A 53315-nucleotide genomic window follows, 5' to 3' on the forward strand; every position below is an offset into this window, starting at 1 on the left:
CTCTCAGGCGGTGCAGGCTCCCAGCTTCAGCATGACGCAGTGAAAGCGTCAGTTCCTAAACTTTTCGGTTGTCCAGGTGCTTCCGCTTCCTCCCCCTCTCGGGAGCTCTAGGCGGAACGTCGCCTCCTGGCGACTCAGAAAACTTACAACACCGTCGGCTCTCGCCTCCTTCTGCCATAAGCCTGCTCGCTTTCGGGTTTCCCCTTGCGCGCAATTCAACAACATAACACCTCAGCTGCCCAGACCGCAAGAAATGGTGTCGCAGGCGACAGCGGAATTAGCCAAAGCCCCTGCAGCACAGTGCTGCTGACCAAATCGGTTGGCGCTTCTATGGTGCGGCCATGGGAAGGCATTTCAGCCAGGAGCAGCTGCGGGTTCGCCCCAGCTCCAAGGAAGAAGCAGTTGTGGCCAGCGCCCGAGAGCACTTCGAACGCACCTTGGTGCGGGTTCGCGGCGAACTGGTCGGCTCCGTCGCCGCACTGGAGCACCCCAACAAAAGTGCCGCCGCCAACTACGGCGAGGTGTTCCTGCGGGACAACGTGCCGGTGATGCTCTACCTGCTGGTGCAGGGGCGCTTCGAGATCGTGCGCAACTTCCTGACGGTGTGCCTCGATCTGCAGAGCAGCACCTACCAGACCCGGGGGGTGTTCCCCACCAGCTTCGTGGAACAAAACGGCGTGCTGATCGCCGACTACGGACAGCGCTCGATCGGCCGGATCAGCTCGGTGGACGCCAGCCTCTGGTGGCCGGTGCTGTGCTGGCTCTACATGCAGCACAGCCGCGACGTGGAATTCGGCGCCAGCCAGAAGGTGCAACGGGGCGTGCAACTGCTGCTGGATCTGGTGTTGCACCCCACCTTTGAGGGCACCCCGGTGCTGTTCGTGCCCGACTGCGCCTTCATGATTGATCGCCCCATGGACCGTGTGGGGCGCACCGCTGGAAGTGGAGGTGCTGTTGTTTGGCTGCCTGCGCAGCTGCTGCCAGTTGATGGAACTGGCCCAGACGGGCTCCATGAGCCGGCTGCTCGACCAACGGCTCGTGCTCACCCGCCAGTGGCTGCACGACTTGCGCTCCTTCCTGCTCAAGCATTACTGGGTGACCAGCAAAACCATGCAGGTGCTGCGGCGCCGACCCACCGAGCAATACGGAGACCAGCAACACGAAAACGAATTCAACGTGCAGCCCCAGGTGGTGCCGCCCTGGTTGCAGGACTGGCTGGAAAACCGCGGCGGCTACTTGATCGGCAACATGCGCACCGGGCGACCCGACTTCCGCTTCTACAGCCTTGGCAATTCCCTGGGTTGCCTATTCGGCTTGCTGACAACCCCCCCAACAACGGGCCCTGTTCCGCCTGGTGCTGCACAACCGCCAACACCTCATGGCGCAGATGCCGATGCGGATCTGCCATCCGCCCAGGGAGGTGGAGGAGTGGGCCGAAAAAACCGGATCGGATCCCAAAAACTGGCCCTGGAGCTACCACAACGGCGGTCACTGGCCCAGCTTGCTCTGGTATCTCGGCGGGGCGATCTTGCTGCACGAGCAGCGGCACCCGGCCGCCGACGTGCTGCTGATGGGCCAGATGAAGGCCATGCTCGAGGAGTGCTACTGGAGCCAACTCAACCAATTGCCCCGCCAGCAATGGGCCGAATACTTCGATGGGCCCACCGGCACCTGGGTGGGCCAGCAGGCCCGCACCTACCAGACCTGGACGATCGTGGGGTTCTTGCTGCTGCACCACATCCTGCGGGTCAAGCCCGAGGACGCGGCCCTGCTGGATCTCAATGCCAGTGGCGGCCTGATCTGAAACCAGCGGCGATCACCATCAAAAAAGCCGCAACCAGGGCCGCGGCTCAAATAAACCTTTTAGGACGGATCAGAACAGACCCAGGGTGAGCGACTTGTCGATAGGCAGGGCTGCGCCGATACCGAGGTAGATGGCGAACACGGTGCCGAACAGGAACACGCCCATGGCCACAGGACGGCGGAAGGGGTTCTGGAACTTGTTGAAGCTCTCGATGAAGGGCACCAACATCAGACCCAGGGGGATCATGGTCTGCAGGGCGATGCCGAGCAGCTTGTTGGGCACGACCCGCAGGATCTGGAACACCGGGTAGAGGTACCACTCGGGCAGGATCTCCAACGGAGTGGCGAAGGGATCGGCCTTGTCACCCAGCATGGCGGGGTCGAGCACGGCCAAACCGACCATGCAGCCGATGGTCCCGAGGATCACCACCGGGAACATGTAGAGCAGGTCGTTGGGCCAGGCGGGCTCACCGTAGTAGTTATGACCCATGCCCTTGGCGAGCTTGGCGCGCAGGCTGGGATCGGTGAGGTCGGGCTTCTTGAGGATGTGCATGGCGGGGTGCCGGGAGCAGGGATCTCTGAGGACAGTGAACGCAGACTAGAGGGGATGAACCGGCGGAGGAGACCGCCGAATCAATGGGTCACAAGGGACCGGAAATGCCCTGCTTCCGGATCATCAGGAAGTGCATGAGCATGAACACGGCCAGCAGCCAGGGCATCACGAAGGTGTGGAGGCTGTAAAAGCGGGTGAGGGTCGATTGGCCAACGCTTTCACCACCGCGCAGCAGTTCCACCATGAAGTCGCCCACCACGGGCACGGCCGCTGGAACGCCAGACACAATCTTGACGGCCCAGTAGCCGAGCTGATCCCAGGGGAGGGAGTAGCCGGTGACGCCGAATGACACGGTGATGACGGCCATGGTGACGCCGGTGACCCAGGTGAGCTCGCGGGGGCGCTTGAAACCACCGGTGAGGTAGACGCGGAACACGTGCAGGATCAGCATCAGCACCATCATCGAGGCGCTCCAGCGATGCACCGAACGGATCAGCCAGCCGAAGCTGACGTCGGTCATCAGGTACTGGACCGAGGCGTAGGCCTCAGCCACCGTGGGCTTGTAATAGAAGGTCATCGCAAACCCAGTGGCGAACTGGATCAGGAAACAGACCAGCGTGATGCCGCCCAAGCAGTAAAAAATGTTGACGTGGGGCGGCACGTACTTGGCCGAGATGTCGTCGGCAATCGACTGGATCTCAAGGCGCTCCTCGAACCAGTTGTAAACCGGGTTCGCGGCCTGACCGGAGTTTCCAGCAGGTGTGTTCGCCATGCAGCTGGGTGGTTTGGTTGCGAGAGTCTACCGATCGCGCCGAGCCGCCCGTGAGTGCCCCGCACCCCAGCACCAGGCCTTCTCCACCCTTTGCAATGACCTTGAAGCCAGGCTGGTCATGGCTGTGGCGCCCGCTGCTGGGGGGGCTGCTGGTGCTGGCCCTGCTGACGGCCCCCGTCGGCGGGCTGCTGGCCCTGAGCGACACCCAGCAGCTGGTGGTGGATGCCTGGCGCCTGGTGAACCAGAGCTACGTCGATCCCACGCGTTTCGACCAGGTGCACTGGAAGCGGCTGCGCCAAAAAGCCCTGGAGCAGCCAATCCAAAGCTCCGGCGACGCCTACGACGCCATTGAGGCGATGCTCACCCCCCTGGGCGATCCCTACACCCGGCTGCTGCGGCCCGACGACTACGCCACCCTGCGCTCCAACACCCAGGGCACGGTGACTGGCGTGGGGCTGCAGCTGGGGTTGCGCAGCGGTGACCAACAGATCGTGGTGATCGCCCCGCTGGACGGCTCGCCCGCCGCCGAAGCCCAGATCCCCAGCGGCGCCGAAGTGCTGCGGGTGAATGGCCAGGCCACCGCAGAGCTGGGACTGGAGCAAACGGCCGCCGCCCTGCGGGGGCCGTCTGGCTCCCGGGTGCTGGTGGAGCTGGATGTGGCCGGACAGGTGCGGGAGGCGGAACTGGAGCGCCGCCAGGTGGAATTGCGCCCCGTGCGCAGCAAGCGGCTGCGGGTGGGTGACCACACCCTTGGCTACCTGCGCATCACCCAGTTTTCCGAGCCGGTGCCGCAAGACGTGCAGGAAGCCCTGGCCGACCTCAACGGCAAAGACATCGAGGCGCTGATCCTGGATCTGCGCAACAACTCCGGCGGGTTGGTGAGTGCGGGCCTTGCCGTTGCCAACGATCTGCTCGATGGCACACCCATCGTTGAGACCCAGGATCGCGATGGGCTCAGCTCACCCCAGCAGGCCAGACCAGGCCGGCTCTACGACGGGCCCATGCTCACCTTGGTGAACGGCGGCACGGCGAGCGCCAGCGAAATCCTGGCGGGCGCCCTGCAGGACAACGGCCGCAGTGAGCTGGTGGGGTCGCGCACCTTCGGCAAGGGGCTGATCCAGACCCTGATCCCCCTGGGCGACACCAGCGGGCTGGCCGTGACCGTGGCCCGCTACCTCACCCCCAGCGGCCGGGACATCCAGAACCAGGGGATCGAACCCGATCTGGCCCTGCCCCAACCTGAGCCCCTCGATCCTGGCGGCGACGACGACGCCTGGCTGGAGCAGGCCGGCCGCTTGCTGGCCAGTCGCCTGGAGGGCAACCTCTGACCATGGGGGAACGCACCTATCACGATCCCCTGCACGGGGCGATCCGCCTGGATGGGGCCGATCCGGCCGAAGCCCTGGCCATCGACCTGGTCGATACGGCCCCCTTCCAGCGCCTGCGCCGGGTGCGCCAGCTGGGGCCAGCCTTCCTGACCTTCCATGGCGCCGAATCCAGTCGCTTCACCCATTCGCTGGGGGTGTTGCACCTGGCCCGGCTGGCCCTGCAGCAGCTGGAGCGTCGCCATCCCGAACTGGCCGCCCAGCGGGGAGTGCTTTATGCCGCGGCCCTGCTCCACGACGTGGGCCATGGCCCCCTAAGCCACTCCGGCGAAGAAATGTATGGGCTGCATCACGAAGCCTGGTCGGGCCGCTTGATCCGGGAGCATCCGGCCCTGCGGGACCGCCTGGAGGCCCATGCACCAGGCACGGCCAGCGCCGTGGCCGATCTGCTCGAGCACGGCCGTTATGCCAACCCGGCCATCCAGGCCTTGGTGAGCAGCCAACTCGACTGCGACCGCCTCGACTACCTTCTGCGCGACAGCTACAGCACCGGCACCACCTATGGCCGGCTGGATCTGGAGCGGATCCTGGCCGCCTTCACCCTGGCCCCCGATGGCCAGCTGGCCCTCAGCCCCAAGGGGTTGATGGCCGTGGAGCACTACCTGGTGGTGCGCAATCTGATGTACCGCAGCGTTTACAACCACCGCCTCAATGTGGTGTGCAACTGGCTGCTGAACCAGGCCATCGCCACCGCCCGTCGGCTCGGGCCCGAGCGGGTGTGGGCCGATCGGGTGATGAACCGCTGGCTCTGGCACCCGAGCGAGCTCGATCTGCCGACCTTCCTGGCCAACGACGACATCCGCACCGGCTACCACCTGATGCGCTGGATGGAGGAGGGGCCGGCCGAGCTGCAGAATCCCTGCCGTCGACTGCTGGAGCGACGCCTGCTCAAGGCCACCGATGTGAGCCACTGTGAGCCGGCCCAGCGGCTGGAGCTGCTGGCGGCGGCGCGGCAGCTGAGCGAAGCGGAGGGCCTGAGTGCCGAAACCAGCTGCGGCCTGCAGCAGCGCCAAACCCGCGGCTATCACCCCTACAAAGGGGGGCTGCGGATCTGGGACGGCGAGCGCCTTCAGGCCCTGGAGCAACGCTCCACCCTGGTGCAAAGCCTCACCGTGCCGGTGGAGCTGGCCTGGCTGATCCATCCGGCGGAGGTGGCCCCTAAGTTGCGCCAATTGCTGGGCCGCTGAGCGGAGGTGCTGATGGACGCGGGATCACCTGGCGGAATGGAACCAGCTGGTGGCGCCGTGTTCACGGCAGACCGATCGGGCCAGGGGGCCCACCGGCTGGTGCTGCCAGCGCCCCAGGTGGATGCCGCCCTGGCCACCACGGCGCTAGGTGGAGCCGCCAACCTGGTGCGCAGCGCCGTTGAGAGCGCAGCCCTGCTCGCCGATGGCCCCGTGCAAGGGGCGGTGATGCTCGATGCCCGATCCTGGCGCCTCGGCCTCAGCCAGCTCAGCGAAATCCAGGCCACCCTGGCCAGCCGGCAGCTGCAGCTGGTGGCCCTGACCAGCGGCCATCCCCACACCCATGTGGCCGCCGCCGGCCTGGGCCTTGAGAGCCACTGGCCCCATCCCCCCGGCAATGGGAACGGCGCTGCCCGTGAAGCCCCTGCCAGCGCCAGCGAGGCGGGGCTGCTGGTGCACCAGGGCACGCTGCGCTCCGGCGACCACCTACAAGCGGATGGAACGGTGCTGCTGCTGGGGGACGTGAACCCCGGAGCACGGATCTCCGCCGGCGGCCACGTGCTGGTGTGGGGCCGCCTGCGGGGCATCGCCCATGCCGGCTGCACAGGCAACAGCGAGGCCCGCATCGTGGCCCTGCAACTGCGCCCCCTGCAGCTGCGCATCGCCGCAGCGGTGGCCCGCGGGCCGGAGGGTTTGCCCCCGGCAGGGTTGGCCGAAGAGGCCCGGATTGTGGATGGAGCCATTCAGATCGACCCCGCCCAACCGACCTGGCCCCTCAGCGGTTGATTACCCCCAGACCGCCCAGCACACCGGCCACCGCCATAAACAAGATCGGTGAGAGGCGGGTGCGCAGCATCAGCACGCACACCACCAGCGACACCACCACGCCGGGAACATTCGTGTCGGCCGTGCGCAGAATCTTGAGCCCCACGGCAAACAGGATCCCCAGGGTGATCGGCCCCATCCCCCGCTCAAATGCCACCCGCCAGGGGGAATGCTCCAGTCGCTTCCAGCTCAGGCAGGCCGCCACCATCAGCAGGGTGGAGGGCAGAAGGATGGCGGCTTCGGCGCCGTAGGCAGTGAGCAGGGCCCACAGCGGCCCCTCCCGCCAGCTGGCCCCGAGGCCCAGCAAGCCCACCAACATCGAACTCGGCCCGGGCGCCGCTTCGGCCAGGGCGTAGAGATCGGCGAACTGGGCATTGCTCAGCCAGCAGTACTGAGCCACGGCCAGGTGGTGGTATTCCGCCAGCAGGGTGTTGCCACCGCCAAGGGAAAACAGCGACAGCGACAAAAACTGCCAAAGCACCTGCAGCAGGGTGCCCAGGTCGGTGAGAGGGGCGGGTTCGCAGACGGCCGCCGCCGCAGCAAGCTCCAGGCTCATGGCGACGACGGGCGGCGCGGCCAATACCAGGCCATCGCCAATGGGCCGGCGACCAACACCACCGGAATCAGGCGAACGTGCAAGGCCGTGAGCGCCAGGAACACGCCGGCGGCCAGCAGCTGCGCAACCCGATCGTTCCAATACTGATCAAGAATCTTGAAGCCCATCGAGAGGGCCATGCCGGCCGCCGCGGCCACCACCCCCGCCAGCACCCGATCAACCGAAGGGATGTCGTGGAACTGGAAGTAGGCCAGGCCCACCGCCATCAACAGGGTGAAGGGCAGCAGCAACATCCCGGCCAGGGCAACCAGGGCACCGGTCAGGCCGTGGAAGTCGGCGCCGATGTACACAGCCATGTTGATTTGGTTGGGCCCAGGAAACAGCCGCGCCACAGTGAGACCCGTGAGGAATTGCTCGTTGGTCATCCAACGGCGCTGCTCCACCACAATCCGCTGGCTCCAAGCCGACAGCCCGCCGCCAAAGGCCGAGAGGGCCACCTGGAGCATGCCCCAGAACAACTGGACCAGGCTGGGGCGAGGGGCCAGTGGGCTGGGCGGGGCTGTTACTGCGGGCTCAGTCATGCACGAAATGGGGATCGGGCGGCAGTTCGCCCGCCTCATGGAGGCTGGGATCGAGCGGATCGGGGGCGTGATATTTCATTGCCGCCTCCCAATCGGCCTGGAATGTGGCGCGCAGCCGGGCCACCACCTCGGGGGCATCGGATTCGATGCCCAGCTCCCGGCGCAGGTCAAAGGCACTGCGATCGATGTTCATGGAGCCGGTCTGGGCGTAGGCCCCATCCACCAGCAGCAGCTTGGCGTGCAGTTTCAAGTGCTTCTGGCGCCGCACCTTCACGCCGAAGCGCTCCATCACCCGCAACGACGAAAACGTGTCGTAGATGTCCCAGTCGGAGATGCCGTGCTTACCGCCGCAGAGCAGGCGCACCTTCACGCCCCGCTCCCGGGCGGAAATGAACCGCTCGAGGATCACGGCATCCACAAATTTGGGGTGCTGGATCCAGAGCGTGGCGCGGGCCATGTCGATGATCCGAGCCATCTGTCCCCGGCTGTGCACGCTGCTCCACACCAGCCCCACGCTGAGGTCGGGGTGGAAAAAGGTGCGATTCCAGTCGGCTTCGAAACCGCCAATCACCTCTTCCACCACCGGGGTGGCATAGCTGACGATGCCGTAGTCGCGGGTTTGGGTGAAATATTTGTCGCTGAGGTTGAAGGTGGAGATCAACGCACAGCTGCGGTCCACCGCCAGCGACTTCTCATGGGTGACCGGGAAGGCCTCGCTGGTCCAGGCCACCGCGATGCCCCAGGCGCCAAGCCGTGCATGGGCCTCATCGTTCCAGCGGTCGCCGCCGGAGGTGTGGGGATTGAGCATCACCCGCACCTGCACCCCGCGCTGGTGGGCGCGCAGCAGTGCCTGCTCAATGGCCTCCGACTGGAGCTTGAACTGCTTGAGCCGCAGCGACTCCTGGGCCCCGTCGATCAGGGCCACCACGGCCTCAACGCCGTCGTCGGGCATCACCAGCAGCTGCTGGTGATGGTGTTGATAGTCCTGCGGTAGAGCCGGCTGCGGGTCCGTGAGCTCAGTCATCCCGACCGGGTGCCAGATCCATCCGTTGTAAACCCTGGTGGAGGGGCGGCAATGCCAGCTAGAACACCTGCAACCCTGGATTTTGGCCTTAACCTGCCGGCAATCCAGCCTTCGCCGTGGCCGCTGCGTCAACCCGCTACATCCTGATCTGCTCCGGCAAAGGGGGCGTGGGCAAAACCACCCTCACCGCCAATCTCGGCATCGCCCTGGCCAAGCAGGGAGCACGCACCGCCGTGCTCGATGCCGACTTCGGCCTGCGCAACCTCGACTTACTGCTGGGGCTGGAAAACCGCATTGTGTACACCGCCCAGGAGGTGCTCTCGGAGAGCTGCCGACTGGAACAGGCCCTGGTGAAGCACAAGCAGGAACCCAATCTGGCGCTGCTGCCGGCGGGCAACCCCCGCATGCTCGATTGGCTCCAGCCCGACGACATGCAGAAGATTGCCGCCATGCTCGGCGAGCACTTCGACTACGTGCTGATCGATGCCCCCGCCGGCATTGAGGGCGGCTTCAAGAACGCCATGGCGGCAGCACGGGAGGCCATCGTGGTCACCACGCCGGAAGTATCGGCGGTGCGTGATGCCGACCGGGTGATTGGCCTGCTCAACAGCGAAGGGGTCAAGCCCATTCAGCTGGTGCTCAACCGGGTGCGGCCAAAGATGATGGCCAACCAGGAGATGCTCGCGGTGAGCGATGTCACCGACATCCTGGCCCTGCCCCTGCTGGGGCTGGTGCTGGAAGACGAGCAGGTGATCGTGAGCACCAACCGCGGCGAGCCCCTGACCCTCAATGGCAACGGCTCGCCGGCGGCGCGTGCCTACACCAATGTGGCCCGCCGCCTCCAGGGTGAAGACGTGCCCCTGATCGATCCGAGCAAGGAGCGCCAGGGCCTCCGGGCCAAGATCGGCCGCCTGATGCAAACCAAGATCTTCTGAAGCCGATGACCCTGCGCGATGTGATCAACAAACTGCTGGGCCGGCAACCCGCCAGCGCCAACACCGCTAAGGAGCGGCTGCAGCTGGTGCTGGCCCACGACCGCAGCGACCTCAACCCCGAGTTGTTGCAACAAATGCGGCGGGAGATCCTCGAGGTGGTGAGCCGCTACGTCGAAATTGACTTTGAGGAAGGGGATGTCACCCTCGAAACAGAAGACCGGGTGACGGCGCTGGTGGCCAACCTGCCGATCCGGCGCGCCAAGCTGCCCTCTCCCACGGCTGACGCCGCTCTGGAGGCCAAAGTCGGCCCCTAAGGCCAAGCTGCCCAGTGTGGGAATCCTGGGGCAGATGCCCTTGGAATCCCGATGTCGTTGCCGATTCAGATGGCCAATGCGGAACTCACTCCCGCAGAACGGCGCGTGCTCCAGGAACTGGAACGGGGCCACAGCAACAAGGCCATTGCTGCAGCCCTGATCGTGAGCCCGCGCACGGTGGAAAGCCACATGTCGAGCCTGCTGGCCAAAACCGGCTGTCAAAGCCGCACCCAGCTGCTGCTCTGGGCCTTGGCCGAACGATAAAGTCGTCATTGGAGAGCGGATTTCTGCCTCCTAGGCCGGCTTAGCTCAGTGGTAGAGCAGCGCTTTTGTAAAGCGAAGGCCATCGGTTCAAATCCGTTAGCCGGCTCTTGGTAGACCACCCGTCCTGGAGGGTCGGCATGGTGGGAAGCCGCCGAATGGGCGAATCTGGATGGGCCGATTGGTTGTGCCTCTCTTGCCCATCCCCCTTTGGAGCCTTCTGGGCCTGGTCGCCCTGATCCTGCAGCTGGAATCCACCAGGGCCGTTCACGCCCAGGGGGCTACGCCAGTGGCAACTCCGGCCGTTAGCCCAAGCGATGCCAACGGCAAACCAGCCGCCGCCGGAGGGGGGCAAACCAGCGCCAAGGAGCAGGTTCTGCTCGACAAAATCCGACAACTCAAAGCCCCGCGCTGGAAAAGCTTCGGCAGCTGCCGCTACGACTGGAGTGCCTGGAGGGTGGCGGAGGGCGGCGTCCGCACCACCACCAGCATCTGTGGCGCGCCGGAGGTGACCAGCAAGGTAGCGGTGCACTGCGAGACCCTGCGGGTGAGTCATCAAGGCGCCCAGGGCGCCTGGGGGGAATGGCGGCTGCCGCTGTCGCAGGAGGAGTCGAAAAGCCAGGGCGGCGAAGACCTGATGGTGGCCCATCTCTGTGCCAACGCCAAACCGATCCCGGCCACGCCTGCAGCGCCAGCAGCCAGCCCGGCCAAGGGCAGCGCCAGCGCACCCCGCACCAAAACCCCTTAACCCGAAGGCTCGCTTAAGGCCCAACCGGGCGCCCGGCCAACAACCACAGCCCCAGAGCCAACAGCGCCCACGGCAGGAACGACAACTCCATTAGCACCGGCAGCAGGTGCAGCAGCGGCTGCATGAACCAGTGGAACGCCGCCACCGCCAGGAGCACCATCAGAGCAAGGGCGGCCATCAACTTGCGCTAGATCCCTGGTGGCAGTAGAGCACCGGCGCGCAGCACCTGCCACTGCCCCGTTTCCCCCCAGGCCAGCACCGTGCTGGCCTGGCCGCCAGCCATCGGCCATGGCAACGGCGCCAGACGGGGAACCTGAGGAAATTGCTGGGCAGCCTGCTCGGCAGTCGTGGCGGCCGGGCAACCGGAGAGATTGGCGCTGGTGGTGGCCAGGGGGCCCGAGAGCTGCAGCAGAGCCAGGGCTTCGGGGCTGGCCGGCAGGCGCAGGCCCAGGCTGGCGCCGCCAGGGTTCAAGGCTGCCGCCACTGGCCCGGTGGCCGGCAACACCAGGGTGACCGCACCAGGCCAGGCCCAGGCCGCCATCTCCAGCCAGGCGGGCTGCAGCGGCAACCCGAGCGCAGCCAGCAACAGCTCGGAGCTGGCTGCCATCAGGATCAAGGGCTTATCGGGCGGGCGCTGCTTGAGGGTCCACAGCTGGTGGGCCTGGTTGGGGCACGCCGCCAGAGCCGGCAGGGTGTCGGTGGGAAACAACATCGCTGAGCCGCGCTGCAACTGATCGGCCAGAGCCGGGGCGGAGAGGGTTGGGGCTGGCAACGCCCTCGGTGCGGAATCAGACCCCATCGCCGGTGTGTCGTCAGGTGAGTCCATGGCGCGCTGAAGCAAAGCGTTGCTGGCCCTCCAGATCAACATGGGCCTGAACCTGCTCGAGCCCCGCTGCGGCCAGCAGAGCCATCACCGCCTCACTCTGGTCGTGATGGTGCTCCAACACCAGCAACCCGCCGGGCGCCAGGGCGGCGGCCGCCTCCTTTGCGATCGCGCGCAGGGCATCAAGCCCATCGGGGCCACCATCGAGGGCGAGGGCCGGCTCGTGATCCCGCACCACCGGATCCAAGCCAGCCCACACCGCCGTGGGGATGTAGGGAGGATTGCTCACCACCAGCTCCAACCCGCCCCACCAGGGGCGCAGGGGCTGCCACCAACTGCCCTGCAGGAGCTGCACCCGCTCGATCACCCCGCCCCGCTCCAGATTGTGGGCCGCCTGCTGCAACGCCACGGCACTGCAATCAACGGCCATGCCGTGGCTGTGCGGCCAGGTCAGCGCCAATGCGAGGGCCAAGCAACCCGAACCGGTGCCGAGGTCGGCCCAACGGCCGGGGCAGGCCTGGCCCAGCAGCGCAAGGGCCAGCTCCACCAATAGCTCGGTTTCCTGCCGCGGAATCAGCACACCAGGAGCGACAGCAAGCTCCAGATCCCGCCACGGACAAAGGCCCACCAGATATTGCAGGGGCTCAGCGGTGTCGAGATGGCGTTGCCAGAGGGCCTCGAGCCGCGACAGCCCACAGGTCAGCCGCACCGGTTGCTGGGGAGAGAGCCTCAGCTGTTGCTGCTGCTGCCAGGAGAGACCACCGGCCAGGTCCACTAGCCAATCGAAGGCTGCGGGGGTACCCCCTAGGGCCAGTTGCCGCCGCCGCCAGGCCAACCACTGCTCACCATCGAGCTGCACCTGTTGCATGGATCGATTCTAGATCGGGCGCCAACACAGCCCCGGCTCAGCCCGCACCTGCCCCCGTAGCTCGAGGGCCAGCAGGCGGGCAGCCAGCACGGCCGCAGGCTGATCAAGCGCAAGGCAGAGCTGCTCCAGGGAGGCGCCGCGCCCTAGGGCCGAGACCAGAGCCGGATCCACCGTGCCCAGAGCCTGCGCCTGCGACGGAGGGAGTGCATCGGCCGGGGCCAAAGGGCCCGGCCCGAGCTGGCGGATCAGATCGGCGGGCTCCAGCAGCACCGTGGCGTCTTGAGCGAGCAGCCGATTGCTGCCCGCTGCTGAGGCTTTGCCGGCATCGGCTGGCACCACCCACAGCGGCAACTCCTGGCGCATCGCCAGGGTGGCCGAATGCAGGGCGCCGCTGCGCAGCGGGCACTCCACCACCACCACGGCCTGGGCGAGCCCCACCTGAAGACGATTGCGCGCCGCGAAATGGCCGGCCTGCACCGCCGTGCCCGCGGGCAACTCACTCACCAACAATCCTTCAGCGGCCACCTCGGCCTGGAGAGCCTCGTGATGGCGCGGATACACCCGCTCCAACGGGGTGCCCAGCACCGCCACGGGCCGGCCCCCGTGGGCCAGGCATCCCCGATGCACCGCCCCATCAATCCCCTCCGCCAGGCCACTCACCACCGGCCAGCCGGCCTGGGCCAGGGCCGCACCGATCGCCTCCGCCATGGCTTCGCCATGGCGGGACGGCCGGCGGGTGCCCACCACGGCGATGGCCTGCCGGCGATGCAACAGCGGCCACAGCCAGCCGCGCCCGCTCCAATGCAGCCGCAGGGGCGGGCGTTCCAAGTCGAGCAACGCTGGCGGGAAAGCGGGATCGGCGGGCAGCACCACCCGCCTGCCGCCGTGGAGCTGGTGGGCCAAGCGGGGCAAGGGATCAGGCCCCCAGTGGGTGCGGTAGCGCTCCAACTGACGGCAGCTGGCGGGGCCCAAGCCCGCCAGGGCCGCAAAGGCCTCCGTCGGCGAGGCCCAGGCCGCCGCCCAGCCGCAGAAGCTGTCGCGGATGGCCATCAATCGGCTCAAGCCGATACCCGGACACCCCGACCACAACAACCACCAGAGACGCTGCTCCCGATTCCAGCCTTGGCGATCGGCCGCCCTCAACAGCCCCAGACCCAGCCCCAGACCCAGCCCCCGAGCCCGACCCCGCCCCGCCATACCCGCTTTCAGTACAGATGTACTGATCCTAGAGCGGGCCGCGCACCAGGGCTGCCACCGCGGCCTCCAAATCTGCCGGCAGCCGGCGCAGCAACCGGCGCTGGTCCGAGCCGGCCACCCCGGCCACCAGCACCAGGTCCACCTGCGCCTCGGCGGCCACACCCCCATCCGCCGCCACAAACCGGCTGCGCCAGGGCAACTTCAAACCACGACGCGGCAGCACCTCACTCCAGATCTGCACCACATCGCCGTGGAGCAGGGCCTGCTTGTAATCGATGCTCAACCGCACCACCGGCAACTCCAGCCCCTGGGCCGAGAGATCGCTGTAGGCCAGCCCCGCAGCCGCCAGGGCCTCCACCCGAGCCTCCTCAAGCCAGCCCAAATAGGCGCCATGCCACATCACGCCCGCGTGATCAGTGTGCTGGGGCAGCACCCGCCGCTCCAGCAACCATCCGGCCAAGGCCTTCATGGCTGGAACCCCCGCAACCCGGCCCGACCATCACGGTCTGCACAGCAGACGACAGGGCTCCAGGGATCGGCCATAGGCTTGCGGAGAGCCTGCTTCATTGAGTCGTCCCCGTGTTTCGCAACGTTTTAATCGCCGATTCCGGCAAGGGCCATGTGGAGGTGATGGTGCGCATGCTGCGCGACATCCCCGCCGTTCGCCAGGCCCGGATCAACCTGTTGCACGTGGTGCCTGAGCAGGCGGGCGAGAGCTTCACCGAACACTCCCAACAGGCCGCCGCCATCGCTGCGGACGCCGTGCAGCGCATGGGTCTCAACCCCAGCGAGGTGAACACGATCATTCGCCAGGGCGACACCAAGCAGACCGTTCTGAAGGTGGCCGATGAACTCGACAGCGATCTGATCGTGATGGGCTCCCGCGGCATGAGCCGGCTGCAAGCGATTCTCAGCAACAGCGCCAGCCAATACGTCTTTCAATTGTCGACCCGGCCGATGCTGTTGGTGCGCGACGACCTCTACGTGCGCCACATCAACCGGCTGATGGTGACCATCGATGGCACCGGCGTGGGGGATGACGCCCTCAAGCTGGCCTGTGAACTGGTGCGTGAGATCCCGGGTGGCAGCCTCACCGGGGTGCATGTCACCCGCCAAGACATCACCCCCTCACGGGGGGGCAAATCCCCCGCCGATGAGGTGCTCGAAAAGGCAACCCAACGGGCCCGGGGCTACGGCGTGGAACTGAAGGCGCTGCATCGCAGCGGCGATGTGGGACGCACCGTGTGTGCTGCGGCCGAAGAACTCAAGGCCGACCTGCTGGTCATCGCCTCCCAGGACCGACGACCTGTGGTGGCCCGGGGGCTGGTCGACATCGACCGCCTGTTGGGCAGCTCGGTGAGTGACTACATCCGGGTGCACGCCCCGGCACCGGTGCTGCTGGTGCGCGAACCGGAAGGGCGCCGCTAAAGAGCCCTTCCGCCCTCCGGGCTCAGCCCCCCTGACGGCTGTTGGTCTGGATGTACAGGATGATCAAAAAGACCGCGGGAACCAGAACGAACAGCAGGCTGGCAACAAAGCCGAGATCGTTGGTTTCCATGGCTGAAAGGGAAGTTCTGGGAGGGTATCACCGCCAAATGGGCGGGTTTCAGGAGGCTTCATCGCTCGTTGCGGTTGGCCCCTGCTCCTCTGGCTCCCCATCGTCGTCTTCCAGCTCCGGTGGAGTGGGCCAGGCCGTGGGGCCGGGGGGCAGAGGCCGGGCCAGAGCTGCCTCCAGCAGAGCGTCCTGATCCGCCAACCCCACCTGGGGACGCGTCAGCACCAGCAATGAGTCCTGCACCAGGGCCTGGCAGGCCAGCCGCCAGTTCTGGGGACGCCGCTTCAGCTTCAGGTCTTCCACAGGGGTGCGGCCGCTCAGCACCTGGCTGCCCGTTCCCTCTGGAATGGCCACAAAGCAGGTGATGCACTGGCCGCACCCCCCACAGTTGCCCAGGGTTCCCTTGAGCCCATAGAGCTGAATTCCCTCGCGCAGCGCCACCTCCCGCAAGTTTTCACCGGGGTAGCACTCCACGTCACGCCCCTCGCGCACAAACCGGATGACGGGCATGGGAAACGAGCTGCTGCGATCTCCATTGTGGGTCAGGCCGTTGCGGTCCGTTACCTCGGCCGCGCGGTGGCCTGGGCTCCCCTTACGATCGCCCAACCCACCCAGAACTACCCCCCATGGGATTGCCCTGGTATCGGGTGCACACGGTCGTGATCAACGACCCGGGCCGACTGCTCGCCGTGCACCTCATGCACACCGCCCTGGTTGCCGGCTGGGCCGGCTCCATGGCGCTCTATGAGCTCGCCATCTTTGACCCCTCCGACCCGGTGCTCAACCCGATGTGGCGCCAGGGCATGTTTGTCATGCCCTTCATGGCCCGTCTCGGCGTAACCGGCAGCTGGGGTGGCTGGAGCATCACCGGAGAAACCGGAGTCGATCCCGGCTTCTGGAGTTTCGAAGGTGTGGCTGCTGCCCACATCATTTTCAGCGGCCTGCTCTTCCTGGCCGCCATCTGGCACTGGACCTACTGGGATCTCGAGATCTGGCAAGACCCCCGCACCGGGGAGCCGGCCCTCGATCTTCCCAAGATCTTTGGCATCCACCTGCTGCTTGCCGGCCTCGCCTGCTTTGGCTTCGGCGCCTTCCACCTCACCGGTGTGTTTGGCCCAGGCATGTGGGTCAGCGACCCCTATGGAATCACCGGACATTTAGAACCGGTGCAACCCTCGTGGGGTCCTGAAGGCTTCAACCCCTTCAACCCTGGCGGCATCGTGGCCCACCACATCGCCGCCGGCATTGTGGGCATCATCGCTGGCATCTTCCACATCACCACCCGTCCGCCAGAGCGCCTCTACAAGGCCCTGCGCATGGGCAACATCGAAACCGTGCTGGCGTCGGCCATCGCCGCGGTGTTCTTTGCTGCCTTCATCGTGGCCGGCACGATGTGGTACGGCGCTGCCGCCACCCCGATCGAGCTGTTCGGCCCCACCCGTTATCAGTGGGACCAGGGCTATTTCAAGGCGGAAATCAACCGCCGCGTGCAAACGGCCCTGGACAACGGCGCTACCAAGGAGCAGGCCTACGCGTCGATTCCTGAGAAACTCGCCTTCTTCGACTACGTGGGCAACAGCCCTGCCAAGGGCGGTCTGTTCCGCGTCGGCCCGATGGTGAATGGTGATGGCCTGCCCACCAGCTGGATCGGCCACATTTCTTTCACCGACAAGGACGGCCGCGACCTTGAAGTGCGCCGTCTGCCCAACTTCTTTGAGAACTTCCCTGTGGTTCTTCAGGACCAGGAAGGCATCGTGCGAGCCGACATCCCCTTCCGTCGGGCTGAAGCCAAGTACTCCTTCGAGCAAACGGGCGTCACCGCCACCGTTTATGGCGGTGCTCTGAACGGTCAGACCTTCACCGATCCCGCCGACGTCAAGCGGCTGGCCCGCAAGGCCCAGCTGGGTGAAGCCTTCGAGTTCGATCGCGAGACCTACCACTCGGACGGCACCTTCCGCAGCTCACCCCGCGGCTGGTTCACCTTCGGCCACGCCACCTTCGCGTTGCTGTTCTTCTTCGGCCACATCTGGCACGGCGCCCGCACCCTCTACCGAGATGTGTTCGCCGGCATTGATCCGGATCTTGGTGAGCAGGTGGAATTCGGTCTGTTCCAGAAACTGGGCGACAAGTCCACCCGTCGTCTGCCAGAGGGCTACGTGCCCCCTGCCGGCACGACGACCCTCAGCTGACCGCCAGAACCCTCGAGGACATCCATGGAAAGCTTCGCTTACATCCTGATCCTGGCTCTGGCCATTTCCACGCTTTTCTTTGCCATCGCCTTTCGCGATCCCCCGAAGATCGGCAAATAATTGGCCATCTCTGAGCCAAGCCCCTGCCCCGGCAGGGGCTTTTTTGTTGCCGCAAACAGAAAAGCAGGCCTTTCCAAATGAAAAAACGCTGTCTAAACTTGAGAAACACGCCCGGACGTTCGGGGATGCAATGCCCCTCTTGCCAACACACCGACAGCCGGGTGCTCGAGTCTCGGGCAGCCGACAGCGGGCGCAGTGTGCGACGACGGCGTGAATGCCTCAATTGCGAATTTCGTTTCACCACCTATGAACGGGTGGAAACGGTGCCCATCACCGTGGTGAAGCGCAACTCCAGCCGGGAAACCTTCAACCGGGCCAAATTGCTGCACGGTGTGCTGCGGGCCTGCGAAAAAACCGGCCTTGAGCCCGCACGACTGGAAGGGGTGGTCGACGAAATCGAGTTGCAGCTGCAACAGCGCAGCGGGCGCGAGGTGACCAGTGGCGAAATCGGCGAGCTGGTGCTGCAACATCTCAGCGAGATGAGCGAAGTGGCCTACGTCCGCTTTGCGTCGGTGTATCGGCAATTCCAGGGGATCAGCGACTTTGTCGCCACCCTTGAAGGCCTGCACAAACGCAGCGGTAGCCACCTGCGCGGCCAGCCGAGCCTGGCGGCCATCGGCTGAGCACGTCGCCAAGCCAGCCTGATCACGTCACCAACCGGGGCCGCTCACGTTGGTACAGTAACGGATCGGACTGTGTCTGCTGGCGGGCAGATCGTCCAATCCTTCGCACTGCCCTCGGCAGGCCGCCAACCTTCCATGACCGTGACCCCTTCCGACGCCACCACTGAAGCGCTCAGCACGCCATCGCTCAGCAGCGACGCTGTCAGTGCCGAGGCCGACCTCGATCTCGCCGCTGAGACGGCCGACGATCTCGACCTGGCCATTCCGGAAGAGGTTCCCACCGCCGACGACCCCAGCAGCCGCGCCGCATCCCGCAACGACGTCGATGGCGTGGGCTTCACGCTCGATGAATTTGCGTCGCTGCTGAGCAAGTACGACTACAACTTCAAGCCCGGCGACGTCGTTAACGGCACCGTGTTTGCCCTCGAGTCGAAGGGCGCCATGATCGACATCGGCGCCAAGACAGCCGCCTTCATGCCCCTGCAGGAGGTGTCGATCAACCGGGTCGAGGGCCTGAGCGACGTGCTCCAGCCCGGGGAGATCCGGGAGTTCTTCATCATGAGTGAGGAGAACGAGGACGGCCAGCTCTCGCTCTCCATTCGCCGCATTGAGTACCAGCGGGCCTGGGAGCGGGTGCGTCAGCTGCAGAAGGAAGACGCCACCATTTACAGCGAAGTGTTTGCCACCAACCGCGGTGGTGCGCTGGTGCGGGTGGAAGGTCTGCGCGGCTTCATCCCCGGCAGCCACATCAGCACCCGCAAGGCGAAGGAAGAGCTGGTGGCCGACTTCCTGCCCCTCAAGTTTCTGGAGGTGGACGAGGAGCGCAACCGCCTGGTGCTCAGCCATCGCCGCGCCCTGGTGGAGCGCAAGATGAACCGCCTCGAGGTGGGCGAAGTGGTGCTGGGCACCGTGCGCGGCATCAAGCCCTACGGCGCCTTCATCGACATCGGTGGCGTCAGCGGCCTGCTGCACATCTCCGAGATCAGCCACGAGCACATCGAGACGCCGCACACGGTGCTCAACGTGAACGATCAGATGAAGGTGATGATCATCGACCTCGACGCCGAGCGGGGCCGCATCTCCCTGTCCACCAAGGCCCTCGAGCCAGAGCCCGGCGACATGCTCACCGATCCCCAGAAGGTGTTTGAGAAGGCCGAGGAGATGGCCGCCCGCTACAAGCAGATGCTGCTGGAGCAAGCCGAAGACAACGAGCCGATGGGCGTCACCCTCGACTGAGGGCTCGACCCCCCTCGATTCTCCGATGGCACAACTGCTCCTGCGGGGCCAGATCCTGGCTGATGCCACCGGCCATCCCCACCAGATCGACGCGGTGCTGTTCGACAAGGACGGCACCCTCTCGATCAGTGAGCCCATGCTCCATGCCCTGGCTTCGGCCAGGGTTTTTCATGCCCGCAGGTTGCTGCAGCAACGCCATCCGGAACTGCCGACTACCCAGACCGACGCGCTGACTGACCTGCTGCAGCGCGCCTATGGGCTGAGCGAGCAGTCCATCCACCCCGCTGGCGCCACGGCCGTCGGCTCCCGGGCCCACAACCTGATCTCCACCGCCACGGCCCTGGCCCTGGTCGGGCTGGGCTGGCCCGAGGCACTCGAGCTCAGCGAGGCCATCTTCGCCGCCACCGATGGTCTGCATGGGCAGGGCAGCCAGCATCGGCCGATCGCCACCGACGGGCTGCACACCCTGGTGGAGGCCCTGGCCGATGCCGCAGTGGCCTGCGCGGTGATCAGCAACGACGACAGCCCCGGCATCGAGGCGTTCCTGGCCAGTCAGCAGCTCAGCGCCCTTTTTCAGGGGTTCTGGAGCGCCGACCACAGCCCCCGCAAGCCCGACCCGGCCGCGGTGCAAGCCCTCTGCGCGGCCCTCGGCGTGGCGGTGGAACGATGCGCCCTGATCGGCGATGCCAACAGTGACCTGCGCATGGCCCGGCAAGCGGGGGTGCCGGTCGTGCTCGGCTATGGGGCGGGCTGGACCGTGGCCCCACCGCTCGATCCCAGCTTTGCTTGCCTAAGCCATTGGAATGAGCTGAAGGTGCAGACAACCAGCGCATAGGCTGGCCTCACGTTGATCAAGGCCGGATGAGCCGCTACGTTTTCACCTCCGAATCCGTCACCGAAGGGCACCCCGACAAAATCTGCGACCAGGTGAGCGATGCGGTACTCGACGCCCTGCTCGCCCAAGATCCGGCCTCGCGGGTGGCCTGCGAGACCGTGGTGAACACGGGCCTCTGCCTGATCACCGGCGAAGTCACCACCAACGCCCGGGTCGACTTCAACACCCTGGTGCGGGGCGTGATCAACCAGATCGGCTACAGCGGAGCCCGCGCCGGTGGCTTCGATGCCCACAGCTGCGCCGTGCTGGTGGCCCTGGATCAACAATCGCCCGACATCGCCCAGGGGGTGAACGAGGCCGACGACCACGACGGTGACCCACTGGATCTGGTGGGGGCAGGCGACCAGGGGATCATGTTTGGCTACGCCTGCAACGAGACGCCGGAGCTGATGCCCCTGCCGATCAGCCTGGCCCACAGGCTGGCGAGGCGCCTGGCGGAAGTGCGCCACAACGGCACGCTCGGCTACCTGCTGCCTGACGGCAAAACTCAGGTGAGCGTGGTGTACGAAAACGATCAGCCCGTGGCGATCGACACGATCCTGATCTCCACCCAGCACACCGCCGAGATCGATGGCATCTCGGAGGAGAAGGCCATGCGGGAGCGCATCGCCGCCGACCTCTGGCAGCACGTGGTGGAGCCCGCCACCGCCGATCTGAGCCTCAAACCCAGCCAGGCTGACACCCGTTTCCTGGTGAACCCCACCGGCAAATTCGTGGTGGGCGGCCCCCAGGGCGATGCTGGCCTCACCGGCCGCAAAATCATCGTCGACACCTACGGCGGCTACGCACGCCACGGCGGCGGGGCCTTCTCCGGCAAGGACCCCACCAAGGTGGATCGCTCCGCCGCCTATGCCGCCCGCTATGTGGCCAAAGCCCTGGTGGCCGCGGGCCTGGCCCGCAAGGTGGAAGTGCAGCTGAGCTACGCCATCGGCGTGGCCAAGCCCGTGAGCATCCTGGTGGAGAGCTTCGGCACCGGCGCGATCAGCAACGCCGACCTCACCGCCCTGGTGCAGGAGCATTTCGACCTGCGCCCCGGCGCCATCATCGAAACCTTCGGTCTGCGCCAGCTGCCCCAGCAGCGTGGCGGCCGCTTCTACCAAGATGTAGCCGCTTACGGCCACTTCGGCCGCAGCGACCTCAATCTGCCCTGGGAAAACGTGGAGGCGATCGCCGCCACCCTGAAGCAGGCAACCGCCGCCCAGGTCGCGGCCTGACACCGTTGACCAGCCAGCGATGACGACGCTGGCGCTGGGGGTGGATCTTGGCAGCAGCGGGCTGCGGATCGCCCTGGTCGAACCTGGCGGCGCAGCGTTGCGGGAAGAGACCAGCCCCTACCCCACCCGCCTCGAAGACCCCTGGAGCTGGGTGAACGGCCTGGTGCTGCTCTGCGCCCGGCTGCCATCCGCCCTGCGCAGCCGGGTGGAGGCTATCGCCATCGCCGGGACCTCCGGCACCCTGCTGCTGTGCCGCCCCGATGGCCAGCCGGCCCCAGGGGCCCTGGGCCTAGCCCTGCCCTATCACCGCTGCTGCGCCGGGCAAGCCCCAGCCGCTGCGGCCCTTGCCGCTGGAGGCCCGGCCGCCAGTGCCAGCGGCAGCCTGGCCCGGGCCCTGCACCTGCTGGCCGAGGCTGAGCACAGCGGCGCAGCGGGGCCCTGGCTGCTGCGTCACCAGGCCGACTGGCTGATGGGCTGGCTGCTGGGCAACTGGCGCCGGGGTGAGGAAGGCAACAACCTGCGACTGGGCTGGGATCTGCAGCGACAGCGCTGGAGTGGGGCGATCGCCGAGCAGCCGTGGGCATCCGCTCTGCCGGAGATCTGCGCCAGCGGCGCCTGCCTGGGCCCGTTGGCCCCGGCTGCCGCCGCCGCCCTGGGCCTGCCGCCCAGCGCCCAAGTGGTGGCCGGCAGCACCGACGCCAATGCCGGCGTACTTGCGGTGGAGCCCCGCAGTGGCGATGGCATCACCGTGCTCGGCACCACCCTGGTGCTCAAGCAGTTCAGCCCCAAGCCGATTGAGGGGGAGGGGATCAGCTGCCACCGCGTCGCCGGACGCTGGCTGGTGGGCGGTGCCTCCAATGCTGGAGCGGGCATCCTGCGGCGCTTTTTCAGCGACGGGCAAATCGCCGAACTCAGCCGTCAGATCGATCCCAGCCAGCCTACGGGGCTGCAGCTGCGCCCTTTGCCGGCCCGCGGGGAGCGCTTTCCGGTGGACGATCCCAACCTGCAGCCGGTGCTCGAGCCCCGCCCGATCAGCGATGGGCGCTACCTCCAGGCCCTGCTGGAGGGGCTCACCGCCATCGAGCAGGCTGGCTGGCAGCGCTTGCGCGCAGCCGGCGCACCGCCCCTGGAGCGAGTGATCACCCTGGGGGGTGGTGCCCGAAACCCCCAGTGGCGCCAGCTGCGGCAGCAGAGCCTGGGGGTTCCGGTGCTGAACCGCCCTGGGCTGTCCGCGGCCCTCGGCATGGCCAGACTGGCAGCAACCATTCTTCCCCCGCCATGAACGACCGCCTGCGCTCGGTGATCTCGATGGGGGTGTTCGTGGTGCTGGCGGGGTATGTGAGCTTCAGTGCCATTCGCCTGGGCATCCTGCTCTGGCAGCGCTTCGGAGCCGGCTGACGCCAGAATCCGGCCACACCCCCGCTGCGCAGCGCCATGGCCGCCGACCCCCTCACCCCCGCCGTGAGCGATCGGATCTGCAAACACATGAACGACGACCACGCCGAAGCGGTGGTCGCCTACGCCCGCCATTACGCCGGCATCGAGGCCGCCACGGCGGCACGCATGGTTGCCGTGGGGCCGGAGGCGATGCAGCTGGAGGTGGATGGCCAGATGGTGGAGGTGCGCTTCGAGCACACCCTCAGCGACAGCGACGACGCGCACCGCACCCTGGTGGCCATGCTGCGGGCCATGCCCCGCTAGGGCGTGGGAATCCTGCAGCCAGTGCCGCGTCCACCCGCCATGGCTGCCTGGCCCACCGGCCCCTCCCCCCTGGCCGCAGGGTTGCTCCGGCTGTTGCCCCTGCACTGGATCGCCCAACCTCCCAAGCTGCACGCCGATCTCGCCGCGGCATTGCCACCGGGCGGATTCCAGGGCGCCGGGCCCCTGCGCTGGTGGGCGGCGGGCCTGTATGAAGGCGCTGTGCGCCGGCAACTGCTGGAGCTACGCAAACATCCACAGCCACCCCTGGTGGGGGTGTTGGTGGAGCACCTGGCCGACGCCCTTGCTGCCGAAGCCTGGGAGCAGCCGCCACTGCTGGTGCCGATCCCCAGCTGGAAACAACGGGCGAACCCCCTGCCGGGTCTGCTGGGCCGGGCCCTGAGCTGGCGGCTGGGTTGGCAGCAGTCGCCCCTGCTCGAACGCAGTCGGGCGGTGCTGGGCCAGCACCACCTGGGCCGCGAGCTGCGCTGGGCCAACCAGGCCGGTGCCTTCCGCTGCGTCGCCCCCGAAACCTTGCGGCGCCGGCCCCGCCCACCGGTGCTGCTGATCGACGACATCCTCACCACAGGCGCCACCGCCTGCGCCGCCGCATCGGCCCTGCGTGAGCAGGGGTGGTGCGTGGCCGGCATGGCCTGCCTGGCCCGCACCCCCTGGCAGCGCCGTGATCTAAGATCCAAAAGTCGCTACGGCGACAGGCCGGGATAGCTCAGTTGGTAGAGCAGGCGATTGAAAATCGCCGTGTCCCCAGTTCAAATCTGGGTCCTGGCATTGTTCGACTGGCTGCGGCCCAGGCGCGTTTTCCTAACACCATGCGCGAGCCACCAGCAGACTCCAATCGGCTGTTCAACAACGCCGACAGCTTTGCCCAGGCCTTCGATGAAGCCTGGAAGCAGCACGAGCAACGCGACCCCCACCATGGCCTCGACCCCGCAGCCAAAGTTGAGCTGATGCTGGAACGCCTGGCCGAGCACCCCTTCCTGCAGAACGACCCCACCCTGGCCCGCCAGGTGGCGGGTTTCCGGCTAAGGCTCTTGGGGCTGACGGGGCTGAGCCAGTAGCTTCAGGCGCGGAGGCACGGTCTGGCGTGATGGAGAGCTCACTGGAGCGGTTGGTGCGGATGCTGAGCGGTGGCTTCAGCAACCAGGAGCAGGCTTTCGAGAACCCGCCCCTCTACGCCCACATCCTGGTCAAGTTTCGTCCGCTTCCCCAACTGGAGCCGGGTTCCTTGCTGCTCGAGCAGAGCTACGCGATCAACCCTGCGGCGCCCTACCGCACTCGGGTGCTGCGGGCCGAGCGTCAGGGGGATCAGCTGATCATCCGCAACCAGTCCCTGGTGGACGACCAACGCTTCTGGGGTGCAGTGGAGGATGCCGAACGCCGCAGCCTGATCCAAGCGGAGGATCTACGGCCCCTCGAGGGATGTGCCTACGTGGTGCGGGAAGAGGGTGATGGCTTTGTGGGTGAGGTGGAGCCTGGCTGCCGTTGCCTGGTGGACCGCAAAGGGACCACCTCCTACCTGGTGAGCCGCCTCGAGCTGCATCGCGATAACATGCGCACCATCGACCGCGGCCACGACCCAGTGACCCACGAGCACCTCTGGGGCTCGCTACCAGGGCCCTTTGAATTCACCCGCACCGACGACTACAGCACCGAGATCCCCGACAGCTGGAGGGAAGCCTTCAGCCGCTGAACCAGCGAAGGCATCAACCCCTCAGGCACTCAGCTCATCGAGGAACGGCTGTTCCTCGGCAAACAGGGGCTCATCGGCAAAGGCCTGCTCCGCGTCATCGAGAAATGGATCCTCGCTGGGGGGCTCCTCCATCACGGCCTCCTCTTCCATGGGCGCAACGGCGGGGACTACTGCAGGAGCAATGGAGCGCAGGTGGCGGGCCGCCCCCGTGCTCTCCAGCCCGCTAAGCAGGCCCTCCAACTGAGCCAGGCGATCCTCCGTTTCACCGAGCCGCAGCTCCGTGTCTTCGGCCACCACCCCGAAACCGGAAGCGGAGCCATCCAGCAACGGCTCCACCTTCAACTCCTGCGCCACCAGTCGCTCCTCCAGCTCGAGCAGCCGGAAGGTGAGGGTTTCAGCCACCTCAGAAAGGGTCTGCAGCTGGTTGGCCAGCCGCTGGGTGAAGTCTGCAACCTTTAGATCAACAGACATAACCAGTGCCGATGGGATGGGCGGATGGTATCGGCGCAGCCCGTGAGCGCTAGGTCCAGACGGACCAGAGCCTGCCGCGCAGTATTTGCAACGATTCACAAAGCCTTGTGAACCAGTCAAACAAGACAAAGGGGCGCCCCCCCATGACAGATGCAAAGCGACCAAACCAATGCGCATGCAAAGCGGTGCTTGCAAGCCAATTCGCATTGGCCAGGGAATGCCTCAAAAGCTCGGGTCATTGCTCGATCGCAAGCTGTGGATAGCCAAGCTTTTTGAGAACCACACCACCAACAGCATTGTCGAGCTAAAAATGAGGCACCTGCCATGGCCACCTGCAACGAGAAGAGCCCTCCAGGCCTTGGGGCAGTGACCGTTTGTTAAGGGAGCAGTAGGCAGGCAGGCATCTTGATGAGAATGGGTGCACCAAGTTGAAACAGCCAGGCTGCTGCTCTCTGCCCACAAGAGGCACTGCGCTCGCCTTGGCCCTGACCAGCCTGGAACCCCTATCCACCCTTCCGACTATTCGTCGCGACTAGGAGCCTCCCAATGTTCGACGCCTTCACCAAGGTTGTAGCCCAGGCTGATGCCCGTGGCGAATTCATCAACGCCGGTCAAATCGACGCGCTTGCAGCGATGGTTTCCGAGAGCAACAAGCGGATGGATGCTGTGAACCGCATCACCTCCAATGCATCCAAGATCGTCACCAATGCGGCCCGCGATCTTTTTGAAGCTCAGCCGGCGCTAACAGCTCCTGGGGGGAACGCCTACACCAGCCGCCGCATGGCTGCGTGCCTACGCGATATGGACATCATCCTCCGTTACATCACCTACGCCATTTTCAACGGCGATGCATCCGTGCTGGAAGACCGCTGCCTCAACGGCCTGCGGGAGACCTACCTGGCCCTCGGCGTTCCTGGCGCTTCGGTTGCTGAAGGTGTTCGCAAGATGAAAGACGCCGCCATTGCAATTGCCAACGACCGTAACGGCATCACCCAGGGAGATTGCTCAGCTCTAATCAGCGAAATCGGGACCTACTTCGACCGCGCTGCAGCAGCCGTCGGCTGATCAGCTCACTAAAAAGCCAAACCAACTTATTTCCCCTTTCCAATGAAGACTCCCCTTACCGAAGCCGTCGCAACCGCTGATTCCCAGGGACGGTTCCTCTCAAACACTGAGCTCAACTCAGCTTTTGGTCGCTTTGACCGCGCCAAAAATGCTCTCGCAGCTGCTAAGGGCCTAACAGCTAACGCAGACAACCTGGTCAACGGCGCTGCCCAGGCCGTTTACAACAAGTTCCCCTACACCACCCAGATGCAGGGTGCAAATTATGCCGCTGATGCCCGTGGTAAGGCTAAGTGCTCCCGCGACATCGGCTACTACCTCCGCATGGTCACCTACTGCCTCGTGGCTGGTGGCACCGGACCCATGGATGAGTACCTGATTGCCGGTATTGATGAAATCAATCGCGCTTTTGAGCTCTCCCCCTCCTGGTATGTTGAAGCTCTTAGCTACATCAAAGCCAACCATGGCCTTACAGGCGAAGCAGCAACAGAAGCAAACAATTACCTCGATTACGCAATCAACGCGCTTGTTTGATCAGGCTTCCTGTTAAAAGTGATTAATAGCCTCCCCTAAGCAGGGGGGGGCTATTTTTATTTAAAAAACAAAAGAAATAAAGAGTTGCACACAGAATCAGCATTAAGGCAATAGGCGTGTTGCATTAAGCGCGCGCAAAGATTCGGGAAAGACTCTAGACAGCCCGGTAAAACCATCCTACTGCCAAAACAAAAACACCATGTCACCCAATGAAACTTTTAGCATTAAAGACTTAATAAACCAAGCTGGAGGAGAACAGGAGATTCAGTACGGTACCGACGAGGCTCGCTTGCGCATAGACCTAAGAATTGACGACATTGGGATTTGGAAGGCCTATCACAAGAAACATCCTGGCAACCAAAATCTTTTACTTGCCTGCGAAAGGAACAGCGGAAAACTGTCAGACACTAATCTGACCTGGGTTGTCGGAGCAGCAATCCGTTCAGCCGTGGCTGAAGGAACGTCCGGAGCAAGGGATCTACTTAAAAACCTCGGTGTGTCAGAAGAGCTAGTGGATCTGGCATCTGAACACTGTCCAGAACTTGGCGAGACAGCAGTCTGGGCATTCCATTTGGAACGACATGGCTGGCTAACCGCTACTCCTGTAGAATGGTGAAACTGACTAGAGAAGCTCAACAGAAAATGGAGATCAGCCAACTTGCCAAGGATGCAAAAGTATGCGGCATAAGCAATCGCAACAGCATCCCCGAAGCGGCAAGGGTGTTGATAGCTAAAGCCGATACTTCAAAACGGTTCCTCAGCGCAGAGGAATCAAAAGCAATATGTAACTATTGCAATACTTCAGAGGATGCCATTGGGCTACTAATAGCGGGGTCAAACCAGGTAATTGATGAAGCAAGGCGAGATTTACTAACCCAACAACCACAGCTCACAATGCCTGGCGGAGGGCTATTCCCGGAGCCACGAGCAGAAGCCTGCTGGCACGATTGCCAACAGTTTTTGCGGGTGATAATTTATGGGGTTGCATGCGATTGCACAGATATAGCAGACATAGAGGGCATGATTGCATTGCGTCATTTATACAAGAAAATGGAAGTACCTATCACTGCGATGATGTATGTCCTAGCTCGGATGCGTGCACTAACCACACGAGTCCTAGAAACTTCAGGGCATGCTCATGAGGCAACCTGTCTCAACAAAGCTTTTGATAACCTGACCAACGCTCTGCTACCAACCGAGCAAAGCTAGCGCTAGCACGGAACGTAAATGTGTCTAATTACTAGAAAATCAAATCCTGCCTGAAAATGTACCAAAAGCATCAAGCATTTTTGTTACCGGAAGATCCAAGCCAATGGAGTGCTCCTGAGAAATGCGAACCAACTGCGACGCAGCATCAACACGTAGACGCGCGCGGTGCAAGCTGGAACAAACGTGTTCTACAACCACTTGACCTGCGTCAGGCAAACCTTTGTCGAATGGATATAAGGGGAACAGACCTCAGCGCCTGCCTACTAGAAGGATGCAATTTAACACTTGCTCGATATGACAAAAAGACTCGTGTACCCGCTGGCTTTGATCTTGAAAAGTCAGGAGCGGTAGGCCCTGGTGCAGCTCTTAATGGGGCTTTTTTGAATGGTGCAGATCTCAGGGGTATGGACCTACGTAGCACCAACTTCATGGGTGCGTACCTAAGCGGATGTGACCTCAGTGGTGCAGTATTAGACGGAGCACGCTTTGTAGGAGCAGACTTAAGATTTGCAAAAATGCAAGGTAGTCGTTGCATAGGCGCACGCTTTAACGGTAGTCAGTTGCAACAGGCAGACTTTAGAGCCGCTAATTTGGCAGATGCAATCCTAGATGAGGCTGAAAGTATCAAGGGCGCTGACTTCAGTCAAGCCACGGGTTTGGACAAGATGCAGCTAGCCAACCTCCTAACTCGCTCTCATATCGAACTGGATTGCTGGAACCCACTCACTAGGCAAGCGACTCGGACGACACTGGAGTCGCTGCTGGAATCGACAACAAAACCCGCATAGGGTACTCGCAGTGGCAGACAAAGCGAAGCGGTTAAAGCAACATCTTGAGATTCGTGAAGTCGAAGTAGAGGGTTGTGAGGGATCAGAGATAATGGCCAGGTGTCGCCATGAAAATCATGCCGTTTGGTCCAGCCTCGATCCTGGGTGTGGAGAGCTTCTCCCAAGAGTGCGAAGCACCACGTGAGCTAGTGCCAAGAGACGACGACCAAGCGAAGGAGTCAGTAATCCGGGCTGTCTACAGACAGGTTCTTGGAAATGCCTACGTGATGGAGAGCGAACGACAAATTGTTGCAGAATCGCAGTTAAAGCTTGGTGAAATCAGTGTTAGGGAAATGGTAAGACGGATCGCAAAAAGCGATTTATACCGTACCCGTTTTTTTGACTCGTGCGCACGCTACCGCTATATCGAACTAGCTTTTCGCCACCTACTCGGACGTGCTCCAGCAGATTTTGAAGAAATGCGGGGGCATGCCGAAAGACTAGATACAAGTGGTTACGAAGCAGACATCGACAGCTTCTTAGATTCTGACGAATATCAGAACAACTTTGGTGAGTGGACAGTGCCATATCAACGTGGGTGGAAAACAGAATCCTGTGCAACGCTTCAAGAGTTCACCTGGTCATTCCAGTTGCTACGTGGCAACAGCAGCAGCAGCCTAAAAGGCAACTTGGCTGGAATCAGGAGCCGTCTTGGCGGTGCTGCCTATCAGAACCGCCCCCTTCCTGTGGTGGCTCCCTCATCACAAGATACCCAAGGCTGGAGCTACCGCCCAGCTGCCAACCTGACAGATCCCGTTACACGGATTGGTGTACTCGCAGGCGAAACAAGCAAAGTCTATCGGGTAGAAGTCACCGGCTATCGGGCCAATAACGTGCGACCCACATCACGCTATAGGAAAGCAAACAGGGTATTCTTCGTTCCCTTCAATAAGCTTTCAGAGCAATATCAACTTATCCACCGCGAGGGGGGCAAGATCGCAAGCATCACACCATTAGACTGATCCATTGCTCCAACTAGCTCTGTTTGACAATAGAGCTTCCGATTCAGCAGTCAAAATTAGTTGGATGCCGAAAGACATCCAAGCAATTATATTCTAAAAAGCAAAGCAAGTCTTTTACCTGCCACCCCCACTTCTCCCCCACCCGCCCGTGACAGCAAATCAAAGCAATTCACTTGACTTCGGAGCCACTCAGCTGCTTGAAGCACCAGCAAGGTTTTCTCGACAAAGGACTGATGCCGTAGAAACTGCCACAAGCGAAGATCAATTTCGCAACCAGCAGCTATTAAATACACCGTCTGCATTTACTGCAAACGACAATGCTGCTTTTCACATAGCAGTAAGAGCTGCGTACCGGCAGGTATTCGGCAATGTTCAGCCGATGGAAAGCGAGCGCCTGCTGAGTGCCGAATCAAAATTACGCAATGGGGACATAAACGTACGGGAATTCGTACGTAGATTGGCCCAATCCGATTTTTATCGCTCACGCTTCTTTGATGCCATGTCTCCGCATCGAGCAGTTGAGCTTAACTTCAAGCATTTGCTGGGCCGCCCCCCCCAAAATCAAGAAGAGGTTGCTAGCCATGTGGCTTTAATTGCCACAAGTGGCTTCACAGAAGAAATCAATAGCTATCTTGATTCCGATGAGTATCTAAAGTCCTTTGGCGAGGAATCAGTTCCATACCAAACAAGCTGGAATTCACCAGTAGGCCAGCCTCAAGCAGCGTTCAACAGGATTGCAGCACTTGAGCAGAATTTCGCTGGCAGCGACACAGCCGTAGGAACCAAAAGTCAACTGCTAGGCAATCTAGTTAGCGGCTACAGGCTCTCAATAAGAGTGCCTGCACAGGTTTACCGATCTGCTTCCCTTAGTCAAACGGGAGGAACAGCGGCTGGTTCGGGCGGTATGTTAGTGCCTGTCAAGCGGAACAGTGCCGATGGAGGCGACTCGACACCAATGCGTGGTGATCTATACGTTGGCTTTGGACTTGGCCAGCGCCAGCAGGAAGTATTCGAGCGCTGCAACGGTGATTCAGCAGATCAGATTACTGCGCTGATCCGCTCGGTATACCGCCAAGTGCTGGGCAATCCCCATGTGATGGACAGCGAACGCAACTTAACAGCAGAAAGCCAGTTTGCTGAGGGAAGGCTCAGCACTCGCGAATTTATAAGAGCTATTGGACTTTCTTCAGATTATCGCCGGCGCTTCTTCGAAACAAATGCTCCCTACCGTTTTGTTGAGCTGAATTTCAAACACATTCTAGGCCGAGCACCAGCATCTCAGGCCGAGATGAGTGATCATCTACAAAGGCTAGCCATTGACGGCTATGAAGCAGAAATCAACAGCTACGTTGATAGCGAAGAGTATCAGAACACCTTCGGCGAAAATACTGTTCCCTATCTGCGTGTAGCCACAGAAAATGGACGCGAACAAGTTTCCTTTAATCGGCACATAGCACTAGTGCAAGGCTATGCAGCCAGTGACACCATTCAATGTGCCTCAAGCCTACTGAATTCAGTAGCAACAAGATCTACCCCTACAAACTGGACAAATACAACCGTAAGGATTAACAGGCTTAGTGCAGCCTCTGGATCAGCTGATCCCACATCCAAGCGTTTCCGTATTGTCGTCAATGCCCAGCCAGCAGGCGGCCGCCAACGCAACCCGAACGCCAGTTACGTAGTAAGCGGCAATGAGATTACCAGCCAACTAGGCTACATCCATAGACGCGGTGGTCGGATCATTTCTGTGACCGAAATCACCTAGAAAACACTGGTTCATTTATTCGGGACAACTACTGTTTCTGAACTACCGCCTACCAACCTAAAACCCATGGAAATCGAAACTCTTGACCGGCCCAATTCGGGTTTACGCCAATCAGAAGCACAAGCCCAGCTGAAAGCCGCCTACCGCCAGGTATTTGGCAATGCACACCTCTTTGACGAAGAGCTCTCAGTCTCTGCAGAGAGTTTGTTCATCAACGGCGACCTCACTGTGCAGGGGCTGATCAATGCTCTAGCCCTGTCCGACAGCTATCGGCGGCTCTTTTTTGATGCAAATGGCCCCTATCGGTTTGTTGAACTCAACTTCAAGCATCTCTTAGGCCGTGCCCCACGAAATCAGGCTGAACTGAGCAAGCATGTTCAGCTCCTGGCCGCAGAAGGATACGAAGCAGAAATCAACAGCTACATATACGGAGCCGAGTATCTAGAGGTCTTTGGCTTTGATATAGTGCCTTATGACAGGGGAGTGGAAAGCCAGAAAGGTGAATCCAATCTTACGTACAACAGAACACGTGCATTGACATCGGGCTTTGCAACTTTTGATGGTGACGAACAATCACAATTATTAGTCAGCCTGGCGACCACTTCGCCCCCCGGAGGCAGTCAAAAAACACCCGGGCCAGGTGGTCGCAACAACCAGCGCTACGCTATTCGCTGGACAAGTGCTAATCCTGTTGGCCTAAATCGAAGCGTAACGCAAACGACAACAGTTCCCTTCAGCTCGCTATCATCAGCGATCCAATCAATTCATCGACGTAGGGGTCGTATCGTGTCAGTACGAGAGTCCTAATTTAAATGAAATTGGAAGCGGCTCAAGGCTGCATTTAGTATATAGTGCTGCAACAATTGAGCCGCCTCCCAAAAGCATCAGCAACAAGCACCCTGGCTACAAACCATTGATTTAATGGACAATCACCATCTCAAAGCAGAGTGCTCCTGGAATGATCAGAGCACTACAAAGACACGGCCTGCGATCAACATGATGATCGATACATGGGTACACATGGTTCAGGCAGGTCGTCTGCCATCTGCACGGACAACTCACAGAAACAAGGCCTGAGCAGCGTTGATGCAGCTGGAATCTTTTGTAGCTCGTAGCCTAGGCCGCTGGCGATCAATGAGAAGCGGTCATTCTCTTGCTTTTCAGCAATTTGAGGATGTTCGCAGTTCAGTATTGATTGAACCAGTTGGACTCCAAGATCCGTTGGTTCTTCAGTTAATTAGAGAGTGCAAAATACACGACGCCAACCCCCTTCTGCCATTCCGAATGGAATGGAAAGCAGAAAGTGACTGGGAGCCAGAGGGGCCCAGTGAAGTATCAGCAGGATCATGCATCCTCGTTCCAATCCCACTTGATAATCAAAAAGGAATCTTACTGCGAAGTGCTGGATATGCAGAGGCGGAGCAAGCAGTATCAAACTATGCCTTTTTAGAAGATGATACTTTTATACTCACTACGCAATACGGTCAATCGATTGCAGAGGAAAGGATCTGGTTCGTATCTGAGAATGTTCGCTGCCGCTCATCAGTGCTGCGAACCTCGGCCGGCTCAGGAATACTGCAAACATCCTTCGCATCTGAAATCAGACGTTTAGATTCCTTCAGCCAATAGAGTTCACGATGATAGGTATTACCCTGAAATTCGCTAAAATTCTAGCTGGGCACTACAGTAATTTCTCCCAGGCACAGCAAGACCCCGTAAATTTCGCCCATATCAATATCTATTTTCGCCCGCTGCCTTGGGAAGTATTTCAGGGCCCTGGCTTTTACTCCGAGCAAAGCTATGGGCATGATCCTTGGCGACCTTATAGGCAAGGCGTACATCGACTGATTTCAACCGAGAAGGTGCAGATTGTTGAGAATTTTGGATTCGACCAACCAATTCGCTTAGCTGGAGCAGGCTTCACGCCTAAACTGCTTAAGCTTATTCATATTGATCGCCTTAAACAGCGCTGCGGTTGTGCGATGCATTTCCAAGAGACGACACCGGGTTGCTTCAGCGGAAAGGTAGAGCCTGGGAATAAATGCCTAGTGCCACGCGACGGGCAGCCTACCTATCTAGTGAGTGAGGTGTTGGTTGATCATGAAAACTGGATTAGTAGAGATCAGGGTTTTGATCCAGCTACTAATACCATGCAATGGGGCTCTGAACATGGGCCACTACGTTTTGAACGCGTGGCTAGCTTTGAGAATGAGGTGACAGCTGAGTGGGCACGTCTAATTAAACATAAGGGAGAAGAACCTAAATAAGTTGGATAAAACTGAAACACTGCAAACTGACGGAGAAGCTATCCGCCAATTCCGTAGCTGGATTCGCTCGCAGCACCTGGTTTGCCAAGGCCAAGACTTTATTTTTGAAACAATCGATCATAGTCAGCTTGAGCGTTTTGAAGCCTGCCTAAATATGATTGGTGGGCAAGTGCGGTCTGTAAGAGCAATTGGAAACTGGCCCATGGGGCCCCGTCGAACATTCAAGATCCTGAGAGCTGACGCAGCTGTGCCGAGGCCCAAAGGCCTGGAAGTCCAACGCTACTGGGCTGAGCGTGGCTCCTTTCAGACCCGGTTTTCTGAAATAAGCAGTTGACGCCTACGATCTACTAAAACATCAGGATCCTGCACGGCAAAAGCATTCTGTAAAAGCTGAATTATTTCATGGTTATTCCCAACATCAATTGAATCAAGACCTATCAATGCCGCATAACGTAGCTCCCAGCTTGGCGTGAAATCGGAGGACAAGAGCTGCCGCACACTTTTGCACCATATATCAGGGAAATGCTTATTCAAAGCCAAGCAAGCAGCCGGTCTTGATTTGCCGAATTGTGGGCGCTTGCTATTCATAGCTTCCAGCAGCAATGCCTCAATCTCAGAAGTAGCAGCGCAAGGCCAGATATCCACACTACCAAGAAGCTGAATGAAGAAGTAATGAGCGCCGTAGTCATTAAAAGCATCCTCCTGCCATCGCTTCCAGAAAACAGGCCAGAGCTCCTCTGCTGGCCTATGCTTCAATGTGGACAATGCTAGGTAGCAACGGCTAAAGTCAGTACCAAAAAACTCATCAAATAAAAATAATATGGTGGGTTCAGCGTCGTAGCAGTGCGCCAAGACCAAATCCTCTGGCTGATCCAACATCAGCGAATCTAAACAAGTAAGCAGGTCAAGGCCTGCATATGCTTTTTCTTGGCCCGGCCAGAGTGTCCGCAGAGCGCGCAACCTGAACACAGGGGACACGGGCGCCTTGAGGATCGAAGGCAGTAGATATGTAGCTCGACAGTCAATTAAATCCTGAATCGCCGACTGCCGGTCCATTTGATTAGGCAGGGTCAGGTGGTCTTCCAACTCTTGAAGGCGACTGCTATCGCCACTGAGCTGTGCAACCCCGGACAAAGCAGCGCCGCGAACCCCTGGATTCGCATCATCTTGCAGCGATTGAAGTACGGGCAAGGCCCCATGCACTTCTAACCCAACAAGAGCCTGGATAAGAACCCTGCGGCTCTGGCCTGGATCATTAAGTAATAGCAGCATCGCCTGATGGAGTTCAACATCCTGGCAATTGAGCTGAAGAAGGGCCCAGGCGGCATTTTCAATGAGATAGTGATCGTTACTCCTTAGGCAACGCCCAATGCTGGGTATGGCCCGTTGAACCCCAAGCCTGCCCAAAACTTCGACCGCTTTGCGGCGCGCAAGATTAACCGCCTGTTCGCCCGAAGAATTATCAATGAGCCGCAATAATGCCTCCTCCGTTTTATCGCCGGGGAAATTCACGAGATGGGCGGCCGCCATGTAGTAGTCGCTGGCAGAATCAAGCGAGTCAAGAGATTGTTCAAGAATCGCTAGCGCATCATGATGGCTGAGCCCGGGATGAATATTGTCATAACTGTTGCTGGAGCTTGCCAAAATACTGTCCTCAAAAGTCAAAGGGGGCGAAGCTGTGTAGCTCAACATTGGCCTGATCCCAACTCTGATGGCCGGCAGGGCAAGCGCGCTGAAAGTTTAAGAATTATGTGTCTTGACGCAACCCGGCCCGGTCACGTTCAATATGAAACCATCTAAAATAGACGCTCGATGGGACCCCATCAATGTGGTGCACTTCTGGTTGTTACAAGCATCAATTCTGAAACTCCCCAGAGAGTTGCTCAGAAGCTGCTAGTTCCGCGCCATATGCTGAGCCATACCATGCAGCAACTACACCAGAACGGAATCCCTGTTACGAAGGTGGGAACGCTAGAGGCTTCCAACTCGGCTTCCGCAGTGGCGACCCAATTGGCTGCCGACCCAGGCGAATCACCCAAAGCTGGACGGCAATCCCCTCGCCGCCGCAAATAGCCCAGCTCAGCCCTGAAGCTCGAACACGCCATCAGGAGCACGCCCCTGTTTGAGCAATTCCCAGTTGATCGACTGAAGGAAAGCGGCAGTGTTTAGAGTCTCCACCACATCGACCCCCCAGTCGCCCCTCTGCAGCAACGCTCCAGAGGCTCCTTGATCGTCCTTACGACCACCCAAGGCCAAAAGCTGGCACGCATCATCTGTAGCGCCTGTAGAGCAGCGCAGCTGACGCCAGGCTTGGAGCATGGCCTTGGCCAGATCAATGGGCAGCAGATCCGCTTCCACCTGAACCAACCAGTGGGGGTGGCTAAGTGCCTGAACATGGAAATCGGTGGATAGGTGCGCAACAAGCCCCGCCGCCAGATCGGCGGAATTGAGGGCTTTCAGGCTTTCGGAAGCCACCTGAAGGTTGTGGGAGAGCAAAAAGCGTGTCATGTCCTGATCTTGTTAAGCCCACCATAGGATCGCAGCGGCTATCCCTGATAATTTGTCCAATAGGAGGGAACCTTGTCTGCCGAGCTGTCCGCTACCCCCGCATCTGGGATCCAGCAACTGAGCGTCGAAGAAGCCAACATTCTGGCTACAGAGCTGCGTTCCCAACTTCGTCAGGGGTTAGTTCCTTCATCCGACACCCCAGCAATTGAGCGCATGGTGGCTGGTCTCGGCGATACCAGGGGCTTGATGCGGCTCACCTTTGCCGAAAGCCTTGGAGCAGTGGGTGCTGCAGCGGTGCCAACACTCTGCCGTGCATTGCAGTCTCACGACAACGTCACCGTTCGACGTGCTGCAGCTAAGACTCTGACCCTGATTGCAGATCCAGCTGCCTTGCCCGTCTTACTCGAAACCCTGCTCTCAGATTCGGATCCCGTTGTGCAGGGATCAGCGGTCGGAGCGATGGCTGCAGTCGGCGAGCAAGCTCTCGATCCACTCCTCTCAGTGCTGGTTCATCCAAAAGCTTCGGCCATGCAGCAGGGGCTGGCCAGCTGGGGGATTGCTTTTATCGGCGCCAAGGCGCCCGAAGCGCTTCGCCAAGCAGCCAGCTCTCCTGATGCCAGGATAAGAGCGGCAGCAATAGCAGCTCTCGGCGAACAGATCCAGGCTCTGGGGGATGACGAGGCGAGGCAGCTGCTGCTAACCGCGCTGGGTGACCTGGACTCCGAAGTGCGGGCAGAAGCTGCAACGCTGATGGGGAAGTTGCAGGAGCCAGAATGGGCCTGTCCGCGCCTGCTCCCCCTGCTCACCGACTCGGAAGAACAGGTTCGCAAAAACGCTGCTCTATCGCTGATGAAGCTAGGAGCCAGGGATGCATTGCCTACATTACAAGCAAGTGTGGAACAGGAAGTACAACCTGGAGTCAGATTAGTGCTCGAACTAGCAATCAGTCAGCTGAGCAAGTGAGGATGCTTATCGTCCCGCGTCAGCCCGGCTGAGGTTGACGCGCTTGCAGGTCACTTATTCGAGCTAGGGCTGATTCAAGGGTCTCTCGCACATAACTATCTACCTGTGGTTGATGCTGCAGATCCTTAAGAATCGGTTCGATTGCAGGATCATCAATCTGGGCGAGTGCATTGACAGCAGCTACCGCTTGGGCTGGATTATCTCCACCCACCACTCTTAGCAACAGCGGCACCGCCTGCCCACCAACCTGCCCAAGGGCCATCACCGAAGCAACAGCCACAACGGGTGAGTCGTCGCTGAGTGCCTCCTCAAGAGCCCGCATCGCTGTCTCGGGGAAATGGATACCAGGCTGGTTTGAAGCCACCTGGGCATAGGCCTTCACGCAGCTGGCGCGGATAGTGCTGTCCGTGCTAGCCATAAGAAGATCCGCCAAGGGCAGCAAGGCTGCCGCACCAAAGGCGCCAATACCACGAACAGAAGCCCTGCGTAAAGCTATATCCGGTTGGGCCAACAGACCAAGCAGGCGAGGAAGAGCTTGCTGAGGCCAATCCCTGACCATAGCCATAAAAGCCTGGCTTTGAATATAAGGATTAGGGTGGGCAAGATCATCAAACAAGATATCTAATGCGTCCATTTCCATCGAGGAGAGGGGGTAGGCGAGGGCTGATTTTCTCACAAAAAAGGAGGCCCGAAGGCCTCCCTGGTTTGTCCTCAACAATTAATCAGAAACTGATCAGGAGAGGGCGTTGATGGCGTAATCAAGGTACGACTTCAACTCGTTGAGAGCCTGGGGGCTCATGTCACGAGGGGCGCAAGCCCGATCGCGGGTGAATGTGAGCGCTTCCACGTAAGCAGCGGTAGGCAGACGCAGGGTGCGGTACACCTCACGGGCTCCGGCAACGCCCCACTCATCGAGAGGGCCGGTGCCGCCCACAACCAGGCAGTAGTTGATCAGACGCAGATAGTGAGCGATGTCGCGGTAGCACTTGTCCACCTTGACCTGGTTCTCACCAGCTTCGCCGACTTGCTTGAGGTAGGGGTACTTGCTGAAGCAAGCGTCACCAGCCTCCTTGGTCACTTTGTCCAGACCGGCAGCCAGCTTTTCAGCAGCTTCAAGACGAGCAGTAGCTCGCTGAATGTTGCCCTGAACAGCTTCCAGGTCGTTCTGGGAGGGGAAGCGACCAGCGGCATCAGCGGCGGTCACAACAGTGGTCACAACAGACTTCATCGTGAAGATCCTCGTTTAATTGAGTTGGAGTGGTTTAAAAAAAGCAATCTCTTCGGATGAATCAGCTGAGGCCGCTGATCACACGGTCAAAGTAGGTAGCAGCTTCTGCCACTAGAGCGGAGCAGTCGCCCTGAGTGGTTTCCATCTTGCGGAAACGGGTTTCCACAGGGTTGGTGCCGCTGGTGTTTGTCTCGTTGATGTGAGCTGTGGAAGCAGCCTTCATGATGGCCACAGCGCGGGCGGCAGACTGAAGGGGAACGCCCAGAGCGATGTAGGTCTCCTTGAGGCCGTTCAGGCAGCGGTCGTCCAAAACCGAGGCATCGCCTGCCAGCAGCGCGTAGCTGACGTAGCGAAGCACAATTTCGCCGTCGCGTAGGCAGGCGGCCATGCGGCGGTTGGGATAGCAGTTGCCACCAGCCTGGATCAGGCCAGTGTTTTCGCAGATCATGCCGGTGACTGCATCTGAAACGATGCAGGAGGCATTACTGGTGATGGCGTTAACAGCGTCTAGACGCTTATTTCCCTCAGTAACATAGTTACGGAGAGCAGCGAGCTCACCGCCTCCAATTGGGGCAGTCTTCGAATCTGCGCTGACGACAGCGCGTGAAAAGGCGTCGAGCATGGGAAAGGGACCAGGGGTGCTTGTGCTCAGCCAGTTGACAGCCAGTGAAGATCGTTAGATCTGTTTAGGTCTGCATGGCTTAGCTGCCTCTCGGGGAAGGCGTAAGGGGAAACTACGGTCATCTCCCGCCTCAGGACCCCGATCAAAGCAATCATGCAAACTTTCGTCACCCATCGCGGTCGGACTTAAAAAGGCAACGCTGGCAAAGGGTTTTGGCAAGGGGAAGGGCGGACTCCCACCCAATTGCGCCACAAAGCGCCGGTAGATTTATCTTTTCTTCCATTTTCACCATGAATGCAGCCTTTTGCAGCTGCTCTTGCCCTGATGGATGGCCTGGTGGACCTCAGCGGGTATCAGGGCAAATCGGGGCTGCGGCTGCTACCGGCCGGAGGCGCTGGGGCCCCGAGTGATGCGACTCCAGGAGACCCTGTGGGAGGCCAGCGACCATCGCTGCGGCAAACGCCTGGCGGCGGTGTTGCCCACGCTTGTGGTGGCAATTGAAACCATGGTCACCTGGAGATTCGACCGGTTCTCAAGGCATTGCTGCTGCAGTGGAGCCCGGGTGCAGCGCATGTTGGGGCGCCGCCGGCTACAAAGAGCCCAGCCGCTGAAGCGGCTTTGCCAGCTTGATGCCGCTCTGCGCCTGTTCACCAACATCGTCCAAACATCGGCCAAGCGAATCCCATTTGAGGAGGCTGACCTTTGGAATGCCGGTGCCCACGACGCCGCCATGACGAACCACTCACCTCGGCCGCCCTGCTGAGGACGATCCGCCACAACCAAGCAGCCCTGGTGAACGGCGCAGCCGGTTTGGTGAATCGCAGCGGTCGACTGCGTATGCTGACCTTCGCGCTACGCAACCCATGTCCGACGGCACCACCGCTCGCGCCGACACGTCTGCACTCAACGCATCCGATCCGAGTCGGCAGGAGTTGCAGGAGTCGATTGATCAGCTGGCGGCCTACCGCGATCGACTGATCAAAGATGTGATCGGCATGGGGCAAAGACTGAAGCTCCCTCAGAAGCAAGTGGAATTCACCCTGGCTCAGCATCCCGAGCTGCAGAAGCTAGAAGCAATTCTGGCTCAACTTGAGTCCCAGAAGTCCGAGCAGGACTAACCCCTATCCCCCTCACACGCCCGTGGCACCCGTGGACCCAGCCCGAACGATGGACCAGTTCTTGGCGGCCAGTCGAGGGTCCTGGCTGACGCGACGGGCTGTGCACCACCTCGACCACCAAGATGATGAATTCGGCGATTCCAATCTTGTTATCGAGCCCTTCTCCGCTGGGGATCCAGCCGTCACACAGATATGCCTAGCTCTCAATATCAACCCTCACTTAGCAGCAGGAGGGGCTCGTTTCTGGTGGGAAAGCAATCTAAAGCCCCTAGCCAGAACAGAAGATCAAGCGGCAGTATTAATAGATATCCCTCTCGCAGCAGATCCCTCTCAGGGTTTCCTCGTCCGTGACAAGGGCTACGTGGAGAAGCAGCCCGTCCTCAGTCAATACACCTTTTCCACCGATGGCGTCATGACCGTTACCACGCGCTACGACAGCAATGTCGGCACGGAGCGCTGCTGGTTCGTCACGGATCAGGTGCGAATGCGGGTGAGCTCAGTGCAGTGTCTCGATGGTGTGTCGATGACCACCTACTGCACGGAGCTTCGTTGCCCCTCCGACGCAACTCTGCAGTCGCTTCGGGAAAGCGCCGATTCCATGGCCGCCGGTTTCCGTTAACCCACCCTGCTCCTGAGCGCTCCGAGATGTTTGACCCTTTTTTGCAAGAGCTCAATAGCAGGCTGGAAAGGTCTGGAGCGCAGCCCATTGCCCCACCCGATGGGCTAGCTGAATGTCGCTCCCCGAAGAGGCAGAGCGTGATCCAAAGCTGGCTCTGGCAGGTGCCTGGGTTCCGACGCTGGCGGGTGACCAGGATGGACGCGGGGGACAGCCTGCAAGTGTTGAATTCGGTGGCCTATCCCGAATACAACAACGATCAGCCCCTGATGGGAATCGATCTCCTTTGGTTCGGCACCCGCGGCAAGCTGGTCGCAGTGCTTGATTTTCAGCCACTACTGCAGGATCAAAATTATCTTGACACCTATTATCGAGGCCTAAAAGAACTTATTTCTCGCCACCCGGATCTTCACGGTGCTGAGGCCATGCGCTCATTTGATCCAAACCAATATTTCTCGCCATGGCTGCTGTTCTGCCGTGGAGGAGCTGAGGAGGCGCAGGAATCGTTGCCCAGAGCTTTCACTGCCTTTCTCGACTGCTACTGGCAGCTCAGCGCCGAAGCCGGCCAACGCACTTCCATTGTTACAGCAGAAAAGGTGAAAACCCTGCAGGAGGCATACGATGTCTATAGCGCCGAAAGAGATCCGGCTCACGGCCTGTTTAGCAGCCACTTCGGCAAGGCTTGGTCGGATCGCTTTCTGCACGAGTTCCTCTTCCCATCTAGCCCGCAGCAATGACAGCACCGCAAAGCTGCAGCCTTAACCAGGTCAGAATCCCCGGTTGGCGTTGGCAGCCCTTTCTTGATCATGCAGTCAAAATGCTTCAGGCATTGGAGCCAGCCGCCTACCCCGTGCCGGAGCAGTTTCTGCAAAAAACCGGATCCACCGGTTCGAAGGCACAGCCGGTAGTTGTGCAAACTGCAACCTGGGCCTGTCAAACCAACAAGCTTCGCCAGGTGAGGGCCGCTTGCGTGGAGGCGGGGCCAGCAGCGTCCGTGCTGAACCTAGTCATCAATCCCAACTGCCGCTTTGATCTGCCTTTCTTCGGAGCCGATTTGGTCACGCTGCCCTCAGGCCATCTGCTAGCCCTTGACCTGCAGCCGGTTGACCGCAGCGATTCCCTCCATACCCAACCTGTCTGGGATCGCTTGCTCCCAATTTTTAACAGCTGGAAACCTCACTTACCCGATGGCGGGCCCATTCCTGCTGAGGCAGAACCTTACTTTTCGCCTGCATTTCTCTGGACCCGTCTGCCTTTGGGCGTAGCCTCCGATGAGCTGATCAGCACCGTTATATTTCAAGCCTTTGCTGAGTATTTAAAGCTTTATTTACAGCTCGTGGATGAAGCGCCCCCCGTAGCAGACGATCGCTCAGCGATATTGCTCAATGGCCAAAGGCGCTACACCAGCTACCGGGCAGAGAAAGATCCAGCAAGGGGGATGCTCAGCCGCTTTCACGGTGCAGAGTGGACCGAGACATATATTCATGAGGTGTTGTTTGATCTGGACAGACACTATCCCTAGCAAAAAGGAGATCAAAGCAGACCTATGGCATGAAGAGGCCCACTTCCACTGATCAGCTCCACTAGAAAAGCGGAGAATCCGACCATAGCTAAGCGGCCATTCCACACTTCTGAGCTGTTGTTCCAGCCCCAAGCCCACTTGTCTTGGGGGTAGAGCTTCACAGTGCTGGGCAAAGCCGCCGCCTGGTCAAGATTCACTTCGGGTCCATCCAGGGCCTGCTGGACGAGTCGCGCAAGCCCCTGGATGAACGCAGGGTTGGTGTCAAGCGCCGGCACACGCCGAAAGTTGGTGATGCCCGATTCGAAAGCCAGCTTGCGATACTCGATGTCGACCTCTTCGAGGGTCTCGATGTGCTCGCTCACAAAACTGATCGGCACAACTACCAGATCCTTCACACCCTGCCGTCCTAGCTCCTCCAATGCCTCGTCGGTGTAGGGCTGGAGCCACTCCACAGGGCCCACCCGGCTCTGGTAAGCGAGGGTGAAAGAGTTGCTGTGGCCCAATGTGGCCTCCAACTTCTCAATGATCAACCGGGCGCAGGTTTCGATCTCCCCTTGGTAGGGATCGCCCGCTTCCTCCACGTAGCTTTTAGGAACACCGTGGGCACTGAAGAACACGTGGGCGGTATCTGGATCTGGGCAGGCCTGGATCTCGCGGGCGATCAGCCCGGCCATGGCGTCGATATAGCCCAGGTCATCGTGGTAGCTGCGGATGCATCGAATCGGCAACGCTGCGAAGACAGGATCAGCCTGACGAAGACGCTGAAGCTCCCTGAAACTGGAACCGCTGGTGCTAATCGAGAAATGGGGATAAAGAGGCAGCACCACCACCTCATCCACAGCGTCGGCTTTAATATCTGCCACCGCCGATTCGGTGAAGGGGTGCCAGTAGCGCATCGCCACGTAGCTGGTGGCCTCGATCCCAAGCAGACGCAGGGCACTCTGCAGCTCCCGCGCCTGCTGCTCAGTGATTCGCCGCAGTGGCGAGCCCCCGCCGATAGAGCGATAAGCCTCCTGCGACTTTCTCGCCCGCAGACTGCTGATCAGCCAAGCCAGAGGTTTCTGCAGAGCTGGGTTGGGTAGCCGGATGATCTCGGGGTCCGAGAACAGGTTGTAGAGAAAAGGGCCGACATCCTGGATGCGCTCCGGACCCCCGAGGTTCAGCAGGAGAACACCTACCTTGGACATGGCTTGGCGATCATGAGGCAGCACATCACCATAGGCCAACAAACGCTTGCAGCTGCACTCGCTCGATTGATTAAGAAATATTTAGGGTCGGCCTTGGCAGCGAAGTGGATTAAGGCACACCCCAGCCCCAAGGATCTTTCGCCAGCGGATAATGGCCTGAGAGCCCCATAAACTTTTCGCCTCGGACCTCTGATCACGAAACAACGATTCTGGAAAACCCGACTACCAAACTAAAGACAATGGAAGATTTAGACATCCACGCCAAAGCCGCAGCTGATCGCCAATGGAACCTCATGCGCGCCAGCTTTGATGGCGACTGGCAAGGAACAACCACCTGGTACGGCCGCAACAGCGACGGCATGAATATGAAGCAGGGCACCGTCAACCCGGAGGCCTCGCATTACGCCATCCGCTTCTCGGATGCGCATACGGGTGAATGGCATGGAACAGGCCTTCGATTCGCACCGGGTGGAGAACGCCGCTTCCCCCTATATCGGCACAACTACAACCTCAGCCACAACTGCTGGCATTTTCCGCAGACTGCAGGTCAGTCGAGCCTGCAAATGGCAGGCAGCTGCACGCGTGCTGGGCATGAAGTGAACTTCTTCAGCGGCCGCAGTCGTTCGATGCTGGTTGCGCTTTACCAGCAACAACCGGATGGAGAGATGCTGCTGGACTCAATCGCCGCCACACCCTTCCGCTGCCAACGCACTAGTCCTGACCCGGAACGCGCTCAGTTTCAATCGTTGGAGGCGGTATTCGAGACCGTCTTTGGCTGGCAAGGAGTGGAATCAGTGATCAGACCCGGATTCAGTTCTAGAATTGCGATTTCAAAACAGCGGTTGGCGCCATTCTGTAGCGAATGGTTTATTAAGAATGAAGCAAATGGGCTATTTGAAGATAATTTAATCTGCAGCCTTCCTGAGAGTTTGCCAAAGCAATCATTTGACCTCCACTTCGGCTGCGTACTAGATCGTCAAAGCTTTGTGCATCTGACAATGGAGTTCGATGCCAATTACAATCTACTGGCCTGGATAGAACGTCGCTATCAGCCCACCATGCATGGATGAGAAAGGCTGAAGCCAAGCTGCTTAAGCTTCTCATTACTCACCCGCGCATTAAGGATTCGATCGCTGGTGTCTCTGGTCAACCACTTTGCCAGTGGCAGGCCAGCGCGCTCGCACAACCGATCTGTGAGCTCCTGACCGTTGTACTGGGTGTCATTGACCAGGTTATATGTGTCATTCAGGCCTTGGTCAAAGGCGAATTTGATACCTCGAACGATGTCATCGCGGTGAATCCAGCACGGCACATTCAAGCCATTACGCTGCACTAAGCTGCCAGCTGCACTAAGCAACATGCCCGGAATATCGCGTCCAGGCCCATATATGCCACCGAGGCGCAACACGCAGACCTTGATCGATTCGGTGCGGACCGACGCAATCATCTGCTCTGCCCTCACGAGCACGGAGTTCACTGGATGATTTGAATCAGTTGGATCGCTCTCACGTGTGAGCGCTCCCTGCCGGTTGCCATACACGCCACAGCTGCTCAGGTGAACAAGTTGCAGTGGCGAGCTGACAGGCCGACGGCTAAGCGTTTCGATCAGCCGTTGCAGGCCGCCAAGAAAGGTCTGCTCGTATTGGTTCAGCTCAACACTGGAACTCTTTGACGGAGCGAAGGACACCAAGATGCCGTCGAGATCTGCCGCGAAGTCCAGGCTGCTGGAGGGATCCGTTGAATCAAAAACCAACGGATTCTCGACTAGGTCAGCCAGCTCTGCCAAGCGTTCACGCCGGGTTGTGGTGCCCCAGAGTGCATGCCCTTCCTGCTTCCAGGATTTGGCAACCGCTTCGCCTACGTAGCCACAACCCAGGATTGCGCGACGCTCGCCCGAGGGCAGGATCGGGCGCTCTTGGAGAGACAGCAACTGATAAAGCGAGGCCAGATCAGGGGTAGAAGTCATCCCGCGAAGCCAAATCGTGAAGTTTTGCAACCCTAGGCCTGCCGGATGGGGGGTTGCGTTGTCATCGCTACGGATGACGCTCCCTGAGCCCTACTCGGTTCCTATGGCAACCTGAGCTGTCGCCGTAAGCCCATGCCCGTCTATTGCGTTGAAGTGCCTGGGCTACCGCCACTTTCCGTCACTTGCGCCGGCTGCAGCGGAGATGCTTTGCAACTGGCACTGCGGGAGCAGGGACTGGACAACTTCCGTGTGGAGCGGCGCAGCAAGGATGGTCGCCAGTGGTGGTTTCAGGCCAACTTCAAGCCAGGCACCATCGACCCGGCCACCACTGGAGGCCTCACCCGGCTGGTGAGCGTTGATTTAATCGAGGACTGATGGGTCCGGTCCAACCGCCGCCAAGCCTCAGGCCGCCGCCACTTCCGTGCTGCCAGCGCGCTGACGGCGGGTGAGGAAGCCGAACAACACCTTGCCGATGGCGGCGATCAGGTTGCCCTCCAGCTCCTGGAACATCGTCATGTTGAGGTGGAAGGCGTGGTTCGCCTCCTCGACAATGCGATCGGCCATGACCTGGTCGATCGGCAGGGCATCCAGGGTGGCGCGGTAGTTGGTCTTGAAGGCCTTCTCGTCGGGGATCGCGACGAATTCGTAGAAGCGCAGGCCGTCGTGTTCACCCAGGTTCATCGCCTTCTGGGCGATGTTCTTGAGGATCTGGCCGCCGGAGAGATCGCCGATGTAGCGGGTGTAGTGGTGGCCCACCAGCAGCTCCGGACACTCCCGCGCCACCTGGTGCAGGCGCTCGACGTACTGCTGGGCTCCAGGGGTGGGCTTGACTGCGCTGCGCCAATCCGGGCCGAAATAGAAGGCCAGATCCTGCTCAAGGCTCTCGCGACGGTTGAGCTCGACAAAAGCCACCGGACCCACCACCGGGTGGTCCTTGAGCTTGCCGAACTCCTCCTCCATCGCTGAATACACGAAATAGAGGTCGGCCACCAAGGTGCGGTAGCTGGCTTTGTCCACCACCCCCTTGAGGAAGCAGCTCACGAAGCCGGTGTTCTCCGCCATCGTGTGGGCTTTTTTGGTGCCTTCACGCAGTTGGGAGGCGAGCGCAACAGCCATAGGTGCCAGTCTGAGGAACAGGTCTATGGGCAGCAACTTAGAGGGGGCGCCCTGGATTGGTTTGCCCCTTTGCGAAGAGTTCACGACCTTAGTAATTGGCCCGCCATGAGCATTAGTACTGCGGCTAGCTCTCACTCATTCAGAGCCAGCCCTCAGCGGACCTGCCGGAATCATGCCCAAGCTGAAATTTGGAACCAGCCCTGGGCTGGCAACATCACTAGGTGTCCGCGTCACGCAACAGCACCCATGGCCGAAGCCGACGCCAGGCCCCCCCAAGCAGGCGAACCCATCAGTGAGCAGGAAGCCCTGCGCCGGCTCCGCCAGAGCGAAGACTCCTCCCAGCAGTACTACGGAGCCTGGTGGCTAGGCCGGATGCGCAGCCAGCACCCGGAGGCGGTGCCCCTGTTGCAACAAGCCCTACGCCAGCGCCGGCCCAGGGATAGCGGGGCCGGCGTTGAGGAGAACGCAGTAGCCCGCAATGCCGCCCGCGCCCTCGGCAAACTGGCTCCAGCAGCGCAAGCGGCCATCCCCGACCTACTCGACACCCTGCAGGATGCCGACGACAAATTGCGAGAAGCAGCAGCCCGGGCCCTAGGCGAACTCGCTGCGAGCGAGGCCATTGAGGCTCTCTGCCAGAGGCTAGCCAGCGGCCCCACCGTGGCCGGCGCCCAGCAGGCCAACAGCACCCGTCTAGTGGAACCCTGTGAAGCCCTCCTGAAAGCCCTGGGCGACATCGGTGTCAACGAGCCGCGGGTGCTGGCCGTGGTGAAACCCTTTCTTGCCCACGAGCGCCCCGTGATCCGCAGCGCTGCGGCGCGCACCCTGCTGCAATTGAGCGGTGAGGCGTGCTGGGGGGAACTGCTTGTGGACCTACTTGACCATCCCCAGCTGCCGGTGCGTCGTGCAGCCCTGATGGATCTAGGCACCGCCGGCTGGCGGCCCGGATTCAAAGCCATTGCCGCCACCCGGGCAGAGAACAGTCTGAAATTGATGGCCCTGCGGGGGCTGGTGGAACAGGGCAATGGCGACCCCGGCGACGAAGCCCTGCTGGCCTGCATGGACCTTTTGCTATGAGCCAGGTTTCACCGGTGGCAGCCCGAATTGCAGCCCTGCAACAGGCCGGCAGCGCCCTGGCCCTACTGCAAGCCACCCAGGAACTGGCCAGCTGCGCCGATGCCAGCGCAGCCCCAGTCCTGGTGGAGGTGTTGGGCTTCAACAACCCCGGCGCGGCAGTAGCCGCCGTGAACGGGCTGATCAGCCTGGGGACAGCAGCCGTGGAGGCCCTGTTGCAGCTCGACCCTGACAACTACGGAGCCCGGGCCTGGGCAGTGCGCGCCCTCGCCGGCATCGGCGATGTGCGCGGGCTAGAGCTGCTGCTAGATGCCCTCGGCAGCGATGTGGCCGCCAGTGTGCGCCGAGCCGCGGCCAAAGGTCTGGGCCAGCTGCAGCTGGGCGCCCTGGCTGAAGCAGAGCAGCACCAGGTGCGCCAGCGCTGCCTGGCGGCCCTGCTGGCCGCCACGGCCGATGGTGAATGGGTCGTGCGCTACGCGGTGGCCGTAGGACTGGAGTCCCTCGCCGAGGGGCTTTCCCCAGACGCCACAGAGTTGCAGCAGGCCCGCAATGGGTTGGTCACACTCAGCGAAGCAACCGAAGACACCCCCCCGGTGGTTCAGCGGCGCGCGAAGTTGGCACTGTCGCGCCTGGAGCCCCAATGAAGCGAGTGCTGTTCGTCTGCCTGGGGAACATCTGCCGCTCCCCCGCCGCTGAGGGGGTGTTCCTACACCAACTAACCCAGGCGGGAGCAGCAGACCGCTTCCTAGTGGATTCAGCCGGAACGGGGGGCTGGCATGTGGGCAAGGCCGCTGATCCACGCATGCGCGCAGCCGCCAGCCAGCGCGGAATAGCCCTCACCAGCCGGGCCCGCCAGCTGGAGCTCAGCGACCTGGACCGCTTTGATCACATCCTCACCATGGATGCCGCCAACCTTGCCCACGTGCAGGCCCTGGCACGGGAAGGCCGCTCCTGCGCTGCAGCGGGCGCTCACGGGCAGCAGGCCCGCATCGAGCCCCTGGTGGGCTACTGCAGCCGCTTTGACGCCCACGAGGTGCCCGACCCCTATTACGGCGGCGAAGAGGGGTTTGAGCAGGTGCTCGATCTGCTGGAGGATGCCTGCACTGGATTGCTGCAGGCCCTAGACCGCTAAGCCGCCGGCGTTGGCCAGGCCTCTTCCGGCACCCGCTCCCGGAAACGATCCACCAGGGCCTGGATCACCGCCTCGATGGCCATGCCGTCGGTCACCAGCTCCACCGCATCGTCGGCCTGCCGCAGCGGGGCCACCTCCCGGCTGGAATCGAGGTGGTCGCGCTCGGCGATCTGGGCTTCGAGCTCGGCCAGGGGAGGCACCGCAAAGCCCCGCTGCTCCAGATCCAGGGCACGACGACGGGCTCGCTCGGCCACCGTGGCCGTCAGAAAGACCTTGAGTTCCGCATCGGGGAACACGGCCGTACCGATGTCCCGGCCCTCGGCCACCAGCCCCCCCTGGCGCCCCATCGCCTGCTGCTGGGCGGTGAGCGCCTGGCGCACGCAACCATGGGCCGCCACCACCGATACCTGAGCAGTGACCTCCGGGCTGCGAATGGCCGCGGTGACGTCGTGGCCGTTGATGCTCACCTGCTGCTCGCCACCGGAGCCGGAGCGCAGCTGCAGATTGAGATCCACCAGCAGCGGCTCGACTGCGGCCGCATCAGCCGGGTCGGCGCCCTGGTGCTGCACCCACCAGGTGAGAGCCCGGTACATCGCGCCTGTATCGAGGTAGATCAACCCCAGCCGCTTGGCGAATGCCCGGGTGACGGTGCTCTTGCCCGCCCCCGCCGGTCCATCAATGGCAACGATCGGCTGGCGAGACATCAGAAACACGTGATCGATCAGGCGGCTGGGGCCGCAGTGCACCGCCGCGGCCAGCAGAGACAGGCCCTGCACCTGCGGCGACGGCTCCAGGCTATGGGCAGCCACCAGTTCCACATAATCCACCAGCAGCCCCGCCGCCTCGAGCTGGCGAGACAAGCGGGCCGTCACGTCCCCGGCCTGACAACGGCCGGCCGCCACCTCGTCGGCGAACGCGGCCAAAGCTGCCGGCAGGGCCGCGGCCTGCTGACGCTGGGGGGGAGAGAGGCGACGGTTGCGGGAGCTGCAGGCCAGACCGTCGGCCTCGCGCACGGTGGCGCAGCCCTGAATCCGCAGCGATAGGCCCAGATCCGCCACCACCCGGCGCAGGATCACCAGCTGCTGCCAGTCCTTCTCGCCAAGCCACAACCGGTCGGGTCGCACCAGGGTCAGCAGGCGCACCACCACGGTGGCCACCCCCTCAAAATGCTCCGGACGGCTGCGGCCACACAACACCTGGCGCAGGGCCAGCGGCGGGCTGATCCGGGTCAATCCAGCCTCTCCCTGGGGATAAATCTCGGCCACGCTCGGGGCAAATAACGCCGTGGCGCCTGCGGCAGCGGCCAACGCGATGTCGGTACTGAGGTCGCGCGGGTAGGCGTCGAGATCTTCGCCGGGGCCGAACTGAAGCGGATTGACAAACACGCTCACCAGCACGGGGGAGATAGCACCACCCCAAGGCTCCGCCGCCCGCCGGATCAGCTGCTGGTGCCCCGCATGCAGAGCCCCCATCGTGGGAACAAACTGCACCGAACCGGCCTGCTCGTGCCGCCAGGCGCGCAAATCGTCTCGGGTGTGGAGCAACTGCACGGGAAGACAGCGGGCCGGCAACACAAAGCCCATCCGCCAGATTGGCGGATGGGCTGGAGGAGAGCTGCCGAGCAGCTCAGATCACTGGAGCACTTCCAGTCGCACTGGAGCAAGTCCACTGGAGACCAGACCCACTTCCTGGGCAGCGCCATGGCCCAGGTCGATCACCCGATTGCCCACAAAAGGCCCTCGATCGTTGATGCGCACCACCGTGTTGCGCCCGTTGTTGAGGTTGGTGACCCGAACCCGGGTGCCGAAGGGCAAGGTGCGATGGGCCGCGGTGAGGGTGCCAGGGCGATAGGTTTCGCCGTTGGCGGTGCGGTTGCCAAAGAAGCCAGGGCCATACCAGCTGGCGGTGCCCTGGCTCACCTGCACAACCCGGGGTGCTGGCTTCGGGGCCGGAGCAATAGGGGTGGAGGGAGCCTGCTTGATCAGTGTCTCCGGAGGGACGGATTCGCTGTCGGCCTCACGAATGGCGACGTCATTGCTGGGTCCTTGGATCTCTGAGCTCGGCGTAGCCACGGCAACGGCATCGTTGGTGGTGGCTGCGCGGCTGGATTCGGCGATGGCGGGAACCAAGGCACTACCAGAGAGAAGCAGGGCAAGGGCCCCAAGGGAGAAAGTGCGACGCATAACAAACGAAACCCGCTGCAGGAGCAGCAATCACCAGCCGAAAACAAATGCTTTACGGCCAATCGGTGATTCGTCAGCGTTGGATTTGATCTCAAACTGAATGGAGTTGAGATGCAAATTCGCGTTCGGAGTTCCTATCGGGAATTGACTACGACGCAAAGCTAACGGCCGTCGCTGGCGGTTTCGGTCAAAAACGACACCCCAAGAACCGATCAGAATTTGTCATCAAATCCCCCAGCGCAGGCCCTAACAGGGCTGAGCCACCGCCAGCAAGCCACCCCGGCATCAGCGACCCAAATGACAGACATCAGCGCAGCTAATCGCCGCATGTGCCAATCTGTCAATCGTCCATCAGCTGGGCGTGGTCGGTCGCCCGCTGACGGCGGACGGCTGGCGTTGGAGGATCAGGTGGCAGCACCTGATGGACTTCGACGGGATGGACTACCGCACTGCCGGCGTGGACGTGGTCGCAGGCCGGGCGTTTGTGGATCGGATCCGCGCCAGCGTGGAAGCCACCCACCGCCCAGAAGTGGTGGGTGGTCTTGGCGGGTTCGGTGGCTTCTGCCGACTGCCGGCAGGCCTGCGGGAGCCCCTGCTGGTGGCGGGCACCGACGGGGTCGGCACCAAGCTCGAACTGGCCCAGGCCCACGGCCGTCACCACGACGTGGGCATCGACCTGGTGGCGATGTGCGTCAACGACGTGATCACCAGTGGGGCAGAACCCCTGTTCTTCCTCGACTACATCGCCACCGGCAAACTCAGCCCTGAGGCCATGGCCGAGGTGGTGCAAGGCATCGCCGAGGGCTGCCGGCAAAGCGGCTGCGCACTCCTGGGCGGGGAAACCGCAGAGATGCCCGGTTTCTATGGCCCAGGCCGCTACGACCTGGCGGGCTTCTGCGTGGCCGTGGTGGAGGCCAGCGCAGTGATCGATGGCCGCGCCGTGGTTGCCGGCGACCGCATCGTGGCGGTGGCGAGCAGTGGTGTGCACAGCAATGGATTCAGCCTGGTGCGTCGGATCCTCGACACCCAGGCGGTGGACGAACGCACCCCGTTGCCAGGTAGCGATCAGCCCCTGATTCAAGCCCTGCTCACCCCCACCCGCCTCTACGGAGCCCTGGTGAAAGCCCTCCTGACCAACGGCCTGCCGATCCACGGCATGGCCCACATCACCGGGGGCGGCCTGCCGGAAAACCTGCCCCGCTGCCTCCCGGCTGGCGTGCATGGCGTGATCGACCCCAACAGCTGGCAGCGCCCCCCCCTGTTCAGCTGGCTGCAGGAGGCCGGCGAGGTGCCGGAGGCGGATCTCTGGAACACCTTCAATCTGGGGGTGGGCTTCTGCCTGGTGCTGCCTGCCTCCGCCGTATCCGAGGCCCTCGCCGTCTGCCAGCAAGCCGGCTACACCGCCTGGGAACTGGGTGAGGTGGCCAGCGGCAGTGCTGGCGCCCAACCCCTGGCGGGCTTGCCTTACGGAGATTGAGCGGCGCCCAAGCCGCTGCTGGCAAATTGCTTCACGTTGGAGGCCAAGGGCCGGCCAGGTCAACGCTGCTGCCTAGGGTGCTGACCTCGAACCGTCACCATCCCTGATATGCAGGTTGGTGGCCGAGCAGAACGAAGACAAATCAGGAGAGGCGTCATGACGCAATCAGTAGGTTCACCACTTGGTTCACCGCTTGGTTCACCGCTTGGTTCACCAGGTTCACCACAACGCCTAACCGGACAACGTTTAACCGGATCTGGCCCTGCCGGCCCGGGAGTTTCAAGCGGGCTAGGCCAGGGATCCCTGGGCTCCGGCCAGCGCCTCACCCGCCGCCGCAGTTCCGCCGGCCCCGTTCCCCCAAGCCGCCCCCTGCGACCGCGCGATCCAGTGCCGGCCCCCCAGCGGGGAGGCATACGGCCCACCTTCCTCACCCTGCGGG

65 protein-coding genes, 2 tRNA genes and 1 pseudogene (1 of these 68 running past the window's edge) are annotated in these 53315 nt (G+C 61.6%); 45 read left to right on the plus strand and 23 right to left on the minus strand.

What is annotated here, in order from left to right; translation table 11 throughout:
• The first annotated feature begins 341 nt into the window (after positions 1–341).
• A pseudogene (locus KBY65_RS09820) lies at positions 342–1804 on the plus strand (glycoside hydrolase 100 family protein).
• Positions 1805–1873: 69 nt separating this feature from the next.
• Here KBY65_RS09820 and petD read toward each other — a convergent pair.
• Together petD and petB are read right to left on the minus strand one after the other, a co-directional pair.
• On the minus strand, positions 1874–2356 hold the full coding sequence (petD, locus tag KBY65_RS09825; RefSeq protein WP_094561598.1) for a cytochrome b6-f complex subunit IV: 483 nt from the start codon (positions 2354–2356) through the stop codon (positions 1874–1876).
• 88 nt (positions 2357–2444) lie between these two features.
• Positions 2445–3128: a cytochrome b6 gene (gene petB, locus KBY65_RS09830; protein ID WP_094561597.1), complete on the minus strand. Its 684-nt coding sequence runs from the start codon at positions 3126–3128 to the stop codon at positions 2445–2447.
• A 95-nt stretch (positions 3129–3223) separates the two neighbouring features.
• Here petB and ctpZ point away from each other — a divergent pair, with 95 nt between their 5' ends.
• From ctpZ to minC, 3 genes are read left to right on the plus strand one after another with little or no spacing between them, the layout of a single operon-like run.
• Positions 3224–4456 (plus strand): carboxyl-terminal processing protease CtpZ, encoded by a 1233-nt coding sequence (gene ctpZ, locus KBY65_RS09835; protein ID WP_254988828.1) that lies wholly within the window; start codon positions 3224–3226, stop codon positions 4454–4456.
• Positions 4457–4458: 2 nt separating this feature from the next.
• Entirely contained in the window at positions 4459–5700 is a 1242-nt protein-coding gene (locus KBY65_RS09840; RefSeq protein ID WP_255001478.1) for an HD domain-containing protein, read from the plus strand.
• Positions 5701–5736: 36 nt separating this feature from the next.
• Positions 5737–6483, plus strand: a complete 747-nt coding sequence (gene minC / locus KBY65_RS09845; RefSeq protein ID WP_255001479.1) for a septum site-determining protein MinC — start codon at positions 5737–5739, stop codon at positions 6481–6483.
• Here the strand turns inward: minC and KBY65_RS09850 are convergent.
• From KBY65_RS09850 to KBY65_RS09860, 3 genes are read right to left on the minus strand one after another with little or no spacing between them, the layout of a single operon-like run.
• Positions 6473–7078 carry a chromate transporter gene (locus tag KBY65_RS09850; RefSeq protein WP_094561594.1) on the minus strand — a complete coding sequence of 202 codons (606 nt, stop codon included), beginning with the start codon at positions 7076–7078 and terminating at the stop codon, positions 6473–6475. The genes minC and KBY65_RS09850 overlap by 11 nt on opposite strands.
• Positions 7075–7659, minus strand: coding sequence for a chromate transporter (locus KBY65_RS09855; RefSeq protein ID WP_233128776.1), 585 nt, complete (start codon positions 7657–7659; stop codon positions 7075–7077). Before KBY65_RS09855 ends, KBY65_RS09850 begins: the two co-directional genes overlap by 4 nt.
• Positions 7652–8683 carry a phospholipase D-like domain-containing protein gene (locus tag KBY65_RS09860; protein ID WP_255001480.1) on the minus strand — a complete coding sequence of 344 codons (1032 nt, stop codon included), beginning with the start codon at positions 8681–8683 and terminating at the stop codon, positions 7652–7654. Before KBY65_RS09860 ends, KBY65_RS09855 begins: the two co-directional genes overlap by 8 nt.
• A 116-nt stretch (positions 8684–8799) precedes the next feature.
• Here KBY65_RS09860 and minD point away from each other — a divergent pair, with 116 nt between their 5' ends.
• The 5 genes from minD (at position 8800) to KBY65_RS09885 (ending at position 10941) form a co-directional block, all read left to right on the plus strand.
• A complete protein-coding gene (gene minD / locus KBY65_RS09865; protein ID WP_094561592.1) occupies positions 8800–9618 on the plus strand; it encodes a septum site-determining protein MinD in 819 nt (272 codons plus the stop codon).
• Between the two features lie 5 nt (positions 9619–9623).
• Positions 9624–9932 carry a cell division topological specificity factor MinE gene (minE, locus tag KBY65_RS09870; protein ID WP_094561591.1) on the plus strand — a complete coding sequence of 103 codons (309 nt, stop codon included), beginning with the start codon at positions 9624–9626 and terminating at the stop codon, positions 9930–9932.
• Positions 9933–9983: 51 nt separating this feature from the next.
• Positions 9984–10196, plus strand: coding sequence for a response regulator transcription factor (locus KBY65_RS09875; RefSeq protein WP_094561590.1), 213 nt, complete (start codon positions 9984–9986; stop codon positions 10194–10196).
• 34 nt (positions 10197–10230) lie between these two features.
• Positions 10231–10302: transfer RNA gene (locus tag KBY65_RS09880), tRNA-Thr, on the plus strand.
• A gap of 87 nt (positions 10303–10389) precedes the next feature.
• Positions 10390–10941, plus strand: a complete 552-nt coding sequence (locus KBY65_RS09885; RefSeq protein WP_143592920.1) for a hypothetical protein — start codon at positions 10390–10392, stop codon at positions 10939–10941.
• A gap of 13 nt (positions 10942–10954) precedes the next feature.
• Here the strand turns inward: KBY65_RS09885 and KBY65_RS09890 are convergent, their stop codons facing one another.
• From KBY65_RS09890 to KBY65_RS09910, 5 genes are all read right to left on the minus strand, one after another.
• Positions 10955–11119, minus strand: a complete 165-nt coding sequence (locus KBY65_RS09890; protein WP_198953903.1) for a hypothetical protein — start codon at positions 11117–11119, stop codon at positions 10955–10957.
• A 9-nt stretch (positions 11120–11128) separates the two neighbouring features.
• Positions 11129–11767, minus strand: a complete 639-nt coding sequence (locus KBY65_RS09895) for an L-threonylcarbamoyladenylate synthase (RefSeq protein WP_315860071.1) — start codon at positions 11765–11767, stop codon at positions 11129–11131.
• Entirely contained in the window at positions 11754–12632 is an 879-nt protein-coding gene (gene prmC / locus KBY65_RS09900) for a peptide chain release factor N(5)-glutamine methyltransferase (RefSeq protein WP_255001481.1), read from the minus strand. The genes KBY65_RS09895 and prmC overlap by 14 nt, the downstream gene beginning before the upstream one ends.
• Positions 12633–12641: 9 nt before the next feature.
• Positions 12642–13682 (minus strand): DNA-processing protein DprA, encoded by a 1041-nt coding sequence (locus tag KBY65_RS09905; RefSeq protein WP_233128774.1) that lies wholly within the window; start codon positions 13680–13682, stop codon positions 12642–12644.
• Positions 13683–13857: 175 nt separating this feature from the next.
• A complete protein-coding gene (locus KBY65_RS09910) occupies positions 13858–14298 on the minus strand; it encodes an acyl-CoA thioesterase (RefSeq protein ID WP_255001482.1) in 441 nt (146 codons plus the stop codon).
• Positions 14299–14408: 110 nt separating this feature from the next.
• Here KBY65_RS09910 and KBY65_RS09915 point away from each other — a divergent pair, with 110 nt between their 5' ends.
• Positions 14409–15257 (plus strand): universal stress protein, encoded by an 849-nt coding sequence (locus KBY65_RS09915; RefSeq protein ID WP_255001483.1) that lies wholly within the window; start codon positions 14409–14411, stop codon positions 15255–15257.
• A gap of 22 nt (positions 15258–15279) precedes the next feature.
• On the opposite strand, the gene psbM is transcribed toward KBY65_RS09915, so the two are convergent.
• Together psbM and KBY65_RS09925 are read right to left on the minus strand one after the other, a co-directional pair.
• On the minus strand, positions 15280–15387 hold the full coding sequence (gene psbM, locus KBY65_RS09920; protein WP_015109223.1) for a photosystem II reaction center protein PsbM: 108 nt from the start codon (positions 15385–15387) through the stop codon (positions 15280–15282).
• Positions 15388–15435: 48 nt separating this feature from the next.
• Positions 15436–15894 carry a 2Fe-2S iron-sulfur cluster-binding protein gene (locus KBY65_RS09925; RefSeq protein ID WP_094561599.1) on the minus strand — a complete coding sequence of 153 codons (459 nt, stop codon included), beginning with the start codon at positions 15892–15894 and terminating at the stop codon, positions 15436–15438.
• Positions 15895–16010: 116 nt separating this feature from the next.
• Between KBY65_RS09925 and psbB the strand changes: the two genes are divergently transcribed.
• From psbB to KBY65_RS09985, 12 genes are all read left to right on the plus strand, one after another.
• Complete coding sequence (gene psbB, locus KBY65_RS09930; protein WP_094561583.1) at positions 16011–17573, plus strand: photosystem II chlorophyll-binding protein CP47; 1563 nt, start codon at positions 16011–16013, stop codon at positions 17571–17573.
• Positions 17574–17597: 24 nt separating this feature from the next.
• Positions 17598–17693, plus strand: coding sequence for a photosystem II reaction center protein T (locus tag KBY65_RS09935; protein ID WP_010314684.1), 96 nt, complete (start codon positions 17598–17600; stop codon positions 17691–17693).
• 125 nt (positions 17694–17818) lie between these two features.
• Positions 17819–18316 carry a transcriptional regulator NrdR gene (nrdR, locus tag KBY65_RS09940; RefSeq protein ID WP_094561582.1) on the plus strand — a complete coding sequence of 166 codons (498 nt, stop codon included), beginning with the start codon at positions 17819–17821 and terminating at the stop codon, positions 18314–18316.
• Positions 18317–18451: 135 nt separating this feature from the next.
• A complete protein-coding gene (locus KBY65_RS09945; protein WP_094561581.1) occupies positions 18452–19552 on the plus strand; it encodes a 30S ribosomal protein S1 in 1101 nt (366 codons plus the stop codon).
• Between the two features lie 25 nt (positions 19553–19577).
• On the plus strand, positions 19578–20387 hold the full coding sequence (locus KBY65_RS09950) for an HAD family hydrolase (RefSeq protein ID WP_255001485.1): 810 nt from the start codon (positions 19578–19580) through the stop codon (positions 20385–20387).
• A gap of 26 nt (positions 20388–20413) precedes the next feature.
• Complete coding sequence (gene metK / locus KBY65_RS09955) at positions 20414–21661, plus strand: methionine adenosyltransferase (RefSeq protein WP_094561579.1); 1248 nt, start codon at positions 20414–20416, stop codon at positions 21659–21661.
• A gap of 19 nt (positions 21662–21680) precedes the next feature.
• Positions 21681–22943 (plus strand): FGGY-family carbohydrate kinase, encoded by a 1263-nt coding sequence (locus KBY65_RS09960; RefSeq protein ID WP_255001486.1) that lies wholly within the window; start codon positions 21681–21683, stop codon positions 22941–22943.
• Between the two features lie 152 nt (positions 22944–23095).
• Positions 23096–23362, plus strand: coding sequence for a DUF2470 domain-containing protein (locus KBY65_RS09965; protein ID WP_094561577.1), 267 nt, complete (start codon positions 23096–23098; stop codon positions 23360–23362).
• Between the two features lie 39 nt (positions 23363–23401).
• Positions 23402–24085 (plus strand): ComF family protein, encoded by a 684-nt coding sequence (locus KBY65_RS09970; protein WP_255001488.1) that lies wholly within the window; start codon positions 23402–23404, stop codon positions 24083–24085.
• Positions 24076–24148, plus strand: a tRNA-Phe gene (locus KBY65_RS09975). The genes KBY65_RS09970 and KBY65_RS09975 overlap by 10 nt, the downstream gene beginning before the upstream one ends.
• A gap of 41 nt (positions 24149–24189) precedes the next feature.
• Positions 24190–24438, plus strand: coding sequence for a hypothetical protein (locus KBY65_RS09980; RefSeq protein WP_094561575.1), 249 nt, complete (start codon positions 24190–24192; stop codon positions 24436–24438).
• Between the two features lie 29 nt (positions 24439–24467).
• Positions 24468–25070 carry a chromophore lyase CpcT/CpeT gene (locus KBY65_RS09985; RefSeq protein ID WP_094561574.1) on the plus strand — a complete coding sequence of 201 codons (603 nt, stop codon included), beginning with the start codon at positions 24468–24470 and terminating at the stop codon, positions 25068–25070.
• A gap of 21 nt (positions 25071–25091) precedes the next feature.
• Here the strand turns inward: KBY65_RS09985 and KBY65_RS09990 are convergent, their stop codons facing one another.
• Positions 25092–25541, minus strand: a complete 450-nt coding sequence (locus tag KBY65_RS09990) for a hypothetical protein (protein WP_094561573.1) — start codon at positions 25539–25541, stop codon at positions 25092–25094.
• A gap of 546 nt (positions 25542–26087) precedes the next feature.
• On the opposite strand from KBY65_RS09990, the gene KBY65_RS09995 reads away from it, so the two are divergent.
• From KBY65_RS09995 to KBY65_RS10040, 10 genes are all read left to right on the plus strand, one after another.
• Positions 26088–26606, plus strand: coding sequence for a phycocyanin subunit beta (locus KBY65_RS09995; protein ID WP_094559988.1), 519 nt, complete (start codon positions 26088–26090; stop codon positions 26604–26606).
• Between the two features lie 42 nt (positions 26607–26648).
• Entirely contained in the window at positions 26649–27137 is a 489-nt protein-coding gene (gene cpcA, locus KBY65_RS10000) for a phycocyanin subunit alpha (RefSeq protein ID WP_094559989.1), read from the plus strand.
• 199 nt (positions 27138–27336) lie between these two features.
• Positions 27337–27753 (plus strand): hypothetical protein, encoded by a 417-nt coding sequence (locus KBY65_RS10005; RefSeq protein ID WP_255001491.1) that lies wholly within the window; start codon positions 27337–27339, stop codon positions 27751–27753.
• The gene (locus KBY65_RS10010) at positions 27747–28346 is read left to right on the plus strand and encodes a phycobilisome polypeptide (RefSeq protein ID WP_255001492.1); all 600 of its coding nucleotides are present in this window, start codon (positions 27747–27749) and stop codon (positions 28344–28346) included. The genes KBY65_RS10005 and KBY65_RS10010 overlap by 7 nt, the downstream gene beginning before the upstream one ends.
• A gap of 56 nt (positions 28347–28402) precedes the next feature.
• Positions 28403–29134, plus strand: a complete 732-nt coding sequence (locus tag KBY65_RS10015) for a pentapeptide repeat-containing protein (protein WP_254987888.1) — start codon at positions 28403–28405, stop codon at positions 29132–29134.
• Positions 29135–29250: 116 nt separating this feature from the next.
• On the plus strand, positions 29251–30135 hold the full coding sequence (locus KBY65_RS10020) for a phycobilisome linker polypeptide (RefSeq protein ID WP_255001536.1): 885 nt from the start codon (positions 29251–29253) through the stop codon (positions 30133–30135).
• 148 nt (positions 30136–30283) lie between these two features.
• Complete coding sequence (locus KBY65_RS10025) at positions 30284–31900, plus strand: phycobilisome rod-core linker polypeptide (protein ID WP_255001493.1); 1617 nt, start codon at positions 30284–30286, stop codon at positions 31898–31900.
• A 66-nt stretch (positions 31901–31966) separates the two neighbouring features.
• Complete coding sequence (locus KBY65_RS10030; RefSeq protein WP_255001494.1) at positions 31967–32707, plus strand: phycobilisome rod-core linker polypeptide; 741 nt, start codon at positions 31967–31969, stop codon at positions 32705–32707.
• Between the two features lie 279 nt (positions 32708–32986).
• On the plus strand, positions 32987–33529 hold the full coding sequence (locus KBY65_RS10035; protein WP_255001495.1) for a phycobiliprotein lyase: 543 nt from the start codon (positions 32987–32989) through the stop codon (positions 33527–33529).
• Positions 33530–33537: 8 nt separating this feature from the next.
• Positions 33538–34167 carry a chromophore lyase CpcT/CpeT gene (locus KBY65_RS10040; RefSeq protein WP_255001496.1) on the plus strand — a complete coding sequence of 210 codons (630 nt, stop codon included), beginning with the start codon at positions 33538–33540 and terminating at the stop codon, positions 34165–34167.
• 303 nt (positions 34168–34470) lie between these two features.
• Here the strand turns inward: KBY65_RS10040 and KBY65_RS10050 are convergent, their stop codons facing one another.
• Together KBY65_RS10050 and KBY65_RS10055 are read right to left on the minus strand one after the other, a co-directional pair.
• Positions 34471–35811: a HEAT repeat domain-containing protein gene (locus KBY65_RS10050; protein WP_255001498.1), complete on the minus strand. Its 1341-nt coding sequence runs from the start codon at positions 35809–35811 to the stop codon at positions 34471–34473.
• Between the two features lie 435 nt (positions 35812–36246).
• The gene (locus KBY65_RS10055; protein ID WP_094559995.1) at positions 36247–36675 is read right to left on the minus strand and encodes a DUF2656 family protein; all 429 of its coding nucleotides are present in this window, start codon (positions 36673–36675) and stop codon (positions 36247–36249) included.
• Positions 36676–36747: 72 nt separating this feature from the next.
• On the opposite strand from KBY65_RS10055, the gene KBY65_RS10060 reads away from it, so the two are divergent.
• Positions 36748–37638: a HEAT repeat domain-containing protein gene (locus KBY65_RS10060; RefSeq protein ID WP_255001499.1), complete on the plus strand. Its 891-nt coding sequence runs from the start codon at positions 36748–36750 to the stop codon at positions 37636–37638.
• Between the two features lie 19 nt (positions 37639–37657).
• Here the strand turns inward: KBY65_RS10060 and KBY65_RS10065 are convergent, their stop codons facing one another.
• The 3 genes from KBY65_RS10065 to cpeB form a co-directional block, all read right to left on the minus strand.
• Entirely contained in the window at positions 37658–38278 is a 621-nt protein-coding gene (locus KBY65_RS10065) for a HEAT repeat domain-containing protein (protein ID WP_255001500.1), read from the minus strand.
• A gap of 93 nt (positions 38279–38371) precedes the next feature.
• Complete coding sequence (gene cpeA, locus KBY65_RS10070; RefSeq protein WP_255001501.1) at positions 38372–38866, minus strand: class 1 C-phycoerythrin subunit alpha; 495 nt, start codon at positions 38864–38866, stop codon at positions 38372–38374.
• Between the two features lie 61 nt (positions 38867–38927).
• Positions 38928–39488 (minus strand): class 1 C-phycoerythrin subunit beta, encoded by a 561-nt coding sequence (gene cpeB / locus KBY65_RS10075; RefSeq protein ID WP_255001502.1) that lies wholly within the window; start codon positions 39486–39488, stop codon positions 38928–38930.
• Positions 39489–39897: 409 nt separating this feature from the next.
• Here cpeB and KBY65_RS10080 point away from each other — a divergent pair, with 409 nt between their 5' ends.
• From KBY65_RS10080 to KBY65_RS10100, 5 genes are all read left to right on the plus strand, one after another.
• A complete protein-coding gene (locus KBY65_RS10080) occupies positions 39898–40251 on the plus strand; it encodes a hypothetical protein (RefSeq protein ID WP_255001503.1) in 354 nt (117 codons plus the stop codon).
• A 100-nt stretch (positions 40252–40351) separates the two neighbouring features.
• Complete coding sequence (locus KBY65_RS10085; protein ID WP_094560001.1) at positions 40352–40606, plus strand: hypothetical protein; 255 nt, start codon at positions 40352–40354, stop codon at positions 40604–40606.
• Positions 40607–40655: 49 nt separating this feature from the next.
• A complete protein-coding gene (locus tag KBY65_RS10090) occupies positions 40656–41225 on the plus strand; it encodes a phycobiliprotein lyase (RefSeq protein ID WP_255001504.1) in 570 nt (189 codons plus the stop codon).
• A gap of 26 nt (positions 41226–41251) precedes the next feature.
• Positions 41252–41959, plus strand: coding sequence for a 15,16-dihydrobiliverdin:ferredoxin oxidoreductase (locus KBY65_RS10095; protein WP_094560003.1), 708 nt, complete (start codon positions 41252–41254; stop codon positions 41957–41959).
• Positions 41956–42744, plus strand: a complete 789-nt coding sequence (locus KBY65_RS10100; RefSeq protein WP_094560004.1) for a phycoerythrobilin:ferredoxin oxidoreductase — start codon at positions 41956–41958, stop codon at positions 42742–42744. Before KBY65_RS10095 ends, KBY65_RS10100 begins: the two co-directional genes overlap by 4 nt.
• An 11-nt stretch (positions 42745–42755) precedes the next feature.
• Here the strand turns inward: KBY65_RS10100 and hemH are convergent, their stop codons facing one another.
• Positions 42756–43931 carry a ferrochelatase gene (hemH, locus tag KBY65_RS10105; protein ID WP_255001505.1) on the minus strand — a complete coding sequence of 392 codons (1176 nt, stop codon included), beginning with the start codon at positions 43929–43931 and terminating at the stop codon, positions 42756–42758.
• Positions 43932–44170: 239 nt separating this feature from the next.
• Here hemH and KBY65_RS10110 point away from each other — a divergent pair, with 239 nt between their 5' ends.
• Entirely contained in the window at positions 44171–45001 is an 831-nt protein-coding gene (locus KBY65_RS10110; RefSeq protein ID WP_255001506.1) for a hypothetical protein, read from the plus strand.
• Here the strand turns inward: KBY65_RS10110 and KBY65_RS10115 are convergent.
• Positions 44980–45897 (minus strand): NAD-dependent epimerase/dehydratase family protein, encoded by a 918-nt coding sequence (locus KBY65_RS10115; RefSeq protein ID WP_143592861.1) that lies wholly within the window; start codon positions 45895–45897, stop codon positions 44980–44982. The genes KBY65_RS10110 and KBY65_RS10115 overlap by 22 nt on opposite strands.
• A gap of 207 nt (positions 45898–46104) precedes the next feature.
• Here KBY65_RS10115 and KBY65_RS10120 point away from each other — a divergent pair, with 207 nt between their 5' ends.
• Positions 46105–46272 (plus strand): hypothetical protein, encoded by a 168-nt coding sequence (locus KBY65_RS10120; protein ID WP_158217044.1) that lies wholly within the window; start codon positions 46105–46107, stop codon positions 46270–46272.
• Between the two features lie 27 nt (positions 46273–46299).
• Here KBY65_RS10120 and KBY65_RS10125 read toward each other — a convergent pair whose 3' ends face one another.
• Positions 46300–47013 carry a heme oxygenase (biliverdin-producing) gene (locus tag KBY65_RS10125; protein WP_255001507.1) on the minus strand — a complete coding sequence of 238 codons (714 nt, stop codon included), beginning with the start codon at positions 47011–47013 and terminating at the stop codon, positions 46300–46302.
• A 246-nt stretch (positions 47014–47259) separates the two neighbouring features.
• Here KBY65_RS10125 and KBY65_RS10130 point away from each other — a divergent pair, with 246 nt between their 5' ends.
• Genes KBY65_RS10130 through KBY65_RS10140 form a run of 3 tightly spaced genes read left to right on the plus strand, consistent with a single transcriptional unit; the run spans position 47260 to position 49216 of the window.
• Positions 47260–48087 (plus strand): HEAT repeat domain-containing protein, encoded by an 828-nt coding sequence (locus KBY65_RS10130; RefSeq protein WP_094560007.1) that lies wholly within the window; start codon positions 47260–47262, stop codon positions 48085–48087.
• Between the two features lie 14 nt (positions 48088–48101).
• On the plus strand, positions 48102–48728 hold the full coding sequence (locus KBY65_RS10135; protein ID WP_254987904.1) for a HEAT repeat domain-containing protein: 627 nt from the start codon (positions 48102–48104) through the stop codon (positions 48726–48728).
• Positions 48725–49216, plus strand: coding sequence for a low molecular weight protein-tyrosine-phosphatase (locus KBY65_RS10140; RefSeq protein WP_094560009.1), 492 nt, complete (start codon positions 48725–48727; stop codon positions 49214–49216). The genes KBY65_RS10135 and KBY65_RS10140 overlap by 4 nt, the downstream gene beginning before the upstream one ends.
• Here KBY65_RS10140 and KBY65_RS10145 read toward each other — a convergent pair.
• On the minus strand, positions 49213–50799 hold the full coding sequence (locus tag KBY65_RS10145; protein ID WP_255001509.1) for a bifunctional pantoate--beta-alanine ligase/(d)CMP kinase: 1587 nt from the start codon (positions 50797–50799) through the stop codon (positions 49213–49215). The two genes, KBY65_RS10140 and KBY65_RS10145, sit on opposite strands and share 4 nt — an antisense overlap.
• Positions 50800–50847: 48 nt before the next feature.
• Positions 50848–51399, minus strand: coding sequence for a septal ring lytic transglycosylase RlpA family protein (locus tag KBY65_RS10150; protein ID WP_255001510.1), 552 nt, complete (start codon positions 51397–51399; stop codon positions 50848–50850).
• 436 nt (positions 51400–51835) lie between these two features.
• Between KBY65_RS10150 and purM the strand changes: the two genes are divergently transcribed.
• Positions 51836–52876, plus strand: a complete 1041-nt coding sequence (gene purM, locus KBY65_RS10155; protein ID WP_254987959.1) for a phosphoribosylformylglycinamidine cyclo-ligase — start codon at positions 51836–51838, stop codon at positions 52874–52876.
• Between the two features lie 303 nt (positions 52877–53179).
• A protein-coding gene (locus KBY65_RS10160; protein ID WP_255001538.1) for a hypothetical protein crosses the window boundary here: on the plus strand, positions 53180–53315 show its beginning. Its footprint extends 485 nt past the window's final position; the window shows 136 of its 621 coding nt (coding positions 1–136); the start codon lies at positions 53180–53182; the stop codon falls past the right edge of the window.

Origin of the sequence: Cyanobium sp. Alchichica 3B3-8F6, assembly GCF_024346435.1 — a bacterium.
GTDB lineage: Bacteria > Cyanobacteriota > Cyanobacteriia > PCC-6307 > Cyanobiaceae > Cyanobium_A.

Coding starts and splice junctions, on each gene's coding strand:
- petD (WP_094561598.1), bottom strand. CDS start 2,356: ATGCACATCCTCAAGAAGCCCGACCTCACCGATCCCAGCCTGCGCGCC.
- petB (WP_094561597.1), bottom strand. CDS start 3,128: ATGGCGAACACACCTGCTGGAAACTCCGGTCAGGCCGCGAACCCGGTT.
- ctpZ (WP_254988828.1), top strand. CDS start 3,224: ATGACCTTGAAGCCAGGCTGGTCATGGCTGTGGCGCCCGCTGCTGGGG.
- KBY65_RS09840 (WP_255001478.1), top strand. CDS start 4,459: ATGGGGGAACGCACCTATCACGATCCCCTGCACGGGGCGATCCGCCTG.
- minC (WP_255001479.1), top strand. CDS start 5,737: ATGGAACCAGCTGGTGGCGCCGTGTTCACGGCAGACCGATCGGGCCAG.
- KBY65_RS09850 (WP_094561594.1), bottom strand. CDS start 7,078: ATGAGCCTGGAGCTTGCTGCGGCGGCGGCCGTCTGCGAACCCGCCCCT.
- KBY65_RS09855 (WP_233128776.1), bottom strand. CDS start 7,659: ATGACTGAGCCCGCAGTAACAGCCCCGCCCAGCCCACTGGCCCCTCGC.
- KBY65_RS09860 (WP_255001480.1), bottom strand. CDS start 8,683: ATGACTGAGCTCACGGACCCGCAGCCGGCTCTACCGCAGGACTATCAA.
- minE (WP_094561591.1), top strand. CDS start 9,624: ATGACCCTGCGCGATGTGATCAACAAACTGCTGGGCCGGCAACCCGCC.
- KBY65_RS09875 (WP_094561590.1), top strand. CDS start 9,984: ATGTCGTTGCCGATTCAGATGGCCAATGCGGAACTCACTCCCGCAGAA.
- KBY65_RS09890 (WP_198953903.1), bottom strand. CDS start 11,119: ATGGCCGCCCTTGCTCTGATGGTGCTCCTGGCGGTGGCGGCGTTCCAC.
- KBY65_RS09895 (WP_315860071.1), bottom strand. CDS start 11,767: ATGGACTCACCTGACGACACACCGGCGATGGGGTCTGATTCCGCACCG.
- prmC (WP_255001481.1), bottom strand. CDS start 12,632: ATGCAACAGGTGCAGCTCGATGGTGAGCAGTGGTTGGCCTGGCGGCGG.
- KBY65_RS09905 (WP_233128774.1), bottom strand. CDS start 13,682: ATGGCCATCCGCGACAGCTTCTGCGGCTGGGCGGCGGCCTGGGCCTCG.
- KBY65_RS09910 (WP_255001482.1), bottom strand. CDS start 14,298: ATGAAGGCCTTGGCCGGATGGTTGCTGGAGCGGCGGGTGCTGCCCCAG.
- psbM (WP_015109223.1), bottom strand. CDS start 15,387: ATGGAAACCAACGATCTCGGCTTTGTTGCCAGCCTGCTGTTCGTTCTG.
- KBY65_RS09925 (WP_094561599.1), bottom strand. CDS start 15,894: ATGCCCGTCATCCGGTTTGTGCGCGAGGGGCGTGACGTGGAGTGCTAC.
- psbB (WP_094561583.1), top strand. CDS start 16,011: ATGGGATTGCCCTGGTATCGGGTGCACACGGTCGTGATCAACGACCCG.
- KBY65_RS09935 (WP_010314684.1), top strand. CDS start 17,598: ATGGAAAGCTTCGCTTACATCCTGATCCTGGCTCTGGCCATTTCCACG.
- nrdR (WP_094561582.1), top strand. CDS start 17,819: ATGCAATGCCCCTCTTGCCAACACACCGACAGCCGGGTGCTCGAGTCT.
- KBY65_RS09945 (WP_094561581.1), top strand. CDS start 18,452: ATGACCGTGACCCCTTCCGACGCCACCACTGAAGCGCTCAGCACGCCA.
- KBY65_RS09950 (WP_255001485.1), top strand. CDS start 19,578: ATGGCACAACTGCTCCTGCGGGGCCAGATCCTGGCTGATGCCACCGGC.
- metK (WP_094561579.1), top strand. CDS start 20,414: ATGAGCCGCTACGTTTTCACCTCCGAATCCGTCACCGAAGGGCACCCC.
- KBY65_RS09960 (WP_255001486.1), top strand. CDS start 21,681: ATGACGACGCTGGCGCTGGGGGTGGATCTTGGCAGCAGCGGGCTGCGG.
- KBY65_RS09965 (WP_094561577.1), top strand. CDS start 23,096: ATGGCCGCCGACCCCCTCACCCCCGCCGTGAGCGATCGGATCTGCAAA.
- KBY65_RS09970 (WP_255001488.1), top strand. CDS start 23,402: ATGGCTGCCTGGCCCACCGGCCCCTCCCCCCTGGCCGCAGGGTTGCTC.
- KBY65_RS09980 (WP_094561575.1), top strand. CDS start 24,190: ATGCGCGAGCCACCAGCAGACTCCAATCGGCTGTTCAACAACGCCGAC.
- KBY65_RS09985 (WP_094561574.1), top strand. CDS start 24,468: ATGGAGAGCTCACTGGAGCGGTTGGTGCGGATGCTGAGCGGTGGCTTC.
- KBY65_RS09990 (WP_094561573.1), bottom strand. CDS start 25,541: ATGTCTGTTGATCTAAAGGTTGCAGACTTCACCCAGCGGCTGGCCAAC.
- KBY65_RS09995 (WP_094559988.1), top strand. CDS start 26,088: ATGTTCGACGCCTTCACCAAGGTTGTAGCCCAGGCTGATGCCCGTGGC.
- cpcA (WP_094559989.1), top strand. CDS start 26,649: ATGAAGACTCCCCTTACCGAAGCCGTCGCAACCGCTGATTCCCAGGGA.
- KBY65_RS10005 (WP_255001491.1), top strand. CDS start 27,337: ATGTCACCCAATGAAACTTTTAGCATTAAAGACTTAATAAACCAAGCT.
- KBY65_RS10010 (WP_255001492.1), top strand. CDS start 27,747: ATGGTGAAACTGACTAGAGAAGCTCAACAGAAAATGGAGATCAGCCAA.
- KBY65_RS10015 (WP_254987888.1), top strand. CDS start 28,403: ATGTACCAAAAGCATCAAGCATTTTTGTTACCGGAAGATCCAAGCCAA.
- KBY65_RS10020 (WP_255001536.1), top strand. CDS start 29,251: ATGCCGTTTGGTCCAGCCTCGATCCTGGGTGTGGAGAGCTTCTCCCAA.
- KBY65_RS10030 (WP_255001494.1), top strand. CDS start 31,967: ATGGAAATCGAAACTCTTGACCGGCCCAATTCGGGTTTACGCCAATCA.
- KBY65_RS10035 (WP_255001495.1), top strand. CDS start 32,987: ATGCAGCTGGAATCTTTTGTAGCTCGTAGCCTAGGCCGCTGGCGATCA.
- KBY65_RS10040 (WP_255001496.1), top strand. CDS start 33,538: ATGATAGGTATTACCCTGAAATTCGCTAAAATTCTAGCTGGGCACTAC.
- KBY65_RS10055 (WP_094559995.1), bottom strand. CDS start 36,675: ATGACACGCTTTTTGCTCTCCCACAACCTTCAGGTGGCTTCCGAAAGC.
- KBY65_RS10065 (WP_255001500.1), bottom strand. CDS start 38,278: ATGGAAATGGACGCATTAGATATCTTGTTTGATGATCTTGCCCACCCT.
- cpeA (WP_255001501.1), bottom strand. CDS start 38,866: ATGAAGTCTGTTGTGACCACTGTTGTGACCGCCGCTGATGCCGCTGGT.
- cpeB (WP_255001502.1), bottom strand. CDS start 39,488: ATGCTCGACGCCTTTTCACGCGCTGTCGTCAGCGCAGATTCGAAGACT.
- KBY65_RS10080 (WP_255001503.1), top strand. CDS start 39,898: ATGCGACTCCAGGAGACCCTGTGGGAGGCCAGCGACCATCGCTGCGGC.
- KBY65_RS10085 (WP_094560001.1), top strand. CDS start 40,352: ATGTCCGACGGCACCACCGCTCGCGCCGACACGTCTGCACTCAACGCA.
- KBY65_RS10090 (WP_255001504.1), top strand. CDS start 40,656: ATGGACCAGTTCTTGGCGGCCAGTCGAGGGTCCTGGCTGACGCGACGG.
- KBY65_RS10095 (WP_094560003.1), top strand. CDS start 41,252: ATGTTTGACCCTTTTTTGCAAGAGCTCAATAGCAGGCTGGAAAGGTCT.
- KBY65_RS10100 (WP_094560004.1), top strand. CDS start 41,956: ATGACAGCACCGCAAAGCTGCAGCCTTAACCAGGTCAGAATCCCCGGT.
- hemH (WP_255001505.1), bottom strand. CDS start 43,931: ATGTCCAAGGTAGGTGTTCTCCTGCTGAACCTCGGGGGTCCGGAGCGC.
- KBY65_RS10110 (WP_255001506.1), top strand. CDS start 44,171: ATGGAAGATTTAGACATCCACGCCAAAGCCGCAGCTGATCGCCAATGG.
- KBY65_RS10115 (WP_143592861.1), bottom strand. CDS start 45,897: ATGACTTCTACCCCTGATCTGGCCTCGCTTTATCAGTTGCTGTCTCTC.
- KBY65_RS10125 (WP_255001507.1), bottom strand. CDS start 47,013: ATGGCTGTTGCGCTCGCCTCCCAACTGCGTGAAGGCACCAAAAAAGCC.
- KBY65_RS10130 (WP_094560007.1), top strand. CDS start 47,260: ATGGCCGAAGCCGACGCCAGGCCCCCCCAAGCAGGCGAACCCATCAGT.
- KBY65_RS10140 (WP_094560009.1), top strand. CDS start 48,725: ATGAAGCGAGTGCTGTTCGTCTGCCTGGGGAACATCTGCCGCTCCCCC.
- KBY65_RS10145 (WP_255001509.1), bottom strand. CDS start 50,799: ATGGGCTTTGTGTTGCCGGCCCGCTGTCTTCCCGTGCAGTTGCTCCAC.
- KBY65_RS10150 (WP_255001510.1), bottom strand. CDS start 51,399: ATGCGTCGCACTTTCTCCCTTGGGGCCCTTGCCCTGCTTCTCTCTGGT.
- purM (WP_254987959.1), top strand. CDS start 51,836: ATGGACTACCGCACTGCCGGCGTGGACGTGGTCGCAGGCCGGGCGTTT.